The 57,671-nt window shown below is 70.8% G+C and carries 43 protein-coding genes and 1 tRNA gene (2 of these 44 cut by a window edge); 25 read left to right on the top strand and 19 right to left on the bottom strand.

What is annotated here, in order from left to right; all coding sequences use genetic code 11:
• The 4 genes from DMB66_RS01925 to DMB66_RS01910 form a co-directional block, all read left to right on the top strand.
• Positions 1-1,325, top strand: the 3' portion of a protein-coding gene (locus DMB66_RS01925; RefSeq protein WP_233624230.1) for a carbon starvation CstA family protein. Its footprint begins 865 nt before the window's first position; only the last 1,325 of its 2,190 coding nucleotides appear in the window; its start codon lies off the left edge, out of view; it ends in the stop codon at positions 1,323-1,325.
• Positions 1,322-1,510 carry a YbdD/YjiX family protein gene (locus DMB66_RS01920; RefSeq protein ID WP_125802223.1) on the top strand — a complete coding sequence of 63 codons (189 nt, stop codon included), beginning with the start codon at positions 1,322-1,324 and terminating at the stop codon, positions 1,508-1,510. Before DMB66_RS01925 ends, DMB66_RS01920 begins: the two co-directional genes overlap by 4 nt.
• Before the next feature lie 202 nt (positions 1,511-1,712).
• The gene (locus DMB66_RS01915) at positions 1,713-2,990 is read left to right on the top strand and encodes an ATP-binding protein (RefSeq protein ID WP_125802222.1); all 1,278 of its coding nucleotides are present in this window, start codon (positions 1,713-1,715) and stop codon (positions 2,988-2,990) included.
• Between the two features lie 1,394 nt (positions 2,991-4,384).
• Positions 4,385-5,191 carry an SAM-dependent methyltransferase gene (locus DMB66_RS01910; protein WP_125802221.1) on the top strand — a complete coding sequence of 269 codons (807 nt, stop codon included), beginning with the start codon at positions 4,385-4,387 and terminating at the stop codon, positions 5,189-5,191.
• Positions 5,192-5,316: 125 nt separating this feature from the next.
• Here DMB66_RS01910 and DMB66_RS01905 read toward each other — a convergent pair whose 3' ends face one another.
• On the bottom strand, positions 5,317-5,817 hold the full coding sequence (locus DMB66_RS01905) for a GNAT family N-acetyltransferase (RefSeq protein WP_158647112.1): 501 nt from the start codon (positions 5,815-5,817) through the stop codon (positions 5,317-5,319).
• A 3-nt stretch (positions 5,818-5,820) separates the two neighbouring features.
• Between DMB66_RS01905 and DMB66_RS65180 the strand changes: the two genes are divergently transcribed.
• The gene (locus tag DMB66_RS65180) at positions 5,821-5,946 is read left to right on the top strand and encodes a hypothetical protein (protein WP_255440257.1); all 126 of its coding nucleotides are present in this window, start codon (positions 5,821-5,823) and stop codon (positions 5,944-5,946) included.
• Between the two features lie 224 nt (positions 5,947-6,170).
• Here DMB66_RS65180 and DMB66_RS01900 read toward each other — a convergent pair whose 3' ends face one another.
• Positions 6,171-6,380 carry a hypothetical protein gene (locus tag DMB66_RS01900; protein WP_125802219.1) on the bottom strand — a complete coding sequence of 70 codons (210 nt, stop codon included), beginning with the start codon at positions 6,378-6,380 and terminating at the stop codon, positions 6,171-6,173.
• Between the two features lie 1,634 nt (positions 6,381-8,014).
• On the opposite strand from DMB66_RS01900, the gene DMB66_RS01890 reads away from it, so the two are divergent.
• On the top strand, positions 8,015-10,738 hold the full coding sequence (locus tag DMB66_RS01890; protein WP_125802218.1) for a response regulator: 2,724 nt from the start codon (positions 8,015-8,017) through the stop codon (positions 10,736-10,738).
• Positions 10,739-11,854: 1,116 nt separating this feature from the next.
• Positions 11,855-13,480 carry a methyl-accepting chemotaxis protein gene (locus DMB66_RS01885; RefSeq protein WP_125802217.1) on the top strand — a complete coding sequence of 542 codons (1,626 nt, stop codon included), beginning with the start codon at positions 11,855-11,857 and terminating at the stop codon, positions 13,478-13,480.
• A 257-nt stretch (positions 13,481-13,737) separates the two neighbouring features.
• On the opposite strand, the gene DMB66_RS01880 is transcribed toward DMB66_RS01885, so the two are convergent.
• The 3 genes from DMB66_RS01880 to DMB66_RS01870 form a co-directional block, all read right to left on the bottom strand.
• Positions 13,738-16,137 carry a bifunctional diguanylate cyclase/phosphodiesterase gene (locus DMB66_RS01880; protein ID WP_158647111.1) on the bottom strand — a complete coding sequence of 800 codons (2,400 nt, stop codon included), beginning with the start codon at positions 16,135-16,137 and terminating at the stop codon, positions 13,738-13,740.
• Positions 16,138-16,375: 238 nt separating this feature from the next.
• Entirely contained in the window at positions 16,376-17,737 is a 1,362-nt protein-coding gene (locus DMB66_RS01875; RefSeq protein ID WP_305024737.1) for an IS256 family transposase, read from the bottom strand.
• Between the two features lie 314 nt (positions 17,738-18,051).
• Positions 18,052-20,628 carry a bifunctional diguanylate cyclase/phosphodiesterase gene (locus DMB66_RS01870; RefSeq protein ID WP_125802215.1) on the bottom strand — a complete coding sequence of 859 codons (2,577 nt, stop codon included), beginning with the start codon at positions 20,626-20,628 and terminating at the stop codon, positions 18,052-18,054.
• A gap of 225 nt (positions 20,629-20,853) precedes the next feature.
• Here DMB66_RS01870 and DMB66_RS01865 point away from each other — a divergent pair, with 225 nt between their 5' ends.
• Positions 20,854-22,470 (top strand): S8 family serine peptidase, encoded by a 1,617-nt coding sequence (locus tag DMB66_RS01865; protein WP_233624229.1) that lies wholly within the window; start codon positions 20,854-20,856, stop codon positions 22,468-22,470.
• 597 nt (positions 22,471-23,067) lie between these two features.
• On the opposite strand, the gene DMB66_RS01860 is transcribed toward DMB66_RS01865, so the two are convergent.
• From DMB66_RS01860 to DMB66_RS01840, 5 genes are all read right to left on the bottom strand, one after another.
• Positions 23,068-24,084 (bottom strand): tetratricopeptide repeat protein, encoded by a 1,017-nt coding sequence (locus DMB66_RS01860; protein WP_158647110.1) that lies wholly within the window; start codon positions 24,082-24,084, stop codon positions 23,068-23,070.
• A 550-nt stretch (positions 24,085-24,634) separates the two neighbouring features.
• Positions 24,635-25,162 (bottom strand): hypothetical protein, encoded by a 528-nt coding sequence (locus DMB66_RS01855; RefSeq protein WP_125802213.1) that lies wholly within the window; start codon positions 25,160-25,162, stop codon positions 24,635-24,637.
• Between the two features lie 126 nt (positions 25,163-25,288).
• On the bottom strand, positions 25,289-26,272 hold the full coding sequence (locus tag DMB66_RS01850; protein ID WP_125802212.1) for a hypothetical protein: 984 nt from the start codon (positions 26,270-26,272) through the stop codon (positions 25,289-25,291).
• Entirely contained in the window at positions 26,269-27,966 is a 1,698-nt protein-coding gene (locus DMB66_RS01845) for a hypothetical protein (RefSeq protein WP_125802211.1), read from the bottom strand. Before DMB66_RS01845 ends, DMB66_RS01850 begins: the two co-directional genes overlap by 4 nt.
• 25 nt (positions 27,967-27,991) lie before the next feature.
• Complete coding sequence (locus DMB66_RS01840; RefSeq protein WP_125802210.1) at positions 27,992-28,639, bottom strand: hypothetical protein; 648 nt, start codon at positions 28,637-28,639, stop codon at positions 27,992-27,994.
• Positions 28,640-29,149: 510 nt separating this feature from the next.
• Between DMB66_RS01840 and DMB66_RS01835 the strand changes: the two genes are divergently transcribed.
• From DMB66_RS01835 to DMB66_RS01820, 4 genes are all read left to right on the top strand, one after another.
• Complete coding sequence (locus DMB66_RS01835; RefSeq protein WP_125802209.1) at positions 29,150-29,965, top strand: endonuclease/exonuclease/phosphatase family protein; 816 nt, start codon at positions 29,150-29,152, stop codon at positions 29,963-29,965.
• A 99-nt stretch (positions 29,966-30,064) separates the two neighbouring features.
• The gene (locus DMB66_RS01830) at positions 30,065-31,099 is read left to right on the top strand and encodes a tripartite tricarboxylate transporter substrate binding protein (RefSeq protein ID WP_233624228.1); all 1,035 of its coding nucleotides are present in this window, start codon (positions 30,065-30,067) and stop codon (positions 31,097-31,099) included.
• Complete coding sequence (locus DMB66_RS01825) at positions 31,100-31,585, top strand: tripartite tricarboxylate transporter TctB family protein (protein WP_125802208.1); 486 nt, start codon at positions 31,100-31,102, stop codon at positions 31,583-31,585.
• Positions 31,582-33,135: a tripartite tricarboxylate transporter permease gene (locus tag DMB66_RS01820; protein WP_125802207.1), complete on the top strand. Its 1,554-nt coding sequence runs from the start codon at positions 31,582-31,584 to the stop codon at positions 33,133-33,135. Before DMB66_RS01825 ends, DMB66_RS01820 begins: the two co-directional genes overlap by 4 nt.
• A 35-nt stretch (positions 33,136-33,170) precedes the next feature.
• Here DMB66_RS01820 and DMB66_RS01815 read toward each other — a convergent pair whose 3' ends face one another.
• Positions 33,171-33,845, bottom strand: a complete 675-nt coding sequence (locus DMB66_RS01815) for a response regulator transcription factor (RefSeq protein WP_125802206.1) — start codon at positions 33,843-33,845, stop codon at positions 33,171-33,173.
• Positions 33,842-34,957: a sensor histidine kinase gene (locus tag DMB66_RS01810; protein WP_125802205.1), complete on the bottom strand. Its 1,116-nt coding sequence runs from the start codon at positions 34,955-34,957 to the stop codon at positions 33,842-33,844. Before DMB66_RS01810 ends, DMB66_RS01815 begins: the two co-directional genes overlap by 4 nt.
• Before the next feature lie 218 nt (positions 34,958-35,175).
• On the opposite strand from DMB66_RS01810, the gene DMB66_RS01805 reads away from it, so the two are divergent.
• The 4 genes from DMB66_RS01805 to chrA all read left to right on the top strand — a co-directional run bounded on the left by DMB66_RS01805 (position 35,176) and on the right by chrA (position 38,098).
• The gene (locus DMB66_RS01805; RefSeq protein ID WP_125802204.1) at positions 35,176-35,520 is read left to right on the top strand and encodes a DUF6223 family protein; all 345 of its coding nucleotides are present in this window, start codon (positions 35,176-35,178) and stop codon (positions 35,518-35,520) included.
• Positions 35,521-35,774: 254 nt separating this feature from the next.
• Positions 35,775-36,512 carry an ArsR family transcriptional regulator gene (locus DMB66_RS01800; protein WP_233624227.1) on the top strand — a complete coding sequence of 246 codons (738 nt, stop codon included), beginning with the start codon at positions 35,775-35,777 and terminating at the stop codon, positions 36,510-36,512.
• Complete coding sequence (locus DMB66_RS01795; protein WP_233624226.1) at positions 36,509-36,901, top strand: VOC family protein; 393 nt, start codon at positions 36,509-36,511, stop codon at positions 36,899-36,901. The genes DMB66_RS01800 and DMB66_RS01795 overlap by 4 nt, the downstream gene beginning before the upstream one ends.
• Entirely contained in the window at positions 36,902-38,098 is a 1,197-nt protein-coding gene (gene chrA, locus DMB66_RS01790) for a chromate efflux transporter (protein ID WP_125802202.1), read from the top strand. It begins immediately after the preceding gene.
• A 507-nt stretch (positions 38,099-38,605) separates the two neighbouring features.
• Here the strand turns inward: chrA and DMB66_RS01785 are convergent.
• Entirely contained in the window at positions 38,606-41,815 is a 3,210-nt protein-coding gene (locus tag DMB66_RS01785; RefSeq protein ID WP_125802201.1) for a DUF4132 domain-containing protein, read from the bottom strand.
• A gap of 295 nt (positions 41,816-42,110) precedes the next feature.
• On the opposite strand from DMB66_RS01785, the gene DMB66_RS01780 reads away from it, so the two are divergent.
• The gene (locus DMB66_RS01780; RefSeq protein WP_125802200.1) at positions 42,111-42,815 is read left to right on the top strand and encodes a lytic polysaccharide monooxygenase; all 705 of its coding nucleotides are present in this window, start codon (positions 42,111-42,113) and stop codon (positions 42,813-42,815) included.
• Positions 42,816-42,821: 6 nt separating this feature from the next.
• On the opposite strand, the gene DMB66_RS01775 is transcribed toward DMB66_RS01780, so the two are convergent.
• The gene (locus DMB66_RS01775; protein ID WP_125802199.1) at positions 42,822-43,493 is read right to left on the bottom strand and encodes a response regulator; all 672 of its coding nucleotides are present in this window, start codon (positions 43,491-43,493) and stop codon (positions 42,822-42,824) included.
• Positions 43,490-45,079, bottom strand: coding sequence for an ATP-binding protein (locus tag DMB66_RS01770; RefSeq protein ID WP_125802198.1), 1,590 nt, complete (start codon positions 45,077-45,079; stop codon positions 43,490-43,492). Before DMB66_RS01770 ends, DMB66_RS01775 begins: the two co-directional genes overlap by 4 nt.
• 47 nt (positions 45,080-45,126) lie before the next feature.
• On the opposite strand from DMB66_RS01770, the gene DMB66_RS01765 reads away from it, so the two are divergent.
• A complete protein-coding gene (locus DMB66_RS01765; protein WP_125802197.1) occupies positions 45,127-46,080 on the top strand; it encodes a tripartite tricarboxylate transporter substrate binding protein in 954 nt (317 codons plus the stop codon).
• Between the two features lie 132 nt (positions 46,081-46,212).
• Positions 46,213-46,285 (top strand) — tRNA-Gly (locus DMB66_RS01760).
• Positions 46,286-46,320: 35 nt separating this feature from the next.
• Here the strand turns inward: DMB66_RS01760 and DMB66_RS01755 are convergent.
• Positions 46,321-47,964 (bottom strand): cellulose binding domain-containing protein, encoded by a 1,644-nt coding sequence (locus DMB66_RS01755; RefSeq protein ID WP_233624225.1) that lies wholly within the window; start codon positions 47,962-47,964, stop codon positions 46,321-46,323.
• Between the two features lie 184 nt (positions 47,965-48,148).
• Between DMB66_RS01755 and DMB66_RS01750 the strand changes: the two genes are divergently transcribed.
• On the top strand, positions 48,149-48,532 hold the full coding sequence (locus DMB66_RS01750; RefSeq protein WP_125802195.1) for an MmcQ/YjbR family DNA-binding protein: 384 nt from the start codon (positions 48,149-48,151) through the stop codon (positions 48,530-48,532).
• On the opposite strand, the gene DMB66_RS01745 is transcribed toward DMB66_RS01750, so the two are convergent.
• Positions 48,529-49,494: a cellulose binding domain-containing protein gene (locus tag DMB66_RS01745; protein ID WP_125802194.1), complete on the bottom strand. Its 966-nt coding sequence runs from the start codon at positions 49,492-49,494 to the stop codon at positions 48,529-48,531. The two genes, DMB66_RS01750 and DMB66_RS01745, sit on opposite strands and share 4 nt — an antisense overlap.
• Positions 49,495-49,624: 130 nt before the next feature.
• On the opposite strand from DMB66_RS01745, the gene DMB66_RS01740 reads away from it, so the two are divergent.
• A complete protein-coding gene (locus DMB66_RS01740) occupies positions 49,625-50,815 on the top strand; it encodes a monooxygenase (protein ID WP_125802193.1) in 1,191 nt (396 codons plus the stop codon).
• 52 nt (positions 50,816-50,867) lie between these two features.
• On the opposite strand, the gene DMB66_RS01735 is transcribed toward DMB66_RS01740, so the two are convergent.
• Positions 50,868-52,382: a M20/M25/M40 family metallo-hydrolase gene (locus tag DMB66_RS01735; protein ID WP_125802192.1), complete on the bottom strand. Its 1,515-nt coding sequence runs from the start codon at positions 52,380-52,382 to the stop codon at positions 50,868-50,870.
• A 323-nt stretch (positions 52,383-52,705) separates the two neighbouring features.
• Here DMB66_RS01735 and DMB66_RS01730 point away from each other — a divergent pair, with 323 nt between their 5' ends.
• Positions 52,706-53,710 carry a LacI family DNA-binding transcriptional regulator gene (locus DMB66_RS01730; protein WP_125802191.1) on the top strand — a complete coding sequence of 335 codons (1,005 nt, stop codon included), beginning with the start codon at positions 52,706-52,708 and terminating at the stop codon, positions 53,708-53,710.
• A 10-nt stretch (positions 53,711-53,720) separates the two neighbouring features.
• Here the strand turns inward: DMB66_RS01730 and DMB66_RS01725 are convergent, their stop codons facing one another.
• Entirely contained in the window at positions 53,721-55,280 is a 1,560-nt protein-coding gene (locus DMB66_RS01725) for a UxaA family hydrolase (protein WP_125802190.1), read from the bottom strand.
• Positions 55,281-55,380: 100 nt separating this feature from the next.
• Between DMB66_RS01725 and DMB66_RS01720 the strand changes: the two genes are divergently transcribed.
• The 3 genes in view from DMB66_RS01720 to DMB66_RS01710 are tightly spaced (at most 12 nt apart) and all read left to right on the top strand, a layout consistent with a single transcriptional unit that may run on beyond the window.
• Positions 55,381-56,850, top strand: coding sequence for a tagaturonate reductase (locus DMB66_RS01720; protein ID WP_158647109.1), 1,470 nt, complete (start codon positions 55,381-55,383; stop codon positions 56,848-56,850).
• Entirely contained in the window at positions 56,850-57,485 is a 636-nt protein-coding gene (locus DMB66_RS01715; RefSeq protein WP_125802188.1) for a bifunctional 4-hydroxy-2-oxoglutarate aldolase/2-dehydro-3-deoxy-phosphogluconate aldolase, read from the top strand. Before DMB66_RS01720 ends, DMB66_RS01715 begins: the two co-directional genes overlap by 1 nt.
• A gap of 12 nt (positions 57,486-57,497) precedes the next feature.
• Positions 57,498-57,671 carry the 5' end (the start) of a sugar kinase gene (locus DMB66_RS01710; protein ID WP_125802187.1) on the top strand. It continues 930 nt past the right edge of the window, so the window shows 174 of its 1,104 coding nt (coding positions 1-174); it begins with the start codon at positions 57,498-57,500; its stop codon lies off the right edge, out of view.

Genomic DNA, 57,671 nt, shown 5'->3' with positions numbered 1-57,671 from the left:
TGGCGCCCCGCGACTACCTCTCCACGTTCATGAAGATCGGCACGATCAGCCTGCTCGCCGTCGGCGTGCTGATCGCCGCCCCGGTGCTGAAGGCCGACGCGGTGACCTCCTTCGCGAGCACCGGCGCCGGACCGGTGTTCGCCGGCAAGCTGTTCCCGTTCGTCTTCATCACCATCGCCTGCGGCGCGCTCTCCGGCTTCCACGCGCTCATCTCCTCCGGCACCACCCCGAAGCTGATCCAGAAGGAGTCCCAGGTCCGGCTGGTCGGCTACGGCGCCATGCTGATGGAGTCGTTCGTCGCGATCATGGCGCTGATCGCGGCCTGCATCCTGGAGCCGGGCCTGTTCTACGCGATGAACGCCCCCGCGGGCTTCCTCGGCGCCACCGCCGAGAGCGCGTCGACGGCGGTGGCCACGCTCGGGTTCACGATCACGCCGCAGGACCTCACCGCCGCGGCGGCGGCCGTACAGGAAGAGACGCTGGTGGCCCGCACCGGCGGTGCCCCGACGCTGGCGGTCGGCATGTCCGAGATCTTCTCCAGCGTCGTCGGCGGGGAATCGCTCAAGGCGTTCTGGTACCACTTCGCCATCATGTTCGAGGCGCTGTTCATCCTGACCACGGTGGACGCCGGCACCCGGGTCGGCCGCTTCATGCTGCAGGACACCCTGGGCAACATCTGGAAGCCGATCGGCCGGGTCAGCTGGAAGCCCGGCATCTGGGCGACCAGCGCCGTCGTCGTGCTGGCCTGGGGCTACTTCCTCTACACCGGGGTCACCAACCCGCTCGGCGGGATCAACCAGCTCTTCCCGCTCTTCGGCATCGCCAACCAGCTGCTCGCCGCCGTCGCGCTGACCGTGGCGACCACGATCCTGATCAAGAGCGGCCGGCTCAAGTGGGCCTGGGTGACCGGCGTGCCGCTGGCCTGGGACGCCGCGGTCACGCTCACCGCCAGCTACCAGAAGGTCTTCTCCGACGACCCGCGGATCGGCTTCTTCGCCCAGCGGGAACGGTATGCGGACGCCCTCGACCAGGGCAAGCTGCTCGCCCCGGCGAAGAACGTCGACCAGATGCACGCCGTGGTCACCAACTCCACGGTCGACGGCGTCCTCGCCGCGTTCTTCGCGCTGCTGGTCATCGCCGTGCTGGCGAACGCGGCGCTGGTCTGCTGGCGTGCCGTGCGCGCCCGCGAACCCCTGCCCTCCACCGAGACGGAGTTCGTGGAGTCCACGCTGACGGCGCCGGCGGGGCTGTTCCCCACCGCGGAGGAGCGCCGGGAACTCGCGGCCGCCGGCGCGAAGCCGGGCGGCGGGGACGTGGCGCCATGAGGCTGGCCCGGGCCCTCGGCGGCGTCCGGTGGTACCTGAGCGAACTGACCGGTGAGAACCAGTACGCGCGGTACCTGCGCCGGCACAGCGTGACGCACCCGCAGGCAGCCCCGCTGTCGCGTCGCGAGTTCGAACGTCAGCGCGTCGACCGGGCCGACAACCGCCCGGGGAGCCGCTGCTGCTGACCGTCCCGGCCCGGGTGCCTGAGCGATCGGGCACCCGGGCAACCGGGCATCCTCGCTATCCCCTTGGGGCAGGGCGGACGCCGTCGGCGCCGAACTGACGCGCACCTGACACCATCGACCAGCCGACCAGCCGATGGTGTTACGGCGTTGCCACAGGTCGGTGCCCGCCGGACCGGGCCCGCAGGGAGCGAACGGTAACAAAATGGACTTCAGCGAACGTCAGCCGGCCGCGGTGCTCGACCGGCAGATCCAGGACGCGCGGATGCGCGCCTTCCACGGCCGCGGCAAGGAGCTGACGGCCTTCCGCGTGGCGTCGGCCGGCCGGACGGACACGTTCACCGTGCTCTACCTGTACGGCCCGGGCGGGATCGGCAAGACGACGCTGCTGACCCGGTTCGCCGACGAGGCCCGGCTCGGGCACCGCCGGGTCGTGGTCATCCGGCCCGGGCAGCACGACCGCCGGGTCGAGATGCCGGGTGCCGGGACGCGCCCGCCCCTCGTCCTGATCGACGACCTCGAGCAGGCGGACCAGCCGGAGCAATGGCTGCGGCACACCGTGATTCCGGCGCTCCCGGCCGGCGCCCTGGTCGCCGTGGCCTCCCGGCAGGCGCCGTCGGTGCTGTGGCAGGCCGAACCGGGATGGTCCGACCTCCTGGTCCCGCTGGCGCTGGAACCGTTCACGCCCGCGGAGTCGACGGACCTGCTGCGCGCCCATGACGTGCCGGAGGAGCGTCACGAGTACACGCGCTGGGCCTGCGGTGGCAACCCGCTCGCGCTGCGGGTCGCGGCGCGGCTGCTCGTCGCCGATCCGCACGGCGTCACCGACGAGGACCTGCCCCGCGAGCTCGCCCTGTCGATCTTCCACCAGCTGATCGGTGACATCCCGTCCGGCGCCCACCGGCAGGCGCTGGAGGCCTGCGCGCACGCCGCGACGATCGACGAGAGCCTGGTGCGCGCCGTGGTCACCGACGCCGACGCCGGCGTTCTCTTCGGGTGGCTGCGGGCGCTGCCCTTCATCACCTCGGGCCCGCGCGGGCTGTATCCCACCGGCGCGGTGCGCACCATCGTGGAGGCGGAGCTGCGCTGGCGGGACGCCGACCGGTTCGCGGTCATGCACGAGCGCATGATGAGCCACCTGCTCACCCGCGCCGTCGCCGATGACGCCGCGCTGCCGCACGTCGCCGATGTCCTGTTCGTGCAGCGGTCCGAGCGGAGTTCGCAGTCCGGCTTCGCCCATCTCGACGAGCTCGAGGTGCGCGATCACCGCTACGAGCCGGCCGACCGGGCGGAGGTGTGCCAGATCGCGCTGCGGACCCAAGGGGCGGAGTCCGCGAGGCTCGTGGAATTCTGGCTCGACCGGCAGCCCGAGGCGTTCTACGTCCACCGGCGCCGGGGCGAGCAGCAGATCGTCGCGTTCACCGGCCAGCTGAGCATCGGGCACCCTCCATGCCCTCATGCCCACCCAGGCCATCAGGGGTAGCCCTTGTGGCCTCTATGTTGTTCCTGCTGGTGGGCGCGTGGCCTGACCTGCGTTCTCTCTCATCTCAGAGATCGATGTTCTTCGCTCTTTGGCACACCCCCTGGCATTACCAATGTCGTTCGGCCGGGTGCTCGCGCTCGCGCACCCGTCACGCATCGTCGTGATCATGGCTGCCGGTGGCGCGGTAGGCGCCGCGTACCCGCACCCCCTTGCTATCGATCAGGGGTGGCGTGATGGAGGGTCCCTTTCGACACCGAGAGAGGCTGAGCAGCTACAGCTCGTAACTGTGCGGTCCGGGGTGACCGAGCGGCAGAACGCAGTCGTCTCCACTCGGTTGACCTACGGAGTCGCACACTTGCAGCTGAACCAGTTCCTGACGGCTCGCGTCCCAGCGGACCCACCACCAGCACTGCCCGCAGTCAGTGGCCATCGCGAACGCGACGTGACTGCCCACGTGACCGGTGACCAACTCGCACCGGACCCGCCGCAGCGGCGGGCCGAAACGCCGTGGCAAGCCCAGCAACGACACGAACTCCACGTCAGTGATGGCGGTGACAGCAGCACATCGCAGCCCTGTGCGAGCCGCCTGCGAACTGCCGTCACTCAGCGACACGAAGACAACCTATCGACCCTGGCGGACCGGGACGCACCACGGGTACGGCAGCAACTCGCCGTGGAAACACACCATAGGCGAACGCGTCGGTCCCGAAGGACGCGAGCGGCACCGGTGGGAGATCCGGTCCGCGCGGGATAGCCGACCGCTGCGCCGGGCCGAAGCTTTCGGGAACAGGGAAGCGCAAGCCCGCCGCTCCGCGCCGTTCCGCCAGGCCGCGCGGAACGGTCGCCGGAACGGGCCAGCCGTTCCGGAACAGCGGCCCGGAATGAACGGAACGGCCTGGCCGTTCCCCGGCCCGAAGCGCCTGCGCCGGCGTCGGGTCGATCGAGCGGTGTCGCTGGTAACGTCCGGCGAGTGATGCCCGTATGCGCGCCGGACAGGAGGCCGGACTGTGGCGCGTCGACTGGCTGACCGGGTGGTGCGATCCGAGCCGGCCCGGGGACCGCTGCAGCTTTGTCCTCGATCGCAAACTGAGATCGTGTGCGTGCGCTGCGGTATCCGGACGCAGACCAGCGTGTTGGCGGTCGTTGACGGCGACTGGCGCAAGCTTGTCGACCGCGCTTGCTACGACGCTTGGAAAGCACAGCTTGGGCTCGGGTTGCCGTAGAGACACCAGCCGCAGCATTTTCTCGGGCTCCGGTACCCCCAACACTCGGCGGCATCTGGGCAATCATCGCCAACCGGCCGAGCGGGCGCGGTCGGCCGTAGTAGGCAGGGAGGGGCGTCTATGCTGCGCGGAGCGTGAAGGCGGCACAGCGTGGAGTCGGAGGGTGCACAGATGGCCGATAGCCAGGAGTACGCGTCGAAGATCGACACGAGTGTGGCGCACACCGCGCGGACCTGGAACTACTGGCTGGGCGGCAAGGACCACTACGCCGCCGACCGGGAGGTCGGGGAGCAGATCCTGCAGTTCCTGCCGAACATGCGCACCACCGCCCGCGCTGACCGGGCCTTCCTCGGCCGCGCGGTGCGATACCTCGCCGGGGAAGCCGGCGTACGCCAGTTCCTCGATGTCGGCACCGGACTACCGACTGCCGACAACACACACGAGGTCGCCCAGTCCGTGGCCCCGCAGTCGCGGATCGTCTACATCGACAACGATCCGCTGGTCCTGGTGCACGCTCGCGCGCTGCTCACCAGCACACCGGAAGGTGTCACCGACTACATCGAGGCCGACCTGCACGACCCCGAGAAGATCTTGCAGGAGGCCGCCCGGACGTTGGACTTCACCCAACCGGTCGCGCTGACCCTGCTGGGCGTGTTGAACTTCGTCATCGACGACGACGAGGCGCAGGCGATCGTCAACCGGCTCCTTGACGCGGTACCGCCTGGCAGCTACCTGGCGATCGCCCATGCCAGCAACGAAGTTAACCCCGCGGAGGCGGAGGCGGCACGGCGGTTCTGGAATGAGAATGCCACGCCCCCGATAACCTTCCGCTCAGCGCAGCAGATCACTCGCTTCTTCGACCGGCTGGAGTTGCTCGACCCCGGCGTGGTCTCGTGTTCGCGGTGGCGGCCCGAGACCAGCGACCTAGCCACTCCCGAAGTGGATCAATTCTGTGCTGTCGGCCGACTTGCCAGGTAAACCGGACAAGACAGCCGCCGCCACTATTAGTTGCCGTCGCCGTCCAAGCTGGAGGAGCCTGGAAGAAATACGCCCCGGAGACCACACCCGACCACAACCCAAGATCCCGGAACAGAGGACACCGACTACTTGAGGCTCCTGCCAACACCACACCCCCTCCATGCTTCGGAAGCCCAGCTGAGCCACTCGGGGTCGTGACCCCAGCCGTTGCGCTCGTAGAACGGCACCGCCCGAGGGCTGGAGTGCACCGTCACGTGCTCCACCTCCAGATGGCGGGCCTCGTCCAGCACGGCCGACATCAGCAGCGCACCGACCCGGCGGTCGCGCCACTCGGGGACGACGAAGACGGACTGAACGTCGCCGCCGCGCCGGGCGTACTTATTCGCTGTGGGCACCCGGTCGAGGACCGCCAACCAGGCCATTCCGACGACCTCGCCGGCGGCTTCGGCCACGAACGCCCGGTGCTCGGGGTGGCCACGCATCCAGTCGCCGAGCGTCGCGACGAACTCGTCCAGGTTGTCGCCCTGGTAGCCGCGCTCCTGGGTGGCCCGCCGCCAGCGCAGCCCGGCGAGGGCGGGAGCGTCCGCGTCGGAGGCCCGGCGCACCGTCACATCGATGTCGGTCATGCGTTGATCATTCCGCATGCAGGTAGGGCGCGACTCCAGGCGATCGAGCCGGCCGAGGCGCTGCCCGCGCGGTTCGACCCGCCGATCGCCGCGGTGACGACCGGAGTCCACTTCTCCAGCCGGGCGTGATCCCTGCCTTGCACCTACGCGGTACCAACGTGGGCGGGTTGCTGTTCGGATCAGGAAACCGCGAGGAGCAGGTCCGCCCGCGTGTGGTGGCCGCGTGGGCGAGGTTCCGACACATCAACGCGAAGGACCCGCCGCCGGTACCCCCCGATCCGCGAGCACCTGATCGATCAGTCGCCACGGGGCGCCCCAATCGTGGGGGCGCCCCGTGGTCGTGCGCGCGCCGGTCAGGCCGCGCGCCGCCGGGCGCGGTGTGCGGAGCAGCCAAGCAGCGCGGCTAGGGTGTCGCGCTGCTCTCCGGACAGCGGGGGCCATTGCTCGACGTTGGCCGTCACGTGCGCCATCAGCGACTCGTTGCGCAGCACCGCGCGTAGCTTGGCCAGTCGTGCGCTGTCTCTGTCGCGGGGCGCGGCCATCGCGGCGAGCCGGGCGCGCATGATGGCCCGATCCTGTGCCGATACCCCGGGCGGGGTGTCGTTGGGCCGGTCCGGTCGCGGCGTGACGCGTACCGGCAGGTTCGTCGCTGGGGTGGAAGGGGTTGGCCATCGGTGACGTCCCCCGTGCGTACGGATGGCCGGGGTGGTGCTCTGTGGGGTCGGGGGTGGGTCGGTGCCGGGCGGGGTGGCCGCGCCGGGTGCCGACCGGTCGCTTACAGACGGGCGACGGCGCGAAGCGTTCACGTTATGGCTCGTGGCCATGCTCCTCCACTGTGGTGGGTCGCCGTGGGTATGGAAGTCGTGCGCATAGCGGTTCGTTCCCTTCCGGGTTCGATATTCAACGGGTGTGCGGTACCAGGGGTCAGCCGGGGTGGTGGCGCGGCTGGCGCCGCGCCGGGGTGTGGGTGGGCCTGCGCCGGGGCCGGCTGCGTTCGGCGCGGGTCGGGCGTACGCCGCGCCGGACGGTCCGGCGCGGTCGTGCCCGGTGTTGTCGGGTGCTGCGGTGCATGACGGGGTCTCCTTCCGGGAATGGTGGGGCGCCGGGCCGCTCTATGTGGCCCGGGGGTGACGGCGGTCGGCGTCGGGAGGTGGGACAGCCGGAGCCGGGCCGTTTGGCCGACCCGAGCCAGTCCGGCCCGGCGGGGTGGGTGGTGTGTCGCCGCTCATGGTGGCCAGGCGCAGGCCGCCGGAGGTGACGGCGGCGTGGGGTGCGCAACCGTTGGTGCAGCGCGGTTTCCTGCAGCATGGTTCGCATCCGGATCAACACCGCACGATCGAGTCCGGCCGCCCGGTGCAGGGACAGGTACCCGGGCCGTGGCCCCCCAGCTGGGACGGCTGCCAGCTTGCCGTATGGATAACCCGCTCCGGCCGTCTGCCGTGCACCCGAAGTACCGGCTACCACCGAGCGGGAGCAGGACGGTTCGCTGGTGCTGGGCGTCGTCGGCCGTAACAAACGAATTCTGTTCCCAACCAGCCCGCGTGATCGTGAGTGGTGACCTGTGCGGCAAATGACCATCGGGGGCGGTCATGAACAGTGAAGGTGCGACAGGAGTGTTTCGCCGGTGCGGGTGCACCGACCTGACGACCGGCCAGCGGCTGGGTCAACGATGTCCACGGCTATCGGATCCGACGCACGGCAATTGGTACCTCAGCGCCCAACTACCCAGCGAGAAACCGGGACCGACCCGGTTCCGGCAAGGCGGGTTCCCGTACCGCCCGGCATGCCGTGGCCGCCCGCGAGCAGGTGCTCGCGTCGGCGGGCCGCGGGTATCAGCCCGCAGCGGGTCACGGTGGAGCAGTGGTTGTGCCGGTGGTTGCAGAGCCTGCCCGGCCGGGTCCGCCGGTCGACCGCGCGGAATCGACCGCCCGGCTCGTCCTCAACGCGGTGCAGAAGATATCCGTTGCTGGACCTGAGCCAGCTGATCTGGCTATAGCGGTCGCGGCAGTCGGGAGGTCCCGCAGCAGCTGCCGATCGTGGGTGGCGACGACGACGGTGGCGCTTGTGTCGCGGATCGCTGCGGGAGTTCGCACAGCAGTTCACCCCGGCCGGTTCGGCAGGCGCCACGCCTGGCTGCCCGAACCCCGAACGGACAGTTCTCCACCGTAGCGACATACCTGAGTTGTAGCGTCTTCACGTGAGAGCCGAGGCCGTGGAGACGCTGTGGTTGGCGCTGGTCCTGGAGGCGTTGTTCACCGCGGTGTTCATGCGGGTGCTGGTCGGCTATCTGCGCCGGCGCGACGCGTTGCAGCGTGATGTGGTGCTGATGTTCTCCGCGTTGGCGGTGCTGTTCGTCCTGGCCGTGGTGCGCCAGACGGTGGGTGAACCGCCGCAGCTGGTGGGGATGGCGGCGTCGGTGCTGTTGCTCGGTCAGCCGTTTCTGATGTTGCGGGTGGTGCGGCGGGTCGGGCCGGTGCCGGGCCTGGTGTATTGGCCGGCGTTGGCCGGCTGGGCGGCCAGCGGTGTGCTGCTCGCGGTCGGCGGTGAAGTCCTGGGGCCCTGGTCGGTGCTGATCGTGGTGGTCGTGTTCGTGGCCACGGAGATCACCGCGGCGGTGTTCCTGACCCGGTTGGCGCTGGCGCGTGCCGGGGCGGCCCGTACCCGGTTATGGCTGGCTGCGGGAGCGACAGCGTTGTTCGCGGTGGCGATCCTGGTGGCCGGTGCCGGGTCCGGCGACCCGGAGGCGGCGCAGCGTGCCCGGCAGGTGGCGCGGGTGATCGCTCTGGTGTCGGCGGTCGGCTACCTGCTGGCGTTCGCGCCGCCGGCGTGGGCCCGCCGGGCGTGGTCGACCCGGGCTGCGTACGACGTGGTGCGCCAGTTACTGCAGGCACCCCCGGACGCGCCGGCGCCGGAACTCTGGCAGCGCTACGCCCACGCGGTGTGCCGCGCCACCTCCTGCGGCGGCGCGGTCGTCCTCACCTACACCGGCCAGGACACCGTCATCGAGGTGGCCCGAGTCGGTGTGCCGGCCCCACCGGCCGGCCCCGCTGGGCCGGACTGTGCACCGCTACTGGAGTTCAGCGGCAGCATCAGCGTCGACGATCAAGCCCATGGCGTACCGGCGACCGTGCTGGCCTACGCCCGCGCCGGTGGATTCCGCTTCGTCACGGCGGCGCCGTTGCACCTGTCGACCGGCCCGGCGGTGCTCCTGCTGTTCAGCGCGTATCGCAGCCTGTTCACCGACGACGATTTCCACCTGCTCGGTGAACTCGCCGCGCAGGCGTCCGCGCTCGGGCAGCGCGCGGACCTGCTCACCGACCGCGACCGGCTCACCGGCGAACTGTCCACGTCCGTGGCTGCGCTGACGGTGGCGAGTAAGGCCAAGAGCGACTTCATGGCGAACATGAGCCATGAACTGCGCACCCCGTTGAACGCGATCATCGGGTTCAGCGACCTCATGCGTACCGAACCCGCCGCCGGCGGCGGACTGAGCACCGTGCCGACCGAGTGGATCGGGCACATCCACTCCTCCGGCCTGCACCTGCTCAACCTGATCAACGAAGTCCTCGACCTCGCCAAAATCGAATCCGGCAACGTCGAACTTCGGTGCCAGCCGGTGGACCTGCGCGAGGCGATCGATGAAGTGGTCACCACCCTGGCCGCCCTCACCCAGCGCAAGCACCTCGACGTCACCGTGGCTGTTGGGCCGCTGCGCGTGCACGCCGACCCGACCCGGCTGCGGCAGATCGTGACGAACCTGCTGTCCAACGCCATCAAGTTCACCCCCGAGCACGGGCAGATATTCCTCGCCGTACGACGCATCGATCACCACATCGCGATCAGCGTCGCCGACACCGGCCCCGGCATCTCCACGGCCGACCAGCAGCGCGTCTTCGAGGAGTTCCAGCAGGTCGGCGAGCAACACAGCCGCACCGGTGGCACTGGCCTCGGGCTCGCGCTGACCCGCCGCCTAGTACACGCGCACGGTGGGCGCGTCGACCTGCAGTCCGAAGTCGGCCACGGCGCGAAGTTCACCGTCTACCTGCCCGCCGCCAGCACCCCCGCCGACGCCGACAACGCGGGCCGCCCCGGCTCCTGCGGCGAGATCCTGATTATCGAAGACGACGTGGCGGCAGCCCGGCTCCTGACCACCCAGCTGCAGCGCGCCGGGTACCACGTCACGGTCGCCGCCACCGGTGAACAAGGCCTCGCCACCGCCTACACCGGCGCCCCGGAAGCCATCCTGCTCGACATCGACCTGCCTGGCATCGACGGCTGGCAGGTCCTCACCGAACTCAAACACGATCAACGGCTACAGCACATCCCGGTACTGATCGTCAGCGCCCACGACAACACCGGAATCGGCCTGGCCATCGGCGCGGTCGACTACTTCGTCAAACCCGTCGACCGCGACACCCTACTGACCTGGCTGGCCCGACACGGACTCATCCCCGCCACCACCGGGGAGCAACTGACCGTGCTCGCCATCGACGACGACCCCCACAGCCGGCACCTCATCGACGTCACCCTGCGCGCCGAAGGCATCCACGTCGTCACCGCCACGGGTGGCGTCGACGGCCTCCGCACCGCCCGCGCCGGCCACTTCGACCTCATCATCTGCGACCTGCTCATGCCCGACCTCGACGGCTTCGACGTCATCGCCGCCCTCCATAACGACCCCACCACCCACGGCGTCCCGCTCGTCGTACTCACCGCCCACACCCTCACCGAAGCCGACAAGACCCGCCTCAGCGGCAAAGTCATCGCCATCGGAAACAAAACCGGCAAGGCCGACGGACTCGCCGAACTCGCCCACACCATCGGTGAACTCACCGGCCTCACCCCACACCTCCGACACGAGGATCACATAAGCGAGACATCTCACCAGTCCATCGCCAGCTGTCATCGCCGGACACGATGAGTGCGCCCGCCTATGCAGGCGTCAGAACCGGCGGGCTCCGCACGAAGACCAGGCGGTGCTCATCAGTCCGAACAGCAGCCAGCCGATCCGGGCACCGATCGTGCCGGCCGACGCACACCCAAGGAGCACGTCGATGGCCCACAGGCGCAACGTGTAGCGGGTGCTGCCGCCCGGCGGGCAGCCCGCCGGCGTGGGTGTGCAGGTGGTCGAGCACCGGATCGGGCACGGCCAGGGTCAGCGGCCAGGACCCGACCCTGCGCCACCACGGCGGCGCCGAGGTGAGCGCGGCAATGACGAACCGGGCTGCCCCTAGCAGGGCCGCGGCGACGGAGACGGCGAGCACCGCAACGCCGGCAGAGACCAGCTCGCCGCGCCCGTTCAAGCGTCTACAGTATGCCGAGGCTCGGCCACGTCGACCAGGTCCCACCAGTCGACGGCAACGACTGGTGGGAGGGCACGGTTCACCGCAGGTAGCTGGCGCCGGTGCGGCACACCTGTCCCATCAGCCGCAGACCACGGCGTCGGGGCCAAACGCGGCGGACGGCTCGGACACGCCTTCTCTACGACCGGGTGTACGGTGCCCGCACCCGCGCGGGGCCTGTACCGTCATCACGGTCAATCCGACGGCGCCGGCCCGACCGCTTGTGCGTGGTCAGTCCTCAGCGGTGCCCGCCGACAATTTCGCGGCGGGCGGTCACCTCGACGTCGAGGTGCGCGTTGTAGGCGTCCGGGCGAGAGCGACCTCGTCGGCCCGCGATCCGCGACACTGGTCACGAGATGACATCGGAAGCCCTCTCCCGGGCCATTGAACCGTTCTTCACTTCCAAGGACACAGCCGAGGCACCGGACTCGCCACCGTCTCCAGGGCTACGGCCAAGACTGCGACGCTCCGCGGGAGAACGCGCCGCTGGCCCGCGTACGGCGGTCAGCATGGACTGACCCGCGCCACCGGCAGGTGGGCACGCCCACTGTGCTTCACACTTGGTCGGCAAATGGCAGCGTGGACGCCTCGCCGCGGTCTAGGGTCGGTTTGGTAGACCTCGTGCCCGGGCCGGTATCGGCGACGGTGCTTGGTCGTTCCGGCGCACGCCGCCGCGGAGTCAGGAGATTCCTGAGATGAGTTCGATCGCCACGAACGCCGGACCGGTAACCAAGCGGCGTTTCTTCGCTGATCTGAGCGTGAACGTCAAGATTCTCGGCGCTGTCGGCGTCGCGGGGTTGGTCGCGCTTACGGTCGGGCTCGTCGGGTTGCACGCGCTGAGCAAGGCCAGCGACTCCGCGCAGAACATCTACCACCGCAACGTCGCCAATGTCCGGGCCGCGGGCCGGGTCCAGACGGCGATGACCCAGGCCAGGGTCGACGTGGCCATGCAGGCGGTCTCGCTGAGCGAGGCCAACACGGCCAAATTCGGCCAGGCGTTCGCCGCCGACCTGCAAGCCTTCCACGCGGCGATGACCGCCTACCGCAGCAACCAGCCCGCCGGTGACCCCGCGGTGATCGCGCGCCTCCAGACGAACTGGCAGGCCTACTCCCAGATCGCGCAGACCAAGATGATTCCCGCCGGTGAGCGCAAGGACATCAAGGAATGGGAACAGGTCCGCGACAACGAGGCCCTACCGATTCTGAAGGCGGTCTACGCCGACGTCGAGGCGCTCAGCTCCGCGGAGAGCGCCGCCGCCGCCCACAGCGCCGGGAACGCCAAATCCGGTTACCAGTCCAGCCGCACCACAGCGATCCTTCTGTTGGTCACCGGGCTGCTGCTCGCTATGGGCCTGGGCTTCCTGATCGCCCGCGGGATCGTTCGGTCGTTGACCAAGGTGAAGGACATCTGCGGTGGTCTCGCCGACGGCGACCTCACCCGCACCACCGGGCTGAGCACTCGCGACGAGCCCGGGCAGATGGGCCTTGCCCTGGACACCGCGATAGCCAGGCTGCGCCAGACCGTGTCGACCATCGACGGCTCCGCCACCTCGCTGGCCAGCGCATCCGAACAAATGTCTGGCGTCTCCACCCAAATCGCCGCCTCGGCGGAAGAGACCTCCGCGCAGGCCCTGACCGTGTCGGCCGCGGCGGAAGAAGTCTCCCGCAGTGTCGAGACCGTGTCGGCCGGTAGCGAGGAGATGAATGCCTCGATCCTCGAGATCTCGCAGAGCGCCACCGAGGCCGCCCGGGTCGCCACCGACGCCGTCGCCATCACCGCCGCGACCTCCACGACGATGAACAAGCTCGGTGAGTCGTCCGCCGAGATCGGCAACGTCATCAAAGTCATCACCTCGATCGCCGAGCAGACGAACCTGCTCGCTCTCAATGCCACCATCGAGGCCGCCCGGGCCGGCGAGGCGGGCAAGGGCTTCGCCGTCGTGGCCAGTGAGGTCAAGGACCTGGCCCAGGAGACCGCCCGCGCCACCGACGACATCTCCCGACGAGTGCAGGCCATCCAGACCGACACCATCGGTGCCGTCGCGGCGATCGAGGAGATCTCCAAGGTCATCGCCAGAATCAGCGACATTCAAACAACGATCGCCTCGGCAGTCGAGGAACAGACCGCCACGACCGCGGAGATGAGCCGCAGTGTCACCGAAGCTTCCGCCGGCACCGGCGATATCGCGCAGAACATCACCGGTGTCGCCGAGGCAGCCCGCCTCACCAGCCAAGGCGTCAGTGAAACCCAACAAGCCACCGCCGACCTCGCCCGCATGTCCGGTGAGCTCAGCGCTGTGGTCGCCAACTTCCGCTACTGATCCGCAGATGTAGACACCTAAACCCAAGATCATCTGTACCTTGGCGTTTGAGGATCTTGGACACGTTGATGGATGCGGGTCCGTAACGCGCGTTCCGGATCCGACGCTGTATGCGGCTCGGGGTCAGGCAGGGGATGCGGCACTGGCAGGCGAAAAGCCGCCACGAGTCGATCTTGAGGTTTGAGGTACTCGCCGTGGGCCCCGGCTTTCGCGGCGGAGGGCCGCCCGCCGCGAACACCAGGCGTGTGACTCGCTTGCTACGGGGTGGTTATCAAGCTTTGGTCGGATGGCTGGCGGTGGTTGGTGAGGTAGTCGTGGACGCGATTGGCGTCGAGCGGGCGGGCGAAGTGGTAGCCCTGGCCGACCTCGCAGCCCAGGCGCCTCAGGGAGTCGAGTTGGTCGGGGGTTTCGATGCCCTCGGCGGTGGTTTGCATGTCGAGGGTGTGTGCCAGTTCGATGACGGTGCGGACGATCGCGAAGTCTTCCTGTCCGGCGTTGATGCGGTCGATGAAGGACTTGTCGATCTTGAGTTCGTCGACGGGGAAGTGCCGCAGGTAGGACAGGGATGAGTAGCCGGTGCCGAAGTCGTCGATGGCGAGGCGCACGCCGAGGCCTTTGAGTTCACGCAGGCGTTGCAGGCTTTTGGTGGGTTCGTCCATGAGGACGCTCTCGGTCAGCTCGAGGGTCAGGGCCGCGGGTGGCAGGCCGGTTTCGGCGAGGACCTGCTCGATGTCGGCGGCGAGTTGTTCGTCGAGGAGTTGGCGGGCGGAGACGTTGACGCTCAGGGTCAGCGTCGGGTTGTCTTCCTGGCGCCATCGGGCCACTTGCCGGCAGCTTTCGCGTAGCACCCAGCGGCCGAGGTCGACGATGGTGCCGGTCTCTTCGGCCATCGGGATGAACAGTGCCGGGGTGATCGCGCCGCGGGTGGGGTGGGTCCATCGGGCGAGTGCCTCGACGCCGAGGGCGATGCCGGTGTTGAGGTCGAGCAGCGGCTGGTACTGCACCCAGAGCTGTTCGGTGCCGATGGCCTGCTGGAGTTCGCCGGGCAGTTCCAGGCGTTCGACGAGTCCGGTGAGCATGTGCTCGGCGAAGATCACGGGTCGGCGTGAGCCTTCCTTCTTGGCGCAGTACATCGCCAGGTCGGCGTTGCCGAGTAGTTGACTGGCGTCCTGCGTCGACGAGGCGTCGGCGACGCCGATGCTGGCGCCGATGAAGATCTCCTTGCCGCTGATCATCATCGGCCGTTTCAGGGCCTCGATGATCCGTTCGCCGACCCGGATGCCGGTGCTCGCGCCTGCGCCGGCCAGCAGGACCGCGAACTCGTCGCCGCCGAGCCGCGCGGCTAGGTCCTCATCGCGCAGGCAGTCACGGATGCGTTCGCCGACCTTGACCAGCAGTTCGTCGCCGGCGTGGTGACCGAGGGTGTCGTTGACGGCCTTGAACCGGGCGAGGTCGATGAACAGCACGCTCACCTCGGCCTGCGCCCCAGAGGCGGCCAGTTCATGCTCGAGGCGCTGCAGGAACAGGGTGCGGCCCGGCAGCCCGGTCAGCGAGTCGTGGGAGGCCTCGTGCACGGCTGCCAGGTTGCTGACTTCTTTCACGGTGACGCGCCGGGCGACCGCGATGGCGAACGCCATGATGGTCAGCGCGATGACGCCGAGGATGACCCAGATGCGGTTCTGCAGCATGGTCAGCGGGGTGAGCAGTTCGGCGGAGGTTTGCTCGACGACGATCGTCCAACCGGAGTCGTAGAACGGCATCGAGGCGCCGAGCATCTCCTGGCCGTCCGGTGACGGGTAGAAGCCCATGGCTTCCCGGCAGCCGGTCGCCACGCCGGCGTTCGGGGTGTACTTCCCGGCATGGCACGCGGCGTCGTGCGCTCCATGCTGGGTGCGGGTCCATGGTTCGACGCTGCCGGTGCGGTTGAGCATCGCGCCGGGATGCACCCGGGACTCGGTGATCATGACGTTGTTGCGGTTGACGAGGTAGTAGTCGAAGGTCTTGCCGACGCCGGCGAGGTAGAACGCGCCGGTGCCGCCTTCCAGGTTGCCGATCTCGCCGTTGACGATGTTGGTGAGCATGAGGGCGTCGGCGTGGACGTAGACCATGCCGTCGCGGGCGGGCGCGCCGAAGGTCAGGTAGGGCTGATTGTCGACCAGGTAGACGTCGGAGTAGCCGGTGCTCAGGTCGACCGGGTGGTCCCAACGCAGGCCCTCGCGTGCCGGGTCGGACGACACGACGATGACGCCTCCGCGGACGAAGTCGATGGCCTGGTACGTCTTCAACGTGGGGATGTGGCGTGTCCCGGCGGCGATCTCTGCGGCGAACGGATGGTCGGCGGCCCGAAACACGTCGGTGGCGACGGCCGAGGTGAACAAGGGCCGCACGCTGTCCGGGCCGGTCGCCGCTACCTGGGTGGCGAGCTGCTTGGCGAATTTCTCGTTCTGCCCCAGAAAGCGGATGACGCCCTGCTGCTTGGTGTCGGCGAAGTTCATCAGGCCACCGACGGCGGTCTGGACCTGGAGTTCACGTACGGTGCCGCGGATGTAGGTCGCCAGACCCGTCAGCGGAATCAGGGACAACGCCAGGAACAGCGCTACCAGCCGCCACTGCGATGCCGAGCACCCGAGCACCCGACGACCCACCGCCGCCGACATCGGCGGAACCGCCGCAGCGGTTCCCCTCGCCCGACCTGCGGGCCCAGCCCCACGCACCACCTCCATGCCTGACCTTCGGCGCGCCCCCTCACAACCTGAGTAACCCACCCCTACCGCTTGCTGTCGCACCGCGGTCCGGCGCATACCGACAGGTCCCGGCCAGTCGGCCGGTACAGCCACCTGCCCTACGAGCCAACGCGAACGGGTCCGTAACGCGAACGGTGTTTCTGGCATTCGGTTAGTAGTTCTCGGCGGCCGGCCAGCGGTCACCGAACGTGATGGCGAAGGCGTTCAGCACGGGCTTCCAGCGCATCGTCCATCGGGTACGGCCGGCCCCGGTCGGGTCCAGGGCGCGGGTTACAAGGTACAGGCATTTCATGGCGGCTTGTTCGGTTGGGAAATGTCCGCGGGCCCGGACCGCGCGGCGGTAGCGGGCGTTCAACGATTCGATGGCGTTGGTCGAGCAGATCACCGTCCGGATCTCGACGTCGTAGTCGAGGAACGGAATGAACTCGTTCCACGCGTTCCGCCACAACCCGATCATCGCCCGGTACTTGGTTCCCCATTTCTCCTCCAGTTCCTCGAGTGCGGCGAGTGCGGCCTCGGCATTCGGTGCGGTGTAGATTAGTTTGATATCCCGTTTGATCGCGTCGGAATCGGCGCGTGATGTCAGCCGGAACGTGTTCCGGATCAGGTGAATGATGCAGGTCTGAACAATGGTCAGTGGCCATACACTTTCGACGACGCCGGGGAGTCCTTTCAGCCCGTCGCAGACGAGGAAGAGCACGTCGCGTACGCCCCGGTTCTTCAGGTCGACCAGGACGCTCATCCAGAACTTGGTGCCCTCACCACCGACGCCGGCCCACAGCCCCAGGACGTCCTTGCGGCCGTCCACGGTGACCCCGATAGCCGCGTAGACAGGCCGATTCGCGACCTGACCGTCACGCACCTTCACCACGATGGCGTCGATGAACACGGCAGCGTACACGGCGTCGAGTGGCCGCGACGACCATTCCGTCATCTCAGCCACCACCTTGTCGGTGATCCGCGAAACCGTTTCCTTCGAAATCGACGCACCGTAGATTTCCGCGAAATGCGCAGAAATCTCCCCGGTTGTCAACCCTTTCGAATACAACGACAACACCATTTCGTCGACCTCGCCGAGACGGCGTTGCCGTTTCTTAACGATCCGCGGCTCGAACGTCCCCTCACGATCACGAGGCACGTCAATGGTCACTTCACCGGCCGCGTCCGACACCACCATCTTCGGCCGGGCACCGTTACGCACATTCGTCGACCCGCGGCCTTCTTCGGCCTGGTTCTTCTCATGCCCGAGGTGTTCGGTCATCTCCTCGTTCAACGCTGTCTCGAGGACGTTCTTGGTGAACAGTTTCAACAACCCGTCCGGGCCGGTCAGCGCCAGCCCTCGCTGCCGGGCTTCGGCCACCATCGCCGCCGCTGCGGCCTGCTCAGCGACAGCTGCCGACCACGACTGACGCTCTTCTTCGGTGGACTCACGATGCTTGAGGTCATTACTCACAGTGCCCATCGCGCCGAACAAAAATCCGGCGAATCGGTCCAGAAACACCGTTCGTGGCACAGTCCCACGCGAACAAGGAAACTGCGAGCAAAGTACCGGCGGTCAGGTGTCGCCGCTCCCTGAAGATCCAATATTCGAAAACCGGCGACACTGGGGGCTGCTGCAGACGCGGTGCGGGCGCTGATGAGGTGACGCCCGGCCGGATCCCGCCTGATCTCCCCCACGCCAGGGGGGCACCAGTGGACGAGAGGTGCACTGCCGTTCCGGACAGAGGTGTACCAGTTCAGATGAGCATCTCGGCGGCGGCGATTGCCACGCCGGTGGCAGCCATGGCGCCAGTCATCAAGGTTCGCTCGTCTGGTCGTATCCACGGCTCACTGGGCGACCGTCAGGTGGCCGGCTGCGCGCGTGATGGTGGGTGGCGGGGTATCGCGTAGCCAGGTGGTGAACTTGGCCTCTGGTAGTGGCCGGGAGATGTGGTATCCCTGCACGAGATCGCAGCCGGTCTGGGTGAGGTAGGTGTAGGTGGGTTCGTCTTCTACTCCTTCCGCGACGACGTGCAGGCCGAGGGCGTGGCCGAGCTGCACGGTGGAGCGGATGAGGGCTCGGTCGCGGTGGTCGTGTGCCGCGTTCTGCACGAATGATCTGTCGATTTTGATTTCGTCGATGGGGAGTTCGCGGAGCCGGCCGAGGGAGGAGTAGCCGGTGCCGAAGTCGTCGATGGAGATTTTGATGCCGAGGCGGCGCAGGCGTTCGAGGGTGACGAGACCGCCGTCCGGGTCGGCCATCAGGGTGCCTTCGGTGATCTCCAGGGTGAGCGCCGTCGCAGGGATGTCGTGCTGCGCCAGCAGCCGCGTGATCACATCCGTCAGGGTGTCGTCCAGCAGGGTGTTGGGTGAGAGGTTGACGGCGACGTGCATCGGATGACCTGACCTGCGCCAGGCGGCGCAGTTGCGCAGGGAGACGTCGAGCACGTGCAGGGTCAGCGGGCGGATGAGGCCGGAGTGCTCGGCCAGCGGGATGAACAGCTCGGGTGCGATGAATCCGTGTTCGTGGTGATACCAGCGTGACAGCGCTTCGGCGCCGATGACCGCGCCGGTGGCCGGGTCGACTTTCGGCTGGAACACCACCAGGGTGTCCTGGTGGTCGATGGCGTCGCGGAGGTCACCGATGAGTGCCAGCCGTTGCGGGGTGTTCTGGTCGTCGGTGGCCCGGTAGAGGCGTACCCCGGCGCGTGCCTGCTTCGCGGCGTACATCGCGACGTCGGCCCGGCGCAGCAGGGTCCCGCTGTCCTGGCCGTGTTCGGGGGCCAATGCGATGCCGACGCTGGCGCGTGGGTACAGGGTGAGGTGGTCGAGGTGCACGGGGCGTTCCAGGTCACGGACGAGGTCGTGGCCGATGGCGGTGGCGTCGTGTGGTGAGGTGACCTCGATCAGCATGGCGAATTCGTCGCCGCCGAGGCGTGCGACGGTGCCGCGGCCGTGCAGCCGCTGGCGCAGCCGTTCCCCCACCGCGCGCAGCAGCGCGTCGCCGACGTCGTGGCCGAGGGCGTCGTTGATCTCCTTGAAGCGGTCGAGGTCCATCATCAGGACCGCGGTGCAGGCAGTCGTGTGCGGATGCGGTGCGAGCGCGGCGTCGAGCAGGCGGTACAGGTGCCGCCGGTTCGGCAGGCCGGTGAGCGCGTCGTGCAGTGCCAGGTGTTCCTTCTCGGTGGCCTCTTCGCGCAGCCGGTCCACCAGCCGGGCGTTGGCCAGCGCCACGCTGGCGTGGTTGGCCATCGCTTGCAGCAGCCGCAGATGCTCCGTGGTGAAGGTGGGGATGTCGGGCAGGCTCTCGGTGACCAGCAGCACCGCGGTGACACCGCCGCCGATCAGGACGGGCGCCGCCATCGCGTCCACCGGCACGTCGGAGCGGGTCAGGTCGCCGGGCAGCAGCACCGGGATGCCGGAGGCGGCCGGCGTCCACCAGGCATCTGGCGCCGGGCCGTGTGTGGGGGTTTCGTCGATCTGTTCGAGGCCCGACAGCCGGACTTGCAGCCCCGATGCCGTGCCGCTGGGCGGCAGGATCAGCTCGACGTTGCTCGCGCGGAGCTCGTCGCGGACCTGGCCGAGGATCACGCGCATCAGTTGGCCGGTGTCCAGCGAGCTGTCCAGGGCGCTGGTGAAGGCGTAGAGGTTCTCGACCTGCGCATTGCCTTGGCTCTGCCGCACGTAGCCGCGGTAGCCGACGTGCACCACGCCGTAGAGCACCAGCAGGATCACCGCGGCCGCCGGGTTGGCCTGCACGGCGATCGCGCTGATCAGCGCGATGCTCGTAGCGACCAGGACCAGGACGAGGCCGCGCATGGCCGAGGGCAGACGGCGCCACTCCGACGGATCATCATGCAGACTGATCACCGCAGTGATCAAGATAATGGCGAGCAGATCGGCGGCCAGCATGGCGGCGTAGGCGGCCAGCCATTCCCGGGGCCCGGCCAGGCCGCCACCCGGGTGTGCCAGCACGCCGTAGACGGCGACGGCGACCGTGGCCTGCAGGCTGATCAAGGCGACGTTGAAGACCAACTTCTGACCGCGCTGGCGGCGCAGGATCGCCAGCCCGGCAGTGCCACCGACGGTGCGAGCGACGACCACGAGCAGCGGATTCAGCACCGCCAGGGCGATGACCATGGGAATTTCGGTGATGCTCATGGCGTGGCCGCCACGGCGGACCCGGACGTGGATGGCGAAGCCCTCCGTCAGGCAGAACATCACCAACAGCGGCAGGAACCACGCCGTCGTCCCGAACTCGCCCACTGACGGCATCCCGTTGACCAGCAGCGGCACGCCGTTGAAGGCCAGCGCCGCGGCGGCCATTGCCACACTGAGAGCGGCGACCTGCCGATCCGGGCGCGGCCAGGTCCGCGGTCGCCGGCCGGACGCGGCCGCGGTGGCTGCTCGTGCGCGTCGGGTCATCGGGCGTCCTCGGATTCTGTGGCGGTTGGGCGCCAAGCTCATCGGCCGGTACCGCGGCCAGTTGAGGAACCGAGGCTGGCCCACTGCCTACGGCCACGCCGGCAACAAATCCGCCGAACTACTCAAGTCGTCCGGGCGCCGGTCGACGTAAAGGCCATTCGCGGTGCCGACGGCAGACGCGATGAGCCACCGTCTCCCCTGCGGTGGCGACCCGAAGGAGAGCAGATGAGCTCGAGAGTTTCACGGCGCCCGATTCTTGGCCGGCGATGGCCGGCGGGCGTGCTGGCCGCGGCGCTGGCCGTGTCCGGTGGTGCGGTCGCCGGGCTGGCCGGCGCTCCGGTGCAGGCCGCAGCCGCCGCCACGACGACCGAGAAGGCGAAGAAGGCCTGGTTGGTCGACTCAGCGCTGACCAGCATGTACGAGGTCAACACCGCGATCGGGGCACCGGCCGTCTGGGCCAGGCAAGACGCCTGGGGCCGGAAACTGACCGGCCAGGGCATCGGCGTGGCGCTGATCGACTCCGGTATCGCCCCGGTCAAGGGCCTGGACCAGACCGGCAAGGTCGTCAACGGCCCGGACCTGTCCTTCGAATCCCAGTCCGCCAACCTGCGCAACCAGGACACCTTCGGACACGGCACCCACATGGCCGGCATCATCGCCGGGCGCGACCCAGAAGTCGCCGCCGGCAAAGAGAACGATCCGAAGTACTTCGTCGGCGTGGCCCCCGACGCCCGGCTGGTCAACCTGCGGGTGGCCGCCGCCGACGGCGCGGTCGACGTGTCCCAGGTCATCGCCGCGATCGACTGGGCGATCACCCACCGCAACGACGCCGACCTCAACATCCGGGTGATCAACCTGTCCTTCGGCACGGACTCGCTGCAGGACCCCCGGTTCGACCCCCTGTCGTACGCGGTGGAAGCCGCCTGGCGCGCCGGCATCGTGGTAGTAGTCTCGGTCGGCAACGACGGCCCCACCGCCACCCGGGTCGGTAACCCGGCGCTCAACCCATACGTCATCGCGGTCGGCGGCTCGGACCTCAGCGGAACCCTTGCCCGCAGCGACGACACCATCGGCGCGTTCAGCACGCGGGGCAACGCCACCCGCCACGCAGACCTCGTCGCCCCGGGCCGTTCCATCGTCTCGCTGCGCGACCCCGGCTCCTTCGTCGACGTCACCTACCCCGGCGGGCTGGTCACCGACGCCACCGGCCGCTACTTCAAGGGCAGCGGCACCTCCCAGGCGGCAGCCGTGGTCTCCGGCGCAGCCGCGTTGCTGCTGCAGCAACGCCCGACGCTGACACCGGACCAGGTCAAGAAGCTGCTGACGAGCACGGCCGTGCCGATGACCGACGTCGACGCCATCGCGCAGGGCGCCGGCGAACTCAACCTCAGCGCGGCGATCACGGCGGCCACCCCGGTCGCCGCCACCCAGTGGTACACCAGGGCGCTCGGCACCGGAACCCTCGAAGGCGCCCGCGGCACAGCGCACGTCGCCGACTCCGAATCCGGCGTCGAGCTGACCGGCGAACGCGACATCATGAACCGGACCTGGAACCCCTGGACCTGGACGGTGGCGTCAGCCGGCGGCTGGGCCTGGACCGGCGGCAGCTGGAACGGCAACGCCTGGACCGGCGCCGGCTGGTACGGCACCTCTTGGGCGACGAAGACCTGGTCGGGCACCACCTGGACGGCACGAACCTGGTCCGGCAGCACCTGGACCGCCCGAACCTGGAGCGCCCGAACCTGGAGCGCCGCCGGATGGACCGGCGACACCTGGTCGGCCCGCACCTGGTCGGCACGGACCTGGAGCGGCAGCTACTGGGCCTCACGCACCTGGCAATGATCCGCAAGTAGATCCACAGTCGATCCGCGCGGGGCCCACCAGGCACCGCGCGGATTGGTGGATCACCGGCCAGCCAGCCGTCGGTTGGCGCCCATCACGACCGCGCCGGTGGATCGCGGCTCGGTCCCAGCGCGGGTCGGACCCCGGTGACAACTGTCCGGGACATTGCGACAACCAGCCCCACCGGCCACGCCGAACCGCAACTCGAACGCCGTACTGCTGGACATGTCCACGATCGTGGACCGAGCCGGCGCCATCGTGGGCGTCGCGTCGACCTCACGGCTGCTCCAAGCGAGCACGTTGATGCCGGCGGAGGCGCAGGTACCGCGCGAAGACCGGGAACGGCTGCGGGCGCAACTGGAACAGGCTCAGCGCCTGGAAGGCCGATGTGCCGTCGAGGACGTACCTCAAGGCCGCCGGTCGGGAGTCGTCACCCGCCGTGGCCGGCCTCCTGCATCGGTCGGCGCCCGGAACAATGCCGATGAGCGGATGTCCGCCCGTACCGTCGATCATCTTCATATGCGCGGGTCGCTCGGACCGCGGGAGGTTGCCAGTTCGTCCTGCGTGCGGCGGTGTCCGCGGGCCTGGCCCGGTCGGTCATGTCGCACCGTCGCCTGCGGTTAGCCGGCGCAGGTTGTGGCGGATGGCGGTGACCGTGGGATGCCCGGCCGGGTAAACCCGCTCGGCGATCGTTCGGGCCCGTTCGTACCGGCGTCGGGCCTCCGCGGTGCGGCCTTGGTCGTGCAGCAGGGTGCCGAGGTTGTTGCAGACCACACCCACCTCGGGATGGTCGGTGCCGAGCAGATCCTCCTTGAGCGCCAGCACGCGCCGGTACCCACGTTCGGCGTCGTCGGCCTGGCCTGCGCCGTGGTCGACCGCGGCGAGATTGTGGAGCAGGACGGCGAGTTCGTAGGGCCGGGACGGCCGGGCAGCTTCGCAAAGAGTCACGGCCCGTTCGAGGTGGGTGCGTGCCTCGCCGGGCCGGTGCTGTGCAGCGATCGCGGCGCCGAGCACGCCCAGATCGGCGGCGAGTGCCACGGACCGCGTGCGGGGGCGCGTCGCCACAGCGGTGCGGGCGTGTGCCTCGGCCTCGGGGTACCGTTCCCGCGCATAGGCGAGCCCGGCGAGGTTGTGTGCCAACGTCGCCCGTTCGTCCATGCTGGACACCAGCAGCGCGACGCCGGCGTAGCAGCGGGCCGCCTCGTCGAAGTCGCCGATCTCCTTGGCGGTGATGCCGAGTACGGTCAGCAGCCGCGCGTCGGCCGCCTCGACCATCGACCGGGCGCGGTGCAGCGTAGCGGTCGCCTCCTCGTAGCGGCCGAGCCGCCGGTGGACGTCGCCCAGGTCGGTCAACGCCCCGGCGAGATGTTCCCCGGGCCCAGCCGCTTCGAGCAACGCAACCGCCCGTACCAGATGGGCATGACTCGACGCGAGATCATCCCGGTCACGGTCAATGGCCGCGGCGGTCATCACGGCAATGGCCCGTGTCGTCACCGGCACCGGACCCGCGGCCAGTGCCATGGCGCGGCTGGCATGCCGGGAAGCCTCGTCGAGGTCGCCGTGGCGATGCCAGTAGCGGGCCAGGTCCAGATTGCGACCGACCCGCCAGCGCAACCACACCTACCGCTGCCGGACAGGCTCGCTGTGGTTCCAGGTAATCATCGCCTGTGCGGCGCTGCCGAACACCGCGAGGAGACCGGCGCTCCCGGCCAGCACAACCAGGACCCGACGAACACTGCGCACCATTGCACATCCTCCGGTCGATCGAATGAACTACAGATCGTCGCACACCGTCCGTCGAACTGGCCAGATCCACCACGCAGCGTGCGGGCGTACCGCCGGCCCGGCCCTGGCCCGGGTCACCGGCGCGTGAGGAACAAGGGAGCCCGGCGAGCAGCACTCGAAACAAGACGCCTGAGGAACCCCTGTGGCTCGGGGCCGGCGAGGCTCAGCCAGCCGGCCGTCATCGGCTGCCAGGGGTCCGCGCCGGTGACAAATGAACCGCTTGACTGGGGTGGCGGGCACCATATGAACATCGGGACGGCGTCTGCGGAACGGAGCTGGGGAACCTGGTTCTCCGCAGTACAACCTTTCCCACCAACGATCCTCCGACCGAAACCAACCCGGTCAAGCCGGACCTTGACCCCCGATCCCCGATCGGGAATCAGTCGCGGATGACGTCGAAGGCTCGGGGGCTGTCGTCGTCGAAGTCCGCGGCCCAGTCGGTGTCGTCATCCTCGTCATCGCCCATAGCAGAGGCTTCCTCGCCCGCCGGGGGTTGTGTGGCGAGGCCAGCCAGGAACGCGTCGAGCGACAGGCCGGTGGCCACGACGCCGTCACGGAACGACTCCTCCTCGTACCAGCCGACCCGGGCCTCGGGTGTGCGCAGGTCAACCACGACCCACAGCGACTGGGCCGAGATGAAGATCGGTAGGTGGTAGCCGGCGTCGGCCCATTCGCCGCCGGGGCCGTTGATCGCGTCGTCGTCCTTGTCGAGCCAGGTCGGCGGAGTCAGGGCGAGCTGGAAGTGTTCGTTACCGTAGAGCGGGAGCGCCTGACGGGCCCAGCGCCGGTGGTACCGGAGAGGGTCGTCGCGGTAGAACGCGCGGAGCCGGTCGGGGGCGGCCACCCCATAACGCCGCTCATGGTGGGCGATCGCGGCCAGGGCGCGGGCCTCCAGATCATCGATCATCGACGCATCCTAGGCCAATCCCAGGACAAGCGTCAGACCCGCTGTGGGGCCGTCAACGTCTACGGAAAGCTGTGGCGTGGGGGATGACTTCGGCGACGACCACCCAGCCACGATCACGATGCCGCCCTAGCTTCGGTCGAACCGCAGGAAGGGCACCAGCAGCGTCGTCACCTCGGCGGCGTGCCGGGCCGCGACGGCGTGGTGGTCGTGGCCCTTGTCGCTGTCCGCCGTGTCGGAGATGCCGCGTACGGTGAGCCAGCCGCGTGGGCCGCTGTCCCGCTGGACGTTCTCGTGGAAGGACCGGGCCACACCCGCCGCCTCGGTCTCCACCGCCAGGACCTTCTCGTGGAAGGTGCGCAGCCAGCGCCGGATCTCCGACGCGGCGTCGGTCACCACCGCGTTCCCCGAGCCGATCGGGCCACGATGCATCCGGAACGAGCGGTCGCCCGGGCTCTGCCGCACCGCCGGCGTGGCGGCGAAGAAGTCGTTGAGGCGGTGACCGAGCCCGGCCGCGACCGCCTGGGCCTGGCCGCGCCGGTGGACACCGTCGGCTCCCTCGCGGCGCGCGTCGTAGCTGATGACCTCGTCGGACAGCACGACGTCGCCCACTTCCACCGTGTCGCCGACCCCACCGGCGACGCCGACCAGCAGCACCGTCGACGGGTCGAACTCCGCCACGAGGCCGCGGTAGGCCTCCGCCGCCGACTCCGTGCCGCGCGTCAGCGTCTGCACCGCGGCGATCCGTACCGGTCGCCCGTCGTGCCCGGCGGTCCGGGCCGTCCGGGCCAGCGGGCCGTGCGGCAGGCGCCGTTCGTGATAGCCGGACATGCGCCGGAGCTCGCCGATGACGGCCCGGATCTCCTCGTCGAGGATGGTCAGGATCCCGACGTCGGCGCAGCCGGCGGCGGCCGCGTGCGACCGTGGTCCCGGAGCGGCGGCCGGGCCACCGCCGAAGACCATGTCCCGCCCGGCGACCGGGCCGTGGTAGGTGACGTGGTCGCCGGCGTTGTGCACTCCGCCGTCGCCGGAGGTCATGCTCGCACCCATGTCCCGGCCGGCGATCAGGCCCTGGTCGCCGATGTTGTGCACTCCGCCGTCGCCGGAGGTCATGCCCGTTCTCCTCGCACGCCCATGTCCCGGCCGGCCACCGGGCCCTGGTAGCTGACGTTGTCGCCGAAGTTGTTCACGCCGTTGGCGTTGAGCACCGATGCCGCCCGGGCGCGGTATTCGATGGTGTCGACGCCGCGGTCGTCGAGGAAGTCCAGGACCGAGGCGATCACCCGGCGTTCGATCAGCTTCTGGTACTTGCCGACGTCCTGCAGTTGGGTCAGGTTGCGCATCTCCAGGTCGCTGCCGAGCTCGCGGACGCCGATGCGGGCGCCGTAGTCGTACCCGGGGGTCAGGTTGTCGCCGCCGGCCGGCGCGCCGCCGGCCGCGACCATGGTGATGAGCGCGCCGGCCAGGCCGGCCGGCGCCCGCCAGATCGCCTGCGGGGTGTCGGCCACCCCGGCGCGCAACGCGCGCAGCCAGGCCAGGGCGCCGGTGCCGTCCTCGGTGTCGACGACGCGGTAGGCCTCGGCGCAGGGCGGCAGGGCGGTCGTGGTCAGTTCGAGGTAGAGCGAGCGGCCCTGCACCGCGAGGTGCACGTAGACCGTGGTGATCAGCTGACCGCCCCAGGAGAAGACCTGGCAGGTCAGGTAGTGCCGGGCCGGCGTGCTCGGGTGGCGGATCACCGCGGCCATCACCTCCGGCGTGGTGTGCGGTCCGAGATGGCTGACCTCGGTGCCGGCCAGCAGGATCCGGTCCTCCACGGTCAGGCCGGTGATCTGCGCCTCGGCCTCCCGTTCCGGCAGCAACGTCGCCAGATGGTTCCGGACGTAGTCGACGACCTCCTGCGCGGTGAACGGCGGCGTGGCGAACTCGCGGTCGCGCTCGGTGTCCGGGGCCGCGCTGCCGCGCCGGTCGCCCCGAAGGGCCTCGAACTCGCGGACGAACGGCTGCTCCGGCTGGACCAGGCGCTGCGCGAAGCCCCAGGTCTCCACGAGCAGGCCGGAGCCGACGTACGGCCGGTACCCGCTGTAGACGACGGTGTTGCCACGCTGCTGGCGCGCCACCTCGTCCAGGCGGGTGTCGCGGAGGGGCAGCGTGACCCGGGAGCCGGGGGTCAGCCGGGTCAGCGCGCTCTGCCGCCACAGGCTGAAGGCCGTCGGGTAGAGGAAGATCAGCAGGGCGAGCACCAGGGCGCCGGCCGCGAGCCCGGAGACGGCGGACTCGACGCCGTCGGTGCCGCCCTCGAGGAGGGTCCGCGAGCCCTGCCGCAGGATCGTGCCGCTGACGAAGCTTCCGAAGACGGTCGCCACCGTCCAGCCGAGCACCAGCAGGAACATCCGGGGCACCAGCGTGCCCAGCCGCACCGGCGCGCCGGTGCGCAGCCGGCGGATCGTGTCGCGGGCCAGCCGGTACGTGGCGATCGCGGCCTGCAGGCTGACCATGCTGGACAGCACGAGGAGCACGGCGAGCCACGAGATGCACGCGGCGACGAGGAACGTGCCGACGATCGCCAGGTCGCGGACGACCGCCCCGTTGCGGGCGCGCAGGCAGTGCGCCAGCACGGGGACCAGGTCGAAGCCGTACGACGGGGCGACCAGCCGCCGGGGCTGGTAGTAGACCTGGCGCAGGCTCTCGTTGCGGAAGGTTTCGTCGAGATAGGCGCCGGCGCACAGGTGCCTCGTCGCCTTGGTCGGATCCTCCGGGAACGGCTCCGGCGGGGGCCGGCGGGGCAGCGGCGGCTGGGGATGGCTCATCCAGGGCTCCTCGATGGTGCGGCGGTCAGGAGCCCGGCCGGAGCCGCTGGACCATGCACTGGTTGGTCAGGGCGTCGCCGGACAGCCCGGGAAACCGGCGGGCGCACCAGCCGAGCACGTCCTGCCTGTCGCGGAAGTCGCCGAGCGCGAAGGTCACGTAGAGCGGCTCGCCGTGGTAGAGCACCCGCTTGCCGTAGTCGGTGCTCTTGAGCAGCACCACGGCGGTGCCCCCGTTGGCCGGGTCGTCGCGCAGCGCCTGATACTGGCGCAGGATGTCGACGGCCTGGAAGGTGTGCGACCCGTCGGCGGTGGTCTGGCGCTTGTCGTAGATGCCCGGATTCTTCGAGGCCAGCTGGGCCACGTACTGCCCGCGCGGCGACACCGCCGCGAGGTCCCGCCGGCTGATCTCGTCGAGCTGGTCGAGCGCTGCCCGCTCGGGATCGGTCGTCGACTCGGTCTGCGGGATGACGTCCTCGAACCCCGGGCCCGGGCCGCCGGTGTCGCCGCCGGGGTCGTTCCCGGTCTGATCGCCGGTCTGATCGCCGGTGTCGCCGGCGGTGTTCGTCATGGCCGGTGCCGGGTCCCGCGGCAGCAGGTCGTAGCGCCACAGGGCGAGGAAGGTGCCCCCGGCGGTGACGCTCAGCAGCATGGCGGCCAGGCCGAGGACGGCCACCAGGCGGCTTCGCCCGGCCGGGCCGACCGGATGGGCCCAGGCCGGTGGTGGTGGCGGCGAAACGATCCACGGGGGTGGATCACCCTGGCGATTCCGGAATTGTTGATCACTCACGGGAATTGAACCATTCCTAGCCCTCGATCGTATCGCGCGAGCGTAACAGCGATATCGATCGGACCGCCATGCTCCAGGACGCCTACCTCGCTATTCGGCATCACCCTATCGGGGGTATCGTGCCTGGTAGATGGGTGTATCTTAGGGTCGGGTCATTTTCGCGGCCGATACCCGAATGGGATTCGCAATAGTCCGCGGGTGGCCAGATGGAATTGTTTCACCGGCCCGCCGGACAGCGTCCGCTCCGCCTCCGGATTTCCTACGGTCACCGCTGTGCGCTGGTAAAGCGGAAAAGGCTGGGCGCGCGATGCGCCGCGGAATCCTCCGCACCGGGTCCCGGCTGAGCCGGAACAACGCCGGGGCGGTGGGGTTGGGCGTGGGTGATGCAATTGCCGGATGATCGAGCTGCGCCTGCTGACTTTCAACGCCCTGATGAGGGGCGGCGTCCGGCCCCGGCTGCGTGCCCTCGGTGCCGTCCTGGAGCGCTCCGGCTATGACGTCGTGTGCCTGCAGGAGGTGGCGTTCCGCAGCCACGCCGACCTCATCCGGCGCGCGGCTCCCCGGTACGGCCACCACGCGTGGTCCGGCGCCGTGCTGCCGGCGGGCGGGCTGGTGCTGTTGTCCCGCCGTCCGATCCGTACCGTCCGATTCTCGCGATATCCGCGCACCGGGCCCGCCCGGGCCGAATATCTGATGCGCAAGGGTGCGCAGGTCGCGGTCGTGGAAACGGCCGAGGGCCCGCTCGCGGTCGTCAACACCCACCTGTCGGCCAACCGCGACGGCGACTGGTCGGCGGCGAACAGATACACCCGCGTCGCCCGTGCCGAGTTGGGCCACCTCGCGGGTGAACTCGCCCGGCTCGACCCGGCCCTGCCGGTCGTGGCGGTGGGGGACTTCAACCTGCCCCGTACGGCCGGGACCCTCGCCGGGTTCCGGGCGGCCGCGGGCCTCACCGATGCGCTGGCCGGCGACACCGGGCCGACGTACCGGCCGACCCTGCGGTGGCCGAATCCGCCCGCCCTCGACCACGTGCTGGTCCGGTCCGCGCCGGGGCGGACGGTGTCCGCGCGGGCCCGGATCGTGTTCCAGGACCCGGTGCCGCTGCCGGGCGGCCGACAGGGGTTTCTGTCCGACCACTATGGCGTCGAGGCGGTGCTGACCCTGGCGTCGTCACCGGCCGGGATGGCGGAGGAGCCACGGCCCGGGCTGTGACCACAAAGACCACAACGACCACCGCGACCGTAAGGATGACCGCCGATGCCTCCGGGATGCAGCATCTCTGAAACACAGATGCAACATGAGGGAGCGGTCGTGAAGGACACAGTTGTGCGGCGCCCGGGTCGCGTCGTCGCCGCGGGGATGGCTGCGGCGCTGCTGGCCGCCACCGCGGCCGGGTGCGAGAAGGACACCGCCGGCGGGCAGTCGGCCGGCGGCGATGTGCGGTATCCGACCAAGACGGTGCAGCTCATGGTGCCCGCGGCGCCCGGCGGCGGCTGGGATCTCACCGCCCGCACGATGCAGAAGGCGATGACCGACGGCAAGCTCGTCGAGCAGCCCGTCGAGGTATATAACGTCACCGGCGCGGCCGGCACCATCGGCCTGGCCCAGCTCGTCTCCAAGAACCGCGGCGACGCGCACCACCTGATGGTCATGGGCCTGGTCATGGTCGGCGGGGTGGTGGCCAACAAGTCGCCGGTGAAGCTGGACCAGATCACCCCGATCGCCACGCTCACCGCCGAGCAGGAGGTCATCGTCGTGCCGGCGGCCTCGAAGTACAAGAATCTCAAGCAGCTCATGGACGACGCCAAGGCCGCGCCCGCGTCGATCAACTGGGGCGGTGGCTCGGCCGGCGGCACCGACCAGATCCTGGTCGGACTGCTCGCCAAGGCGGCCGGCGCCGACCCCAAGGCGATGAAGTACGTCGCGTACTCCGGCGGCGGCGAGGCGAAGGCCGCGCTGCTCTCCGGCGATCTGACCGCGGCGGTCTCGGGGCAGAGCGAGTTCAAGGACCTGGTCGCCGCCGGCAAGGTCCGCGCGCTCGCGGTCTCCGGCGCGACCGGCGTCGACGTCGGCGGCGGGTCGGCGGCGCCGACCATCAAGGAGCAGGGGTACGACGTCGAGCTGATGAACTGGCGCGGCGTGGTGGCGCCCCCCGGGGTCGAGGGCCCGACCAAGGCGGCGGTGACCGCACTGATCGACAAGCTGCACTCCTCGGAGGCCTGGAAGTCGGCGCTGCAGCAGCAGGGCTGGGAGGACTTCTACAAGAGCGGCGACGCGGCCTCGACCTTCTTCACCAGTGAGAACACGCGCATCACCGGCGTGCTGACCGACATCGGTCTCGGCTAGATGACCACGGAGACGCAACCGGTACGGCGGCCCGAGGTGGGCCGCCGTACCGGCGCGGTGATCCTCGCCGCCGTGCTGGTGCTCGTCGGCGCCGGACTGTTCTGGGTGGCCGTCCGGGAAGCCGACGGCGACCTGGGCCTGCAGAGCCCGCGCCTGGCCCCGGTGGTGGTGTCCGCGGCCTGGGTGCTCGTCGCCGTGGCCTACCTGGTCGTGCAGTTGCGCACCAGGGAGGAACCGCCGGAGGAGAAGCCCGGCTGGTGGAGCCCGGCCGGAGTGGCGGCGAGCCTGGTCGGCTTCGCCGTCGCCCTGGAGTACGCCGGGTTCGTCGTCTCCGCCGCCGCCTTCATCGTCGTGGTCTCCCGGGTGCTCGGCAGCCGCCACCTCGTCCGCGACGTCATCGTGGCGGTGGTCCTGCCGACGGCGATCTACCTGGCCTTCACCCGGCTGCTCGACATCTTCCTGCCCGCGGGGGTGTTTCCGCTGTGAACGTCTTCGGCGACCTGCTGTCCGGCTTCGGCACGGTGCTGAGCCCGGAATACCTGCTGTACGCGGCGATCGGCGTCACCCTCGGCACGTTCGTCGGGGTGCTGCCCGGCATCGGCCCGGCCCTGACCATCGCGCTGCTGCTGCCGGTCACGTTCAGCCTGGACGATCCGATCGGCACCTTCATCATGTTCGCCGGCATCTACTACGGCGCCATGTACGGCGGCTCGACCACCTCGATCCTGCTCAACACCCCGGGTGAGTCCGCGTCGGTGGCCACCGCGATCGAGGGCTATCAGATGGCCCGCCGGGGCCGGGCGAAAGCCGCGCTGGCCACGGCCGCGATCGGGTCGTTCGTGGCCGGCACGATCTCCACCCTGCTGCTGAGCCTGCTGGCGCAGCCGGTGGCGAAGCTGGCGACCACGTTCCGCGCCGCCGACTACTTCGCGCTGTCGCTGCTGGCGATGGTCGCGGTCACCGCCCTGGTCGGGCGCTCCGTGGTACGCGGGCTGATGTCGCTGGTCTTCGGCCTGTTCCTCGGGCTGGTGGGCATCGACGCGCTGACCGGGCAGGCCCGGTTCACCTTCGGCACGATGGAGATGCTGGAGGGCGTGGACATCGTGGTGGTGATCGTCGGCCTCTTCGCGATCGGCGAGACCCTCTACGTGGCGAGCCGGATGCACCACCTGCCGGAGCACGTGGAACCGCTGGAGCCGGGCTCGTCCAAGCTCGGCTGGCTGACCCGCGAGGACTGGAGCCGATCATGGCGGCCGTGGTTGCGCGGCACCGCGATCGGCTTCCCGTTCGGGGCGCTGCCCTCGGGCGGCGCGGACGTGCCGACGTTCCTGTCGTACACCCTGGAGAAGCACCGCGCGAAGAACCGCGACGAGTTCGGCAAGGGCGCGATCGAGGGCGTGGCCGGTCCCGAGGCGGCGAACAACGCGGCGTTCTCCGGGGTGCTCGTGCCGCTGCTGACCCTGGGCATCCCCACCTCCGCGACCGCGGCGGTGATGCTGGCCGCGTTCCAGATCTTCAACCTGCAGCCGGGCCCGCAGCTGTTCGACAACTCGCCGGAACTGGTCTGGGCGCTGATCGCCTCGCTGTACGTCGGCAACGTGCTGCTGCTGTTGCTCAACCTGCCGCTGATCCGGGTCTGGGTCAAGGTCCTCCAGGTGCCCAGGCCGATCCTGTACGCGGGCATCCTCGTCTTCGCCACGCTCGGCGTCTACGCGGCCACGGGCAGCGTCAACCAGGTGTTCATCGCCTACGCCGTCGGCGTGGTCGGCCTGGGCATGCGCCACTTCGACTTCCCGATCGCGCCGGTCATCCTCGGCCTGATCCTGGGACCGATGATGGAGGTGCAGTTCCGCCGGGCGCTGCTGGTGGCCAACGGCGACCTCAGCACCTTCGTGACCCGGCCGCTGACCGCGGTGCTGCTGACGTGTGCGGTGCTGGCCTTCGTGGTCCCGTACCTGCCACGCATCGTGGCGCGGCTGCGCGGGCGCAGCCCGGAGGACGAGCCGAAGAAGCTGGTGTTCGCCGAGGACGACTAGGTTTCCGTCCCCCACGGAGAAGGGCGGGCCGGCGGTCACTCCGCCGGCCCGCCACCGCGGGGAGCGATGAGGCCGGACTCGTAGGCGATGATGACCAGCTGGGCGCGGTCCCGGGCGTGCAGCTTGGTCATGGCCCGATTGACGTGCGTCTTGGCGGTCACCGGGCTGATCACCATGCGCCCGGCGATCTCGTCGTTGGACAGGCCGTGCGCGACCAGCGTGACGGCCTCCCGCTCGCGAGTGGTCAAGTGCGTCAACGCGGCGGCCGTCCGGACGTGCGGCGGCTGGGTGACGTACCGGTCGATCAGCTTGCGGGTGATCGACGGCGCGAGCAGCGCGTCGCCGCGCGCGGCCACCCGGATGGCGTGCAGGAAGTCCTCCGGCAGGATGTCCTTGACGAGGAAGCCGGCCGCCCCGGCGCGCAACGCGTCGAAGACGTACTCGTCCAGCCCGTAGTTGGTCAGGACCACGACGTGCACACCGCCCAGGTCCGGATCGGTCGCGATCCGCCGGGTGGCCTCGATGCCGTCGACCTTCGGCATCCGGATGTCGAGGAGCACGACGTCGGGCAGGTGCTGCCGGGCCAGCGCCACGCCCTCGCTGCCGTCGCCGGCCTCGGCCACGACCTCGATGTCGTCCTCGGCGTCGAGCAGCGCACGGAATCCGCTGCGGATGAGTGGCTGGTCGTCGACCAGCAGGACACGGATCACGACGCGCGGTCCACGGGAAGTTCGGCGTGGACGGTGAAGCCGCCCTCGCCGCGCGGCTCGGCGCGCAGCTTGCCGCCGAGGGCGGTGACGCGTTCGCGCATCCCGAGCAGTCCGACGCCGGGCACCGGCGGGGACTGCGGCGTGGCGGTGCCGTCGTCGTCGACCTGGATGACCACGGCGCCGGGCCGGTAGGCCACCCGGACGGACGCGGTGCCGGCCCGGGCGTGCCGGGCGACGTTGGTCAACGACTCCTGCACGATCCGGTACGCGGTGCGGTCCACCGCGGCCGGCACGTCGGCGCGGTGGCCCTCGATCGTCAGGGACGCGCGCAGGCCGGTGGTGCCGGCCCGCTGCACGAGGTCGGCGAGGTGGTCGAGGCCCCGCGGCGGGGTCCTGTCGTCGTCGCGCAGCGCCTCCAGCGTCGCGCGCAGCTCCCGGGCGGCCTCGCGGCCGGCATCCCGGATCGCCAGCAACGCGTCCGGCACCGGCTCGCCGCGCTTCTGAGCCACGTGTACGGCGGCCTCGGCCTGCACCTTGATCACGGAGATCTGGTGGGTGAGCGAGTCGTGCAGCTCCCGGGCGATGTGCAGCCGCTCCTCGTCGGCCCGGCGCAGCGCGCTCTGCTCGCGGGTGCGCTCGGCCTCGTCCGCCCGGCGTTCGGCCTGGCGCAGCGCCTCGCCCGCCGCGCCGGCGGCGATCAGCCAGGCCAGTTCGAGCACACTCCGCGCCTGAGTGAACGCCGCACCCGCGTCCTGCCGGCCCGAGGCCATCACCGCGACGGGCAGCGCGGCCAGCAGGACGACGCTCACGGCCGCGGTGGCGACCCGGTGCCCGGCCCGCATCGCCGAGTACACCGCCACCAGGTACGCGACGGCGAACACGGTGAATCCGGCAGCCTGATAGCCCACCGCGCACAACCCGCTGACGACCAGCACCGCGACCGGAGCGCGCCGCCGCGCGGCCAGCGCGAGGCCGCCGGCCGCCAGCAGCGCGTAGCCGAGCTGATCGGTGCCCGACGACCAGCGATGCCCGGACAGCCCGGTGACCACCAGGATCGCCGCCACACCGACGGCGACCAGCCAGTCCCGGACGCCGACCCGTGCACTACCCATGCGGGCACCTTAACCGGGCGCCCGCCCCGGCGAATCCTGCCGGCGCAGCGGGGGCCGGCTGCCACGCACGCCGCACTCCGCCCGGCTCCTACCACGCCGGCAGCAGCCGGACTGCGCGCTCGTGGCAGCGCGAAGTGTCCACGCCGGCACGATGCCCGCCGACCGGCCGGACGGCCAGGATCGGTGACATCAGCCCAGGACAACCAGGGAGAAACGCCATGATCAACTCTTTGCTGCTCGCCGGCGCGACCACCGTCGGCGCGGCCACCCTCACCCTCGACCGAGCCGTAGCCACCGTAGCCGCCCTGGTAGCGCTGGCCGGCGCGATCGCCGGCGGCCTCGCACTGGCCCGGTCCGGCGCCGGCGGCGGACCGCGGAGATCATTCGTCGCCATGGCCGCGGGCGCCGTCGGTACGCTCGCCGGCATTCTGGTGCTGGCCACGGCCGACGGCGGACCCGGCACCGGCAACGGCGTGGTCGGCGGCTACGCGGGCGTGATGTTCGGCCTGATCGCCGTCGTCCTCGGCGGGCTCGCCCTGCTCCGGTCACGTCGCCACGCTTGACCGTGTTCCTGTCCCGGCGGGCTTGTCTTGTTCGGCCGGGCCGTCGCGCTTGACCTTGTTCTTTGTCTCGGCGGCATGCCCTGCTCCGGTCGTGTCGCCACGCTTGACCGTGTTTCTGTCTCGGCGGGCTTGCCCTGCTTCGGTCGGGCCGTCGCGCTTGACCGTACTTTCCATCTCGGCGGGCTCGCCTTGCTCCGATCGCGCGGCCCGCTCGGCCCTATTTCCATCAAATGGATTTGATGTATTGTCGGTCTGTGGACCTGCCGGTGTTTCTTCAGGCCGCCGGGCACCCGGTGCGGTGGCGGCTGTTGGGTGCGCTCGCCCGCAGCGACCGGCAGGTGCACGAGCTCACCGCGTCGCTGGCCGCGCAACAGAGCCTGATCTCCTACCACCTGGGCCTGCTGCGCAAGGCTGACCTGGTCCGGGCCCGCCGCAGCTCCGCCGACGGCCGCGACATCTACTACCGCATCGACCTGGCCCGCTGCGGGCACCTGCTGGCCGCGGCCGGCGGCGCGTTGCACCCGGGCCTGCGGCTGGCCGCACCGCCCGTGCCCGCCGAGGTGCCACCCACCCGGGTGCTGTTTCTGTGCACCGGCAACAGCTCACGATCGCAGATGGCCGAGGCGCTGCTCCGCCGCCGATCCGGCGGCCGGGTGACGACGTTCAGCGCCGGCAGCCGGCCCAAACCGATTCATCCCGGCGCGGTCACCGTCATGACCGCATGGGGCATCGACCTGAGCGCCGCCCGGCCCAAACACCTCGACGAGTTCACCGGGCAGCGCTTCGACCAGGTGATCACGTTGTGCGACCGGGTCCGGGAGGTGTGCCCCGAGTTCCCCGGCCACCCGGCGACGGCGCACTGGAGCATCCCCGACCCGGCCGCGGATCCCGACGGCCGCCCGGCGTTCGACCGCGTCGCCGTGGAGCTCGCCGAACGCATCGATTTCCTGCTGCACACCATCGCCACCGAACCCGCAGGGGAGGCGCCATGACCGGCATCACCGACACCACCGTGCACGTCCGCTACCTCGTCGACGACGTGCAGGCCGCCATCGACTTCTACACCACCCACCTCGGCTTCGTACCCAACACGGCGTTCCCGCCCGCCTTCGCCGACGTGCTGCGGGGAAACCTGCGGCTGCTGCTGTCCGGACCGACCAGCTCGGCCGGCCGGCCGATGCCGGACGGTCGCACGCCGCATCCCGGCGGCTGGAACCGCATCCACCTGCTCGTCGAGGACATCGACGCCGAGGTCGCCCGGCTGGGCGCGGCGGGCGTGGTGTTCCGCAGCGAGGTGGTCACCGGCCCCGGCGGCAGGCAGATCGTCCTGGATGATCCAGCGGGAAACCCGGTCGAGCTGTTCCAGCCGGCCGCCGCCTGAATGAGCGGAGACCCGCGCGCGTCCGGCGGCCGAGCCGCCGCCCGGCCGCGGGCGAGCCTGGCCACGGTGCTCAAGGAATGGGGACGGATCGGCTGCGTCGGCTTCGGCGGGCCACCGGCGCACATCGCGCTGCTGCGCAAGCTGTGCGTCGAGGATCGCGAATGGCTCGACGCGCAGGAGTTCGAGGACGCGATCACGGCCTGCAACCTGCTGCCCGGACCGGCATCCACCCAGCTGGCGATCTTCTGCGCGTGGCGGGTCCGCGGCCGGGCCGGCGCCCTGGTCGGCGGAACCGCCTTCATCGTCCCCGGTCTCGTCATCATCCTGGCCCTGGCGATGCTGTTCCTCCGCGATGATCCACCGACCTGGGTCAAGGCCGCCGGGGCGGGCGCGGGAGCCGCCGTGGCCGCGGTCGCCGTGCAGGCCGGGGTCAGCCTGATCCCGGCCGGCTGGCGGCGCGCACCGCAGCACAGCAACCGGACCAGGTGGACGCTGTACCTGACCGCGGGCACCGTCGCGGCGGCGACGATCGGCCCGTGGCTGGTGCTGCTCCTCATCGCCTGCGGCGTCGCCGAAATCATCGGGCAGCGCGTCCCGTCCCGGCCCCGCCGCCACCCGAAGCCCGCCCTGCCGCTCCTCGCCGCGGCCGGGGCCGGTGGCGGCGTGCTGCTGTCGATCGCGTGGGTCGCGATCAAGGTCGGCGCCCTGTCCTACGGCGGCGGATTCGTCATCATCCCCCTCATGCGCGCCGACGCCGTCGACCACTACCACTGGATGACCGGCGCCCAGTTCCTCAACGCGGTCGCACTCGGCCAGATCACCCCCGGCCCCGTCGTGCAAACCGTCGCCGTGGTCGGCTACGCCGCAGCCGGCATCACCGGCGGCCTCCTCGCCTCGGCCGTCGCGTTCAGCCCCTCCTTCGCGTTCATCCTGCTCGGCGCACACCGCTTCGACCGGCTCCGCGGCAACCACACCGTGCGGGCCTTCCTCGACGGCGCCGGCCCGGCCGCGATCGGCGCCATCCTCGGATCCGCTGTCCCGCTGGCTCTCACCCTCACCCAGGCCTGGCAGTGGTGCATCCTCGCCGGCGCTGTTCCCCTCATGCTGGTGCTACGGCGCGGCCCGGTCCTCACCCTGCTCACCGCCGCCACCGCCGGGGTGCTGATCGTGCTCGCCGGAGCGACGTTGCCCCAGTGAGCCGCGGCCCTTGCCGCAGCCGGCCTGCTGCTGGCTGCGCCGGCCTGCTGCTGCCCATGCCGGTTCGCCGTTGGCCACGTCGGTCGGCCGCCGGTTACGTCGGCCTGCAGCGGGCTCGCTGGCGGTCACGCTGGCCGGTTCGCCGCTGGCCTGCTGCCGGTCACGCTGGCCTGTCGTTGGCTATGCCGGTCCACCGCCGGTTACGTCGGCCTGCAGCGGGCTCGCTGGCGGTCACGCTGGCCGGTTCGCCGCCGGCCCACCGCCGGTCACGCTGGCCTGTCGTTGGCCATGCCGGTCCACCGCCAGCTACGTCGGCCTGCCGCCGGCCATACCGGTCCGCTGCCGGCCGTGTCGGTCTGCCGCCGGCCATGCCGGTTCGCCGTTGGCCACGTCGGTCGGCTGCCGGTCACGTCTGCGGTGCGCTGCCGGTCACGTCGGCCCCGCAGCCGGCCCGCCGCCGGCCACGGTGGCCGGGGGCGCGGCCGGCTCTGCCGCCGGTTGGCTGGGTCACTCCGTCAGGAATCGTAGGTCGCGTAGGACCTCCGAGGCGGCGATCGGGTCGAGGTCGGCGAATTTGGCTGGGTCCTCGGGGTGGGGCTGGCCGGACCCGGCTGATCCGTCCGGGGACAGGGTGGTGGTCCACACCCGGATCCGGGCTAGTTGCTTGGCCTGTTGTTCCGGCTCCTGCCAGTGGTAGCCGGGCGCGAACCCGATCTCGACGGTTCGGTTTTCGGGCCAGGACCGCAGCACCGCGTCGTGGCCCTGGCTGAATCGCCAGCCCCGGGCGGTCAGCATGAACAGCTTCCGGCCCTCGGTGCTGCTGCCGGCGAAGGAACCGGGGTCGGTTGTGGCCAGGCTGAACACCTCCCGGCTCAGCTGCGCGAACGGCTGGATGATCTCGTAGTCGGCGAAGATCTCCGCCCAGGCGGGCCGGTCGGCCGTGAAGTGCCAGGGGTGTGCCAGCCCGACCGTTGCGGCGTCGTCGAGGGCCAGGGTCTTGTCGTCGATGTCGGCGAAGGTGCGGTCCTCGGCCGCCCGGAAGAGCGTCGCGACCCCGCCCCGCTCGTCGAAGGTCGCCCACAGCAGCCGCCGCACCAGCTGCCACACCAGGGGGTGCCGCACGAGCAGGCGCTGGAATTCCGCCCCGGTCCAGCGCCGGCCCATGACCATCGCCTGTTCGAGGGCCCGGATCCGCTCCCCGGCGACGGACCGCACGTCCTTCTTCAGCTCGGCGAACCGTCGGTAGGCGGCCGGGGCCAGCTCCTGGTCGTCGGTGGCGACCGGCCTGGGCAGTCGGGCGAGCGGCGCGCCGTGCTGGTCGGTGAAGCGCGGCGCGAACTGCTCGTCGAAGCCGACGGTGAACTGCCGCGGCCCGTAGTCGACAGTCGTCCGGCCGTCGGCGTCGAGGCCCAGATCCGGCACGATCTGATCGGCTAATTGCTCGGGGCTCAGGCCCCTCGCCTCGCCGACCCAGCCGAGGCGCTGCTCGGCCTGCGCGCGGAAACCCTTGGTCTCCGCCTTGCGCGCCAGCCGGTGCAGATGCGTCAGCGCGACGTCGGATCCGATCGCGGCGAGGACGTCCATGCCCGTGCGCACCCGCACGCTGCTGCCCTTCGCCCAGGACGGGAAGAGCGCGGTCAGCGCGGGGACGGTGGTGTCGTCACCGAGCAGCGCCAGCGCCACCATCGCGAGCTGGTGCTTCGCCGGATATTCCGCGGCCTGCCACTGCTCGAAGACCGCCCAGGCGAAGACGGCGAGGCTGTGCGGCTCGCAGTGTGCCCGTACCTCGGCGATCCCGGGGTGGGGCGCCGCGATCTTCGACACGGCGAGCAGCGCGGCCAACTGCCGCGCCGCGTCCTGGGGGAGCGCCGGGCCGCCGTCTCGCGGGCTGATCGCGGGCAGGGTCGGCAGGACCAGCCACTCCGGCAGGTCGGGGACCCGCATCGGCTTGCCGTTCGGGCCTCGCGGGGGACCGGCGAGCACCGGCGGGGTCGCACCCGGCTGCTGCTGCGCGGTGGGCCCTGCGACGCTCGCGAGGATGGCCTCCACCCGGGCCCGGGCCGGCGCGTCGAGGGCCGGCAGCGCCTCGGCGACCGCCTCCGGGTAGGCGAGCACGTGGTTGCGCAGCAACTCCACCAGGGTCTCCGGTGCCTCGGTCGCTTGCTTCTTGGCCGTCTTGGCGATGAGGACCCGCAACGCGCGCTGGGGATCACGCTTGGCCACGGTCAGCAGGGCGGGGCGGAAGTATTTGCGCTCCACCCTGTCGACCAGGTGGCCGAGCGCCTCATCGGTCGGCACCGCGGCCAGCGCCGCGATCGCTCTCTTCTCGTCCTCGGCGCTCTCGAGCAGCCGGTAGTAGGGGGTCTTGGCGTGGCTGTCCAGCAGGTCGACCAGGCCTGTGCCGATCCCCGCGCCGCCGCTGGCCACGATCTCCCGCGCGCGGGCCAGCACCGGGGCCGGCAGCACCCCGGCCGCGGCCGGGACCAGGCGTGGCTCGGCCAGCACCTGGGTGCCCAGCAGGTCTTTGTATACCGCCGACTCGTGCGGATTGGTCACCCCGGGGCGACCGTACTTGTCGTTGAACGTCGCCGGCTCGGCCGCTTCGAGCTCGGCGAGGATCCGCAGCGCCCGTACCGGATATCGGGTGATCATGCCGGATTTCAGGAGCGCGGCCAGGCGGATCCGGAGCGCGCCGACGGTGTCCCGGCACATCAGCCGGAACGCGTCGTCGGTCGGGATCTCCGCGAGCAACCGCAGCCCTTCCGGCCCGAACCGCTCGGAGGATGAGAAGTTCGAGTCGTGCAGCCACAGCAGCTGGAGATAGAACGGCCCGAGCAGGATCGGCGCGGCGGCCGGCCCGACCCCGTCGAGGACGGTGCCCACGTCCGACAGCGAGCGGTAGCCCAGCAAGGACGACGTGATGGTGCCCCGCAACAACTCGAGGTGGCGGACCGAGCTGGCGGCGTGCAGCAGGATCGCGCTCATGCTCCGTTCATCGCCCCAGCCGGACTCCGCGCCGCGTTCCCGGTCGGTGGACCAGCCCGCGGCCGCGGCACAGTCGTCGTCGACCCATCCCACCTGCGTCGGCACCAGGTATGACGTCGTTATCCGGCCGACCGGTGAGGTGCGATAGCCGCCGAGGATCTCGCAGGCCCGCTCGTAGTCGTCGTCGGTCGCCACCGCGAGATGCGACCGCAGGGCCCGGGCCACCCGGTAGAGACTCCTCAGATCCTCCCCACGCCAGAGAGACTCGTACGTCTTCTCGGCGGTGGGGTCGACCGACCAGAGCGAACTGGCCGCGATGATGCCGGCCAGCTCGCCGACGACCCGGACTGCGAACTCGATGCCGAACCGGGACACCCACACGTCGACGAGATATTCCGCGTCGGTGACGTGGCAGCGGGTGAGCAGGGTGGCCACCGCGGCCCCGAGCACGCTCGCCTCGGCGCCCGGATCGTCGGAGGACTGCCAGTCGCTCAGGTAGCGCCAGCCCTCGGCCTGCAGCACCGGGTCGTAGATGACGTCGCGTTCCGACGTCATCCGCCGCAGTGACTTGGCCACCTTCTCGGATCTCAGCCAGTCGCGCAGCCGCTCGGTCGCGTCGGGTGGGACGACCCGTGCCGGGCCGGGACAGCCGCCCCGGCGCGGGTGCACCTCCTGGCGCCAGAACGCGGGTACCACCCAGGTGTCCTCATCCGGCAACACGAACGCACGCACGACAGCTCCCATGTTCGACAGTGGAGTCTGAAAGCTAGACCACCCGTACGACAACCTTCACGACCGTCGAACCACCCCTCCTTTTCATTGACAGATATCAATGGAGTCTGCGAGCCGTCGGGGAGGGACCGCCGTGGAGCCGAAGGCCGGTCCGGGAGAGGGCGAAACTCCCGGGCAACCGTCCGTTCATGCCCACGCGTGTCTTCAGCGCGGCGCCCGGGTCCCTCGGCGCCGCCCCGTTCCCGCAAGGTGCGCCCGGGCATGTCGATCCCCGATATCGAGTGCTGGAGGCACCATGTCATCCCCGATCCGCAAACGCTCGGCGCGCGCGCTCACCGTCGCGGTGGCCGCCGTGTTGCTGTTCTCGACCGCGCTCGTCGACGGCGCGTTCGCTCATGGTTCGACGATCGACCCCGCGTCCCGCAACTACGGCTGCTGGAAGAGGTGGGGCAGCGATTTCCAGAACCCGGTGATGGCCACCGTCGATCCGATGTGCTGGCAGGCCTGGCAGGCCGACACCACCGCGATGTGGAACTGGAACGGTCTCTACCGGGAGAACGTCCAGGGCAACCACCAGGCCGCGGTCCCGAACGGGACGTTGTGCAGCGCCGGCAACACCGGCGGCACCCGGTACTCGGCGCTGGACACGCCGGGCAACTGGACCGCGACGAGGTTCGCCAACCCGGCCGCTTTCACTGTGGTGGCGCACGACCAGGCCCGGCACGGCGCCAAGTATTTCAGGGTGTATGTGAGCCGGCAGGGCTTCGACCCGGTGACCCAGCGGCTGGCCTGGAGCGATCTCATCCTGCTCAAGGACACCGGGCCGGTCGCACCGGGCGCCGGCGAGACCACCACCGACCCGGTGCTGGGCGGGGTGTCCGTGAAGATCCCGGTGAGCGCACCGGGCCTGACCGGCCGGCACATCGTCTACACCGTCTGGGAGGCCGGGCACGCCGACCAGGTCTACTACTGGTGCGCCGACGTCATCTTCGGCCAGTAGCGAGACTCAGGCGATCCAGCGGTAGCGGCGCTGCGGCCGGCCCGCCGAGCCGTACCGGAGCCGGACCTCGGCCTTTCCCGCGGTGACGAAGTGTTCCAGATAGCGGCGGGTGCTCACCCGGGACAGGCCGATCCGCTCGGCGCATTCCTCGGCGGACAGGTCGTCCGGGCAGTCGCGCATCGCGTTCGCGATCAGCCGCGAGGTGTCCGCGGTGAGGCCCTTCGGCATCGGCGCGCTGGAGGTTCGCAGCGTGACGAACAACTGGTCCACGTCCGGCTGGCCCACGTCGGTGGCGAGCGCGAGCCGGCCGTGCACCGCCGCGTACCGTTCCAGCCGGTCGCGCAGCACGTCGAAGCTGAACGGCTTGAGGACGTAGTGCACGACGCCGCCACGCAGCGCCGACCGTACCGTCGAGACGTCGCGGGCCGCGGTGACCGCGAGCACGTCCGGGCCGCCGTCGCCGCCCTCCCGCAGCCGGCGCAGCACCTCCAGCCCGGTGATGTCGGGCAGGTAGATGTCGAGCAGCACCAGGTCCGGCCGGACCGCGTCGATCTGGGCGAGCGCGTCCGCGCCGGTGTGCGCGACACCGACCGTGGTGAAGCCGGGGACGCGGTCGACGAATCCGCGGTGCACCTTGGCCACCATGAAGTCGTCGTCGACCACCAGGACCCGGATCACGGCACGACCTCTCTCTGCAGCGGCAGGCGGGCGGTGAACGTCGAGCCGTCCACCTCGACGCCGCCGCCCCGGTGCACGCTGATCAGCCGGATCATCGCCAGGCCGAGGCCGTGGTGGCCGTCGGTCTGGTCCTTGGTGCTCCAGCCCTGCTGGAACACCCGGTCGGCCAGCGCCGGCTCGACGCCGGGCCCGGAGTCGGTCACGGTCACGACAACCTCGCCGATCTCGTCGGTCCCGCCGGTCTCGTCCACCGGCACCGTCGCCACCTTCACGGTAATGGACCCGCCCGGGCCCGCCGCGTCGAAGGCGTTGTCCACCAGGTTGCCGACCACGGTGACCAGGTCGGCCGACAGTCGGTCGTCCACCGGCGGCAGGTCCGTGCCCTCGGCGATGGTCAGGGACACGCCCTGCTCGGCCGCGAGGCTGGCCTTCGCGATCAGCAGCGCCGCCAGCGCCGGATCCCGGATCACCCCGGTGACCGCCCGGTCCAGGTTCTCGTGCAGCTCGCTGGTTCGGGTGATGTAGCGCACAACCTCCTCGTGCTCACCCAGTTCTACCAGGCCGGAGATGGTGTGCAGCCGGTTCACGAACTCGTGCGCCTGCGCCCGCAGGGTGTCGGTGGTGTGCCGGCTGGCGTCCAGTTCGCGGCGCAGCACGGTCAGCTCGGTGCGGTCCCGCAGCGTCGTCACCGACCCGGCGGCGCGCCCGCGCATGACGACCGGCTGCCTGTTCAGCACCACCACCCGGTCGTCGCTGAGCACCACCTGGTCGACCCCCTCCGACCGGCCGGTGAGCACGTCCAGCAGCGCCGGCTCGAAGCCCTGGTCGAGCAGCGAGCGGCCGACCGCGTCGGGGCGCAACCCGAGCAGCCGGATCGCCTCGTCGTTGACCAGGGTCACCCGGTGCGCCGCGTCGGTGCCGATCACCCCCTCCTTGATGCCGTGCAGCATCGCCTCGCGGTGCTCGACCAGGCCGGTGATCTCGCGTGGCTCCAGGCCCAGGGTCTGCCGTTTCACCCGCCGCGCGAGCAGCAGGGAGCCGCCGACGCCGAGCGCCGCGCCCAGCACGAGGTAGGTGAGCAGGTTCGTCAGGGCGCTGCTGAGCTGGTCGGACAGGGTCGGATAGGTGCGGCCCACGATGATCAGCCCGATGAAGTGCCCGTCCTGCTCGTCCAGCACCGGGACGTGGGCGACCAGGGCCTTGCTGCCGCCGGAGATGACACCGACCCAGGAGCGCCCGGTGAGGGCCGGGCTGCCGGCCATCGGCGCGGTCCGCCCGGCGTCCGGCCCGGTGACGATGGTGCCGGCGGCGTCGGTGACGACCACGTACGAGGCGCCGGACACCGCGCGGGCGCTCTCGGCCACCGTTTCGAGGGCGTCGCGGCCGAGCGGATTGCCCAGGCCCAGCCGTACGGTGCGGTTGATGGCCGCGTTCTCGCCGACCGAACGCAGCCGCTCGCCCTCGACCCGGCGGAACGCGGCGTCCGCCTCGGCGATGGACACGGCCGCGACCGCCCCGACGACGAGCAGCACGATGGCCAGTTGCAGGGCGAGCAACTGGCCGGCCAGGGAGAGCCGGTGTCTCATGGAAGAGCATCCTGCGCTGATCCGGTGCGCTGCGCCAGACTGGGGGGATGCGAAGGCGTTCCCTGTTCGGCGGCGCGCTCGCCGCCGCCCTGGCGGGGTGCACCACCCCGGCGGCAGATCTGCGGATCATGGTGCCCAATCCGCCGGGCAGCGGCTACGACATCACGGCCCGGGTACTGGCCAGCGTGCTGGACAGCGGCGGCATAGCCCGCGGCGTCGAGGTGTTCAACCTGCCCGGCGCCGGGGGAGTGGTCGGCCTGCGCCGGCTGGCGTACGAGCGGGGCAACGGCCTGCTGGTGATGCTCATGGGCCTGGGGCTGGTCGGCGCCGAGATCGCCACGAACGCCGAGGTGACGCTGGCCGACACCACGGCGATCGCCCGGCTGGTGCAGGAGCCGTCGATCGTCGTGGTGCGCCGCGATTCCCCGTACGGCTCCCTCGACGAGCTGATCGAGGCCTGGCGTGCCGATCCGGCGGGGGTCCCGGCCGGCGGTGGGTCCTCGATCGGCGGACCCGACCACCTGGCCATCATGCTGCTGGCCGAGGCGGCCGGGCTGCCGCCGGCCCGGGTGGCCTACCGCCGGCACGACGGCGGCGGTGACCTGCTCGCCGCGGTCCTCGGCCGCGAGGTGGCGTTCGCGATGTCCGGGCTGAGCGAGTACGCCGACCAGATCGCCTCGGGCCAGCTGCGCGCGCTCGCGGTCACCAGCGAGGAGACCGTCAGCCAGGTGGCGGCGCCGACGATCCGCTCCGCCGGCCTGGACGTCGTGTTCAACAACTGGCGTGGCCTGGTCGGCCCGCCGGGCCTGTCCGCGGCGGACGCCGCGGGGCTCCGGGCGATGGTCGCGGCGCTGGACGCCTCGGCGCCCTGGGCCGCCGCGCGGGCCCGCTTCGGCTGGACGGCGGCGCACCTGAGCGGCGAGGCGTTCGCGGCCTTCATCGCTCAGGAGAGCGACCGGGTCGCCGGCGTGCTGCGCGGGCTGGGCCTCGACCAGGGCTGACCGGTCCCGCCGGCTGTTCGCCGGGAGGCCCGTGCCGACGGGCGGCAGCGACCCGGCACCCCCTCCGGCTGTTCGGCCGGAGGGGGATTTGCTAGTATTTCCTCCGTCGCCGGGATCGTGCCGGAGGGACAAGCGGACGTAGCGCAGCTGGTAGCGCATCACCTTGCCAAGGTGAGGGTCGCGGGTTCGAATCCCGTCGTCCGCTCTCGATCATCGACAGTGTCCGGTCGGCTGGGGGCATCAGCCGGCGCCGCAGGTGGGGGTCATGCCGCCGCTGGGGCCGGTTGCCTGGAAGCCGAATTCCGTGGACTGGCCGGCGCCGATCTTCCCGTTGTAGTCGACGTTCGAGAACTGGACGGCGCCGCTCGTGCCGGTCCGGTTCGCGTTCCAGGTGCCGGTGACGGTGGCGCCGGCGGGCAGGTTCAGGCCGACGTTCCAGGCGTTGATCCCCGATGCGCCGGCCGTGACCTTGACGGTCGCCACGAATCCGCCGTTCCACCCGTTGACCGACACCGTCGCGGTGCAACCACTACCCGGCGGCTGCGACGTGGGTGGCTGCGAGGTCGGTGGTTGCGAGGTCGGTGGTTGCGAGGTCGGCGGGGTGGAGGTGGGCGGGCTCGATCCGAGGACCGGGGTCTGCCAGTCCCGCCATTCCGCCAGGTTGCCGGCCGCCCTGCTGGAGATCCTGATCGCGCCGGCGGCGTTGCCCGTCCTCAGCAGGTACTTCTGGATGTGCTGCTGCAGGGGCACCCGCCATTCGGCCCGGTTGGCGCAGTGGCTGCCGTCCTGGATGTCGGACCAGTAGGTGATGTTGTCGCCCGCGCCGAGGGCCCGGTAGACCTCCGCGCCGCCCAGCGCCGCCACGCTCGCGGATCTGGGTCCCAGGTTGGCGATGTGCGGATTGTCCATGATGAACAGTCCGCGCGGCGCGACCATGGCGACCATCTCGTGGGTGTCGACCGGCAGCCGGGCCGGGCTGCCGGTGAACGAGCCGAAGGCGTCGCCGAGCCACGGCTGCTCCCCGTAGGCGCTGCTCAGGCTCTGGGCGCCCTCGCCGGGGATGCCGCGGAAGATCGGGGCCCCGGCGCTGCCCGATTCGATCGGCATGGTCAGGGCGATGCGCTGGTCGAACGCGCCGATGACGAAGGCGCCCTTGCCGAAGCGGGAGCAGCCGGTGACGCCGGTCGCGTCGGCCCTGAGGATGCCGCCGTTCGCCTGCTCGATGACGTCGATGATGCGGCTGACGCCCCAGGCCCAGGCCATGAGCAGCCCGGTGCTGCTGGAGGAGCCGTAGACGCTGTAGAACGCACCCTGCTTGTTGGTGCGGGGCGTGCCCTCCTTGCCGACCGCGTACGGGTCATAGGTGATGACGGCCGCGCCGGCGGCCCTGATGGTCGCCGTGTCGGCGCCGAATCCGCCCAGGACGACGACGGCCGGGAAGGGCCCGGTGCCGCTGGGCAGCTGGACGCCGGCGGAGAAGCTGGAGCTTCGGCCGTTGTGCGTCACGTTCACGGTGATGGCGGTGCTCGAGACGGTCCCCGTGACGCTCGTGGGCTTCGTGGGCTTCTCGCCGTAGACGAACTTCTCCGCCAGTTTCTTGATCTCCGCGCGCCGGCACTGCCAGTCGGCGGTGGTCGCGATGCGCGTGCCGTTGAGCCTCGTGAAGGGGTCGGGGAGCTTGGCGATGGTGGGCAGGGAACCGGCGTCGGGCAGGCTGGGAACGGCACAGCCGGCACCCTCGTCCTCCACGCCGGCGGCCAGGGCGGCGGCCTCGGCGGGAGCAGTTCCGGGCACCAGAGACGCCGCTCCGGCGACCGTCAGCGCCGCTATCGCCAGCGCGACGACCGTCGAACGGATGCTTGAGCGAGAAGAGCTGGTGGTCACTCGGGCTCTCCTTCCGGTGGATGGCGGAAGCGGTGATCGCCGGCCTCTGGAATTCCGAAACTTCCGGTCCGCGGACCGTGGAAGCGCTCCCATACTGATCCCGCCAGTGTTGGGCAGGTATTGAGATGTGTCAATCAGTACCCCGAAACTTCCGGGGGTGTTCCCCGCCGCGTAGCCTCGGCCCATGGCTGATGCTGAGGATGTCCGCCGTCTGGCGCTGGCCCTGCCGCAGGTCGTGGAGATCGCGAGCGACGGCTTCGACTTCCGGGTGGGTGGCAAGGGTTTCGTCTGGTCCTACCCCGAGCGCCGGCCCGGCCAGCCGCGGCTGATCCGTACCGACGTCGCGGTGTTGTTCGTGGGCGACGAGGCCGAGAAGCAGGCGCTGCTGCTCGGCGAGCCCGCCGTCTTCTTCACCACGCCCGGATACGACGGCCTGCCCCTGGTCATGCTGCGCCTGGCCGAGGTCGGCGTCGAGCGGCTGAGCGAACTGGTGACCGACGCCTGGCGGATGCGCGCGCCGGCGGAGCTCGCCGGCGCGCTCGACGAGGACCGGCGCGGGGTGAGCTAACCGCCCGCCGGGTAGGGCACCTCCGCCACGCCGGAGAAGTTGTCGACGGCGTTGAGGCTCCGTACCCCGAGGGTGTGACCGCCGCCCGGCGGCGCCTGGATGATCATCGAGGTGCCGCCGACCTGGCCGGCCGGTTGCCCGTCGACGGAGACCTCGTATCCGGCGATCGGGGGCGTGGCGAACGGCGACGGCATGGCCGGCGCCGTCCAGGACAGCCGCAGCAGGCCCGGGGCCGGGGTGTCCACCCGCAGGCCGGTCGGCGCGGGCGGCACCTCGTCGCCGCGCCAGATCCGCCCGAGCGACTGGTAGGAGAACGGCGAGACGTTGCCGGCCGCGTCCACCGCGCGAACGGCGAAGATGTAGATCCGGGGCGGCAGGGTCGCGCCGTTCGAGTAGACGTACCGGGTGTCGGTGACCGTGGCGCGCGGCACCTGGCTCTCCGACACCTCGTAACTCACCGGGCCCCGGTCGTCGGTCGACGGTGCCCAGGTGATGGTGAGGCCGGCGCTGATGTCGAAGACGAGCGGCCCGGGACGGCTGGGCGCGGTGTGGTCCGCCGGCACCCCGGCGCACTCGGCGCCGTTCAGCGTGCAGTTCGCCGGTGTGCCCTGCCCGTCGGCCACCCACCCGAACGTCGCCGACGAACCGGGCGCCAGGCGCGCGTTCCAGCTCTCGTTCGTCACGGCGTAGTGGTCGCCGGCCCGGGTGAACACGCCGCTGTGCGAACTGGTGACGCTGGTGCCGGCGGCGAGGTCGAACTCGACGCGCCAACCGTCCACCGTGGCCGCGGAGTCGTTGCGGACCGTGATGCTGCCGACGTAGCCCGTCGGCCACTGGCCCAGCCGGGTGAACACGGCGACGGCTCCGGCGGTGGCCGGCACCGCCGCGGCGCCGGCCGTGGGGGTGAGGACGGCGGCGGCGCTCAGGGCGAGCGCCACGGTGATGCGGGCCGGAGGCGTCATATAGATGACGCTATATGGGAGCGGTCCTTGATCGAAAGGGGGGCTATTTCCGGGTTATCCCGGATGGGCCTCCGGTGTCTGTTATGGAGATGATGAACCGGCCGCACATCTGGCCCACCGGAAGGCAGTCATGGAATTCAAGCGACTCACCCTCGGCGCCGGCGCCACCCTCGGTGCCCTGCTGCTCGTCACGGCCTGCGGATCGGAGGGGGTCACCTCCCCGGACGGCGCGAACGGTGCCGCGGCGGCGAGTGCCGGTCCGCATGGCTCGCACAGCGCCTCGTCCCCGGCGCCGCCCCAGGCGCTGCGGACGGGTGAACGGTTCGTCGACCTCGCGCTCCCGCGGCCGTACACGCCGGCGGCGCCGAGCGGCGGCACCGATGAATACCGGTGCTTCGTCGTCGATCCGAAGCTGACCGAGTCCGCGTACCTGACCGGCAGCCGATTCCTGCCGCAGAACGCCGACATCGTCCACCACGCGATCTTCTACCGGCTGAGCCCGGAGCAGGCCAAGACCGCCGCGAACGTCGACGCCGAGTCGCCCGGCGAGGGCTGGACCTGCTTCGGCGACGCCGGGGTGCAGGGCGACACGGCCTGGGTCGCGCACTGGGCGCCCGGCGCCGGCGAGACGGTGATGCCGGCCGGCTTCGGCTTCGAGATGCCGCCGGGCAGCAAGCTCGTGATGCAGGTGCACTACAACCTGCTCGGCATCGCCGACAAGGCCAAGGCCTCCGACCAGTCCGGCATCCAGATGCGGATCGCGGACGGCGCGACGCCGTTGAAGGCGCTGGAGACCGCGCTGGCGATGGCGCCGATCGAGTTGCCCTGCGAAGCCGGCGGCACCGGCCCGCTCTGCGATCGCGCCGCCGCCGTCGCGGACGTCGCCAAGCGCTTCGGCGCGGAGTCCGGCGAGGCCGTCCAGCAGCTCAACCAGATGTGCAACGCCGGCGCCCCGCCGGTCGCCGGCAACACCCAGCATTGCGACCAGCCGGTGCGCCAGGCCGGCACGATCTATATGGCGGCCGGTCACATGCACCTGCTCGGCCGCGCGATCAAGGTCGAGATCAATCCGGGTACGGCGAAGGCGCGCACCGTCATCGACGTGCCGGAGTACAACTTCGACAACCAGGCGCTCAACACCCTCGCCGAACCCATCGCCGTCGGCAAGGACGACACCGTGCGCGTCACCTGCACCCACGACGCGACGCTGCGCAAGCAGTTGCCGCAGCTCAAGTCGCTGCCGCCGCGGTACGTGGTGTGGGGCGAGGGCACGAGCGACGAGATGTGCCTGGGCATCATGGTCTTCGCCCCCGCACCCTGAGCGACTGAGAGCCCGGGCCGGGGTGGTGCTTGGCGCACCACCCCGGTCGGTGTCAGCGGAGCGCGTGCGGTCCCTTGTAGTCGAAGTCCGGGGCTGCCTTCCGGGCGGCCCTGAGGCTGCCGTCCGGGAACAGGCCGGTCTTGGTGACCGCGAGGGTGTAGACGGCGTGGGTCGCCGCGTCGCCCAGCTCGTGGAGGGCGGCGGTGTTGAGGTTGTTGGTGGTGTCGCACGCCGCGTGGTAGCACGGGTCGTACGGCGCGCCGGCGGTGCCGCCGTAGACCGCCGCCTGCGCGGGGGTCTTGATGCCCTCGGCGCCGCTGAACAGGCCGCCGGCCGGGATGCCGACCGCGATGAACGGGCCGTAGTCGGAGCGGCCGTTGAACTCGGTCGGTTCCGAGGCCAGGTTCTGACTCGCGAAGTAGTTGTTGAAGACGGCCTCGATCTGGTCGGAGCCGGGCGGACCGGCGTCGCCGGCCCCGGAACCGTCGCCGTCGTAGACGAACCGGACATAGTTCGGGGAGCCGAGCATGTCGAAGTTGAGGTTGGCGTAGATCTTGCCGAGCTCGGTGTCACTGAGGTTGGCGACGTAGTGCTCGGAGCCGAGCAGGTTGGCCTCCTCGGCGCCCCAGAACGCGAAGCGGACCTTCTGCCTCGGCTTGACCTTCAGCGCCGCCATCTGCTCGGCGATCTCGAGGATCGCGGCCGTGCCGCTGCCGTTGTCGTTGATGCCGGGGCCCGCCACGACCGAGTCGAGGTGCGCGCCGACGACCACGACCTTGTTCGGGTCGCCGCCGGAGGTGTCGGCGATGACGTTGGTGGTCTTCGCGGCATCGTCGGTGACGGTGGAGGTCGTCACCCGGGCGGTGACCGGCCCGGCCTGGGTGGCGGCGTACAGGGCCGCCCCGTCGGCGAAGCTCACGCCGACGACCGGAATGCCGAAGGCGCGCCCGAGGGTGCCGATGAACAGGCCGTCGCGGCCGGGCTGACCCTCGTTGAAGAAGATCACGGCGTCGTAGCCGGCGGCCACGGCGTTGGCGGCCTTGACCTCGAAGAAGCAGGTGCCGCGCTGGATGAGCGCGATCGACGGTCCCGCGGGTGCCGGCGGGAAGTCGGCGGCCTCGCAGCCCGAGGTCGAGCCGGGGGTGGCCGGCGGCGGGATCAGCACGTCATTGGTCGGCACGACGGTGCCGGTGACCGTGCCGCTGCCGGAGAAGGGGTACGTGCCCGTCTGGTACGTGGTGGGTGTCGGCGTGACCTGCGCCAGCGTGGCGGGAGCCAGCTCCCGGAAGAACGGGAACGTGAACTCCTGCTCCTTGACCTTGTAGCCGGCCGCCTTGAGGGTGTTCTTCACGTAGGCCGCGGACGCCGCGTAGCCGGGCGTGCCGGAGGCGCGGGTGCCGCCGTTGTTGTTGGCGATGCGCTGCAGGGCCCGTTCGTGGCCGAGAATGCCGCTGACCGTGACGGCGTCGCGGATCTTCTTGCTGTTGACGGTGTCGACGGCGGCCGCCGGTGACGCGGCCAGCGTCACGAGCAGCAACACTGCCGCGGGAATGGCTAATTTGCGCACTTACCCTCCCAGGTCACTTGTGGGTGTGTGTGTCCCCATCGCGGCGGCGAGGACACGGCATGACCCGCAGCGACGAGGGCGATACTCGGTGAGCTTCTCGTGCAGGCTAGCCGCCTTCGAATGGTGCCGGGAGGACAGGTCCGCAATGGACTCGGGAATGCAGCCGAATGGCCAGATCTGCTGTCTGAGGTCCGACAAGGCGTCAGGTTTGCAAACGTATGCGGGAATGTTGCAGGAGCGGTCAGGCGGGCCCGCGCCCTCGCTATGCTGGCGGCGGAGCACCGCCCAGTGGAGGCGGCCTGGGCGATGAGGGAGAGGCGCGCGTGCGCACGACCGTGCATGACGTCGCGAGCGCGGCCGGCGTCTCGGTCTCCACGGTGTCGCGGGCGCTCACCGGCGGCCGGGTCAGCCCCGCGACGCGCGAGAGCGTGCTGGCGGCGGCGGAACGCCTCGGCTACCAGCCCAACCGGGCGGCGCAGGGGCTGATCACCGGCCGCACCGGCAACCTCGGCCTGATCGTGCCGGACCTGCGTAACCCGTTCTTCGCCGACGTCGCCAAGGGCGTGACGGCGCGGGCCAGGTCCGTCAACTGCGGCGTGTTCATCAGCGACACCGACGAGGACGTCGCGGCCGAGCTCGAGGCGATCGCGACGCTGGGCCGCAACACCGACGGGGTCCTGCTCTGCTCGCCGCGCGCCGGGGACGACGACCTGCGGGAGGTGGCGGACCCGGAGTCGACGGTGCTGGTGCACCGCCGGGTGCCCGGGATGCTGTCGGTGGCCGGCGACATCGCGGACGGCACCCGGCAGGCCATCGGGCACCTGAGGGCGCTCGGGCACCGGTGTGTCGCCTTCGTCGCCGGTCCGGAGGACTCCTGGGCCGGCCAGCAGCGGCTGGCCGCGCTCGCGGAGCTCACCGCCGGCGGCGACATCGAGATCCTCCGGCTGGGTTCGGTGGCGCCCACCTTCCAGGGCGGCGTGCTCGCCGGTGATCTCGTGCTCGCCGGCCCGGCCACCGCGGTGCTCGCCTACAACGACCTGGTCGCCATCGGCCTGCTGCACCGGCTCGCCGCGCGGGGGGTCGCCGTGCCGGAACGGATCTCGGTGGTGGGCTACGACGACATCAGCCTGGCCGCGATGAGCCACCCGCCGCTGACAACCGTCGCGGTGCCCAAGGGCAAGGCCGGCGCGGCCGCCCTGGAGTTGCTGCTGCGCCGGATCGGCGGCACGGACGGATCACCCCGGCGTACGGGCGCACCGCGGGAGCCGGAGGTCACGCTGGCCACCAGCCTGGTCGTGCGGGCCTCCTCCGGGGTCGCACCGCCCTGACCGGAAGGGCTCAGGTCACCGCGCCCAGTTGCCACGGCACGAACTCGTCGCGGCCCAGGTCGAGCTCCTCGCTGACGGTCGGGCGCCCGGACGCCACGTCGAGGACGGCCTGCAGGATCTCGTCGCCCAGTTCTTCGATCGTGGTGCTGCCGTCGGCGATGCCGCCGGCGTTGAGGTCCATGTCGTCGCGCATGCGCTCGTACATCGCCGTGTTCGTCGCGATCTTGATGCACGGGACCGGTTTCGTGCCGAGCACCGAGCCCCGCCCGGTGGTGAAGCAGACGACGTTCGCGCCGCCGGCGACGAGCCCGGTGACCGAGACCGGGTCGTAGCCCGGGGTGTCCATGAAGGTGAAACCGGTGGCGGTCACCCGCTCGGCGTACTCGTAGACCGCCACCAGTTCGGCGGTGCCGCCCTTCGCGACCGCGCCCAGTGACTTCTCCAGGATGGTGGTCAGGCCGCCGGCCTTGTTGCCCGGCGACGGGTTGTTGTCCAGCGTGCCGCCGCCGGCCCGCAGATAGCCGTGCCACCACTGGATCCGGTCGAGCAGGCGCTGGCCGACCTCCCGGCTGACCGCGCGCCGGGTGAGCAGGTGTTCCGCGCCGAAGACCTCGGGCGTCTCCGCCAGGATCGTGGTCGCGCCCTGGGCCACCAGCAGGTCCGAGGCGCGGCCGAGGGCGGGATTGGCGGTGATCCCGGAATATCCGTCGGAGCCGCCGCAGTTGAGCCCGAGCACCAGCGCCGACGCCGGCACGGTCTGCCGCCGGCGCAGCGCCACCTGCTCCAGCAGCCCTCGGACCGCCTCGACCCCGGCGCGGACCGTGGCGCGGATGCCGCCCTGCTCCTGGATGACCAGTTGCTCGACCAGGGTGTCCGCGGCGTGCGGGCCGCCGGCCAGGGTCTCCGGGGCGATCATCTCGCAGCCCAGCCCCAGCACCAGGAGCGCGCCGATGTTCGGGTGGCCGGCATATCCGCGCAGGGTGCGCTGCAGCAGCAGGCCGCCGTCGCTGGTGGGCACCAGCCCGCAGCCCGAGTCGTGGGTGAGCGCGACGACGCCGTCGACGCCCGGGTACGCCTCCAGCGCCGGGCCGCGGAACTGGTCGGCGATCATGCGTGCCGTCGACGCGGAGCAGTTGACCGAGGTCAGGATGCCGACGTAGTTGCGGGTGCCGACCGAGCCGTCCGCGCGGACGAAACCTTCGAAGGTGCGTCCGCGCCGGGCCGGGGGGATCGTCACCCGGGCCGTGCCGAACTCGTACGCGTGGTCGACGGAGTCCATGGCCAGGTTGTGGGTGTGCACGTGGTCGCCCGGGCGCACCTCGCGGGTCGTGCGGCCGATCGTCTGGCCGTACTTGTGCACCCGCGAGCCGGGTGGGAGCCCGCGCACCGCGACCTTGTGGCCTTGCGGCACCGGGGCCGAGACGGTCAGCGCGAGATCGCCGTGCCGCAGCGCCAGGCCCGGCGCCAGATCCCGCAGCGCCACCGCGACGTCGTCGTCGGCGCCCAGCAACAGGGCGTGTTCCGTGAGCGGGTCGGGCAGAAGCTGGTCAGGCAGAAGCTGGTCGGGCATGGGGCTTCCTCAACCGGTTGTGAAAAGTTGCGGGAACGTTTTCACTCTGTATCATCGCACGCAGTCGATGCGCCGTCCACGTGCCACGGAGAGGAATCACGTGACCTTGGCCAGGCAAGAGCTGCGCGCCCTCAGCAGCGCGAGCACGTCTCGCGCCGAGCTGCCCGTGCGGATCCTGCAGATCGGTGCCGGCAACTTCCTGCGCGCGTTCGCCGACCTGATGGTGCACCAGGCCAACGAGGCCGGCGTGCTCCGGCACGGGATCGCGGTCATGAAGGTCACGCCGCGGCCGGAGCCGGTGACCGGCCGCCTGGCCGAGCAGGACGGCCTCTTCCACGTCGTCCTCGACGACGGCTCGGTCGCCCGGACCACCCTGGTCACCGCCGTACGCGAGGTGGTCAGCGCCTACCAGGACTGGGACCGCTGCCGCGCCCTGATCCGCGGCGAGGACCTGCGCCTCGTCGTCTCCAACACCACCGAGGCGGGCATCGCCTTCGTGGCCGGCGACGACCTCACGGCGGCACCGCCCGCCTCGTTCCCGGCGAAGATGACCGCGCTGCTCTACGAGCGCTGGCGGCACTTCGGCGGCGACCCCGCCCGGGCGCTGTCGTTCCTGCCCTGCGAGCTCACCGAGGACAACGGCACGACCCTGCGGTCGATGGTGCTCCGGCACGCCGGGGACGCGGGTCTCGAGGGTGAGTTCCGGCGCTGGGTCGCCGAGGACTGCCGGTTCTACGACACGATCGTCGACCGGATCGTGCCGGGCCTGCCCGAGCACGAGGCCGAGGAGATCAGGCAGACCCTGGGGTACGACGACCGGCTCATCGTCCGCGGCGAGGCGTACGGGCACTGGGCGATCGCCGGCGACCCCGCCATCCGCGACGAGTTCCCGCTCGACCGCGCCGGCCTGCCCGTCGAGTTCCTGACCGACATCCGGCCGTACCGGGAGAAGAAGGTCCGGGTGCTCAACGGCGCGCACACCGCGCTGGCCGCGGTGGGGCCGCTGCTGGGCTGCCGCACCGTGCTGGAGGCCATCGGGCACCCGCTCGCCGGAGCCTACGCCCGGCGGCTGCTCGACACCGAGGTGCTCCCGAGCCTGCCCGGTGACCCCGCGGAGCTGCGCCTCTTCGCCGGCGCGATCCTGGCACGCTTCGGCAATCCCGTGCTGCGGCACCGGCTGTCCGACATCGCGCTCAACGCGACGGACAAGTGGCGCACCCGGAACCTGCCGGTGGTCCTCGACGCCTGGGCCGCCGGGCGCGCCGCCCCGCTGAGCCTGGTCGCCCTGGCGTGCCTGCTGGCCGGATATGCCGGCGTCCTGGGCGACCTGCCGGTGCGCGACGATCCGGCGGTGCTCGCGCGGGTCCGCGACAGCTTCACCGCCCACGATCCGCAGGGCTGGCTCACCGACCTGTTCCCGGCGCTCGGCTGGGCCGGCATCCTCGGCGCGCCGGGCGTGACGCGGCTCGCCGCCGAGACCGCCGTGCCCCTGCGCGCCCTGCTCGGCGGTGACCCCGTGGGGGCACTGACGGGCCTGCTGACGAACGCCCCCGGGCTCGACGAGGAGTGATGACCGTGCATGAGATCTGGCGGCAACTGGGCGACCACGCGCTCGTACCGGTGGTGGTGCTCGACGACCCGGCCGCCGCCCATCCGCTCGGCCAGGCCCTGGTCGACGGCGGGCTGCCGGTCGCCGAGGTCACCTTGCGCACGCCCGAGGCGCTCAAGGGCATCCAGGAGCTGGCCGGGCACGGCGGCCTGCTCGTCGGCGCCGGCACGGTGCTGACGGTCGAGCAGGTCGACCTCGCCGTCGCGGCCGGCGCCCGGTTCGTCGTCTCGCCCGGCCTGTCGCGCGCCGTGGTCGAACGGTGCCGGGCTGTCGGCGTACCGGTGCTGCCCGGCGCCGTGACCGCGACCGAGGTCCAGGCGGCGCTCGAGCTCGGTCTCGAGGCCGTGAAGTTCTTCCCCGCCGGCACCTCCGGCGGGCCGGCGGCGGTCGCCGCGCTGGCCGCGCCCTTCGCCGGCGTGCGGTTCGTCCCCACCGGGGGCATCGACGCCGGCAACGCCGGCGACTACCTCGCGCTGCCGTCGGTCCTGGCCGTCGGCGGTTCGTGGATGGTGCCGCGCGCCGCGATCAAGGCCGGCGACTTCGCCCGGGTACGCGAGCTGACCAGCCAGGCCGTCGCCGCCGTCCGCGGACGTTGAGAGAGGTCCACCATGCCGGTTCTGCCGCTCAGGTCCGCCGAGTCCTGCCGCTACGACGCCGTGAGCCTCGGTGAGGTGATGCTGCGCCTCGACCCGGGCGAGGGCCGGGTCCGCACGACCCGGTCCTTCCGCGCCTCGGAGGGCGGCGGCGAATACAACGTCGCCCGGGGGCTGCGGCGGGTCTTC

Source organism: Actinoplanes sp. ATCC 53533 (genome assembly GCF_003947245.1).
Note: the sequence above shows the minus strand (reverse complement) of the source record. Positions and strands in the feature narration are given on the sequence as shown.

Excerpts from the sequence above, each read along its gene's own strand:
- DMB66_RS01920 (WP_125802223.1), top strand. The coding sequence starts at position 1,322 with ATGAGGCTGGCCCGGGCCCTCGGCGGCGTCCGGTGGTACCTGAGCGAA.
- DMB66_RS01915 (WP_125802222.1), top strand. The coding sequence starts at position 1,713 with ATGGACTTCAGCGAACGTCAGCCGGCCGCGGTGCTCGACCGGCAGATC.
- DMB66_RS01910 (WP_125802221.1), top strand. The coding sequence starts at position 4,385 with ATGGCCGATAGCCAGGAGTACGCGTCGAAGATCGACACGAGTGTGGCG.
- DMB66_RS01905 (WP_158647112.1), bottom strand. The coding sequence starts at position 5,817 with ATGACCGACATCGATGTGACGGTGCGCCGGGCCTCCGACGCGGACGCT.
- DMB66_RS01900 (WP_125802219.1), bottom strand. The coding sequence starts at position 6,380 with ATGCGCGCCCGGCTCGCCGCGATGGCCGCGCCCCGCGACAGAGACAGC.
- DMB66_RS01885 (WP_125802217.1), top strand. The coding sequence starts at position 11,855 with ATGAGTTCGATCGCCACGAACGCCGGACCGGTAACCAAGCGGCGTTTC.
- DMB66_RS01880 (WP_158647111.1), bottom strand. The coding sequence starts at position 16,137 with ATGTCGGCGGCGGTGGGTCGTCGGGTGCTCGGGTGCTCGGCATCGCAG.
- DMB66_RS01870 (WP_125802215.1), bottom strand. The coding sequence starts at position 20,628 with ATGACCCGACGCGCACGAGCAGCCACCGCGGCCGCGTCCGGCCGGCGA.
- DMB66_RS01865 (WP_233624229.1), top strand. The coding sequence starts at position 20,854 with ATGAGCTCGAGAGTTTCACGGCGCCCGATTCTTGGCCGGCGATGGCCG.
- DMB66_RS01855 (WP_125802213.1), bottom strand. The coding sequence starts at position 25,162 with ATGATCGATGATCTGGAGGCCCGCGCCCTGGCCGCGATCGCCCACCAT.
- DMB66_RS01850 (WP_125802212.1), bottom strand. The coding sequence starts at position 26,272 with ATGACCTCCGGCGACGGCGGAGTGCACAACATCGGCGACCAGGGCCTG.
- DMB66_RS01845 (WP_125802211.1), bottom strand. The coding sequence starts at position 27,966 with ATGAGCCATCCCCAGCCGCCGCTGCCCCGCCGGCCCCCGCCGGAGCCG.
- DMB66_RS01835 (WP_125802209.1), top strand. The coding sequence starts at position 29,150 with ATGATCGAGCTGCGCCTGCTGACTTTCAACGCCCTGATGAGGGGCGGC.
- DMB66_RS01825 (WP_125802208.1), top strand. The coding sequence starts at position 31,100 with ATGACCACGGAGACGCAACCGGTACGGCGGCCCGAGGTGGGCCGCCGT.
- DMB66_RS01810 (WP_125802205.1), bottom strand. The coding sequence starts at position 34,957 with ATGGGTAGTGCACGGGTCGGCGTCCGGGACTGGCTGGTCGCCGTCGGT.
- DMB66_RS01805 (WP_125802204.1), top strand. The coding sequence starts at position 35,176 with ATGATCAACTCTTTGCTGCTCGCCGGCGCGACCACCGTCGGCGCGGCC.
- DMB66_RS01795 (WP_233624226.1), top strand. The coding sequence starts at position 36,509 with ATGACCGGCATCACCGACACCACCGTGCACGTCCGCTACCTCGTCGAC.
- chrA (WP_125802202.1), top strand. The coding sequence starts at position 36,902 with ATGAGCGGAGACCCGCGCGCGTCCGGCGGCCGAGCCGCCGCCCGGCCG.
- DMB66_RS01780 (WP_125802200.1), top strand. The coding sequence starts at position 42,111 with ATGTCATCCCCGATCCGCAAACGCTCGGCGCGCGCGCTCACCGTCGCG.
- DMB66_RS01770 (WP_125802198.1), bottom strand. The coding sequence starts at position 45,079 with ATGAGACACCGGCTCTCCCTGGCCGGCCAGTTGCTCGCCCTGCAACTG.
- DMB66_RS01765 (WP_125802197.1), top strand. The coding sequence starts at position 45,127 with ATGCGAAGGCGTTCCCTGTTCGGCGGCGCGCTCGCCGCCGCCCTGGCG.
- DMB66_RS01750 (WP_125802195.1), top strand. The coding sequence starts at position 48,149 with ATGGCTGATGCTGAGGATGTCCGCCGTCTGGCGCTGGCCCTGCCGCAG.
- DMB66_RS01745 (WP_125802194.1), bottom strand. The coding sequence starts at position 49,494 with ATGACGCCTCCGGCCCGCATCACCGTGGCGCTCGCCCTGAGCGCCGCC.
- DMB66_RS01740 (WP_125802193.1), top strand. The coding sequence starts at position 49,625 with ATGGAATTCAAGCGACTCACCCTCGGCGCCGGCGCCACCCTCGGTGCC.
- DMB66_RS01725 (WP_125802190.1), bottom strand. The coding sequence starts at position 55,280 with ATGCCCGACCAGCTTCTGCCTGACCAGCTTCTGCCCGACCCGCTCACG.
- DMB66_RS01715 (WP_125802188.1), top strand. The coding sequence starts at position 56,850 with ATGACCGTGCATGAGATCTGGCGGCAACTGGGCGACCACGCGCTCGTA.